Origin of the sequence: Methylobacterium sp. Leaf89 (assembly GCF_001422215.1) — a bacterium.
Taxonomy (GTDB): Bacteria; Pseudomonadota; Alphaproteobacteria; order Rhizobiales; family Beijerinckiaceae; genus Methylobacterium.
In genome coordinates this window covers 1102-57781 of the sequence record NZ_LMML01000010.1, presented here as the reverse complement: position 1 = coordinate 57781, position 56680 = coordinate 1102, and the positions used below count along the sequence as shown (strand labels likewise).

The window sequence follows — 56680 nt, the reverse complement described above, 5'->3', positions numbered from 1 at the left end:
CCTTGACGTCCTTGATGAGGGCGAACAGCTTCTTGGCGCCCTCGTGGTCGCGGTGGTTGCCCTGGTGCATGGGATCGCAGTCTCCAACTCGTCGAAAGGGTTTCCGGCGCGATCATCGGCAACCGGATCGTGGGCTCAACGAGCCAGGACCGCATTGGTTTCGGAGAGGCGGGCCGGCGCCGGCGGCGCGAGGGCGGCCGGGGGCGACGTCCGGGCGGGCTTGCGACGCATCGCGCCGAGCCGGCCGAGGCGGCGGTCATCGAGGATCACGGCCGCGTCGCCGATGACCCGGACCACCTGGCAGTTCCGGCCCAGGCCCTTGGCTTCGTAGAGGGCGGCATCCGCCTCGGCCAGGAGTTCGGCCGGGGAGGTCGTCCGTCCGGCTGGCACCACGGCGACGCCGATGCTCACGGTGACGAACGGATGGCCGTCGCCCCGGGCCACGTGCGGGATCTGCAGGCCGGCGATGCCGGCACGCAGGCGTCGGACCACCCGGGCGACGGACCGGGCGTCGCATCCGCGCATGAGCACGGAGAACTCCTCACCGCCGTAGCGGGCGACGCAGTCGCGTCCGCCGCGCGTCTCCCCCGCGATGGCTTCCGCGATCCGGCGCAGGCAGGCGTCGCCGGCCGGATGGCCGTAGGCGTCGTTGAAGCGCTTGAAGTGATCGACGTCGATCATCAGCAGGGCGGTGCCCCGCGCCTGGCGGGCCGTCCTGGCCAGGGCGGCATCGAGGGCGCGGCGGTTGGCGAGGCCCGTCAGGGCATCCGTCTCCGACAGCACGGTCAGGACCCGGCGATCCTGCTCGAGGCCAGCCGAGCGCAGGATTTCGCGCAGGGAGACGAGGTAGGCCCGGCGGCGCACGCCCTCGATCTGGTGGTTTCCGTAGAGGACGAAGAAGGCGCCCGCCAGGGTCTGGAACGCGAGGCAGAGGGCGAGCTCCGGGGCGAGATCCGTGCGCAGGGCGATGCTCGCGAACGAGGCCGCCGCGCTGAGGCCGGTGAGCAGGAGCGCATGGGGGAAGCGCAGCACCAGCATCATGGTGGCGAACACCATCATGAGCGGGTACTCGATGTAGCAGATGGCGCTCATCGCCTCCCGCTCCAGGCTGAACAGCAGGATCGGCACCGCGGTCACCAGCAGCATCGTGGCGGTGACCATGCGCTCGCGCCGCGGCCCCGGCATCCGGGTGACGGACCAGGCGAGCAGCAGGCCGAGGGGCGTGACCAGGAACAGCCGCAGGCCGATCGCCAGGGGCAGCATGCCCGGCATCAGCAGGGCGGTGGTGAGGTTGTAGGCGTTGTGGAAGACGAGGCCGATGAGGATCGTCCGGCGCAGATGGAGCGCCCGTTCCCGGCCGGTATCGATTTCGTAGCGGGCCGAGACGGGCCGGGAGAACCGCAAGAGATACGGGCTCATGGTCAGGTCGCCTTGAGCGACGTCGCCGCGCGGGTGCCGTCTCGACGGCCGCGCGGGGTCGGAAAACCTGTATCGGATCCAGGCGTACACGAATGAGCGTTCCTGCAACGGGCGAGACCGCCGCCGGGCGGTCTCTTTGTGTTGCATCGAACGTTGCGGCGGGCCGCGCGGACCCAAAACCGCGGCCGTCCCGTCGACTCATGCCTAGCGAAACCTGAACGCCTCCGTGGAAACCCCGGGTGCGGCGCCCCGTCCCGGCATGTTCCGGCCCCCGCCGCGACCAGGGGTCTCGCCCCCGGCAGATCAGGGAAGCGCTTGCACTCCGGCACCGCCTGTGCTGTCGCATGGGTTCGTCGCGGGTGGGCCGGCCGAGGCCGCAGCGTCCGCGATCCCCCGTTTGTCGCCGCGCCTCGGCCCTCCGGCCGGACGCGGCCAGGAGCCCGAACCTTGGCGATCACCCGTGACGACGTGCTGAAGGTGCTCTCGACGGTGACCGTCGATGCCGCGGGCACCACCCTGCCCGCCTCCGGGCGCCTGTCCCAGGTGGTGGTGGATCCGACCAACCGTGTGATGTTCTCCATCCTGATCGACCCCAGCGAGGCCGAGCGCTTCGAGCCGATCCGGCGCCGGGCCGAGGGCGCGATCCTGGCGACGCCGGGGGTCTCGGGCGTGTTCGCCAGCCTGACCTCCGAGCGTGGCCCGAACCAGCCGGCCCAGAACGCCCCGCAAGCCGCCCCTCCGCAGCCGCCCCCCCCCGGCCGTCCCGCCGCGCCGCCGCGGACCGGCCCGGCCCTTCCGGGCGTGCGCCACATCGTGGCCGTCGCCTCCGGCAAGGGCGGCGTCGGCAAGTCCACCACGGCCTGCAACCTCGCGCTCGCCCTCTCGGCCCAGGGCCTCAAGGTCGGCCTGCTCGATGCCGACATCTACGGCCCCTCGGTGCCCAAGCTGTTCGGCCTGTCGGGGAAGCCCCGCGTCATCGAGGAGCGGCTGCTGGCCCCGATGGAAGGGTTCGGCATCAAGGTCATGTCGATCGGCTTTCTGATCGAGCCCGAGACGGCGATGATCTGGCGCGGGCCCATGGTCCAGTCGGCCATCACCCAGATGCTGCGCGAGGTCGCCTGGGGCGAACTCGACGTGCTCGTGGTCGACATGCCCCCCGGCACCGGCGACGCCCAGCTCACCATGGCGCAGGCGACGCCGCTCTCCGGGGCGGTCATCGTCTCGACCCCGCAGGATCTCGCCCTCATCGACGCGCGCCGCGGCGTGACGATGTTCCGCAAGGTCGCTGTGCCGATCCTCGGCGTCATCGAGAACATGGCGACCTTCATCTGCCCCCATTGCGGCACGGCCTCGCACATCTTCGGGCATGGCGGCGCCCGCGCCGAGGCTGCGCGGCTGGAGGTGCCGTTCCTCGGCGAGGTGCCGCTGAACATGACGATCCGCGAGACCTCCGATGCCGGCCGCCCCGTGGTGGCGGTGGACCCGGACGGGCCGCACGCGCAGATTTATCGCGGCATCGCCGCCAAGCTCTGGGGCAACCTGACCGGCGGTCCCGCGCCGCGGGCGGCTCCCCGCATCGTCATCGAGTAGCCGCGATGGCGCCGGTGCTGGGCGTGATCCTCGCCGGCGGGCTGGCGCGCCGCATGGGCGGAGGCGACAAGCCCCTGCGCACCCTCGGCGGCCGCACCCTGCTCGACCGGGTGCTCGCCCGCTTCGCCCCCCAGTGCGCCGCCGGCGTGATCCTCAACGCCAACGGCGATCCGGGCCGCTTCCCGGATTTCCCGGGCGCGATTGTGCCCGACGGCGTGCCGGACAATCCGGGGCCGCTCGCCGGCATCCTCGCGGGGCTGGACCACGCGGCCATCCATCATCCGACCACGCGCCACGTGGCCAGCGTCTCCGGCGACGCGCCGTTCCTGCCCCGCGACCTCGTCGTCCGCCTCGCCGAAGCGGCCGGGCGGGAGGGCGTCATCACCATGGCGGCGTCGGGCGGGCGCGAGCACTTCACCGTGGCGCTCTGGCCGGTGGCCCTGCGGGCGGACCTGCGCGAGGCCCTGGTGGCCCGCGGCGAGCGCCGGGTCGGCGGCTTCCTGAGGCGCCACGGCGCGGTGGCGGTGTCCTGGCCATCGGAGCCCGCGGACCCCTTCGCCAACATCAACGCGCCGGAGGATCTGGCGGCGGCCGAGGCCCGGCTTGGCGGGAACGACGACGCCTGACGCCTCAGGGCGGGGCGCTCTCGACCGCGGCGCGCGCCCGCCAGCGCGGAGAGAGCAGCCCGAGGGCGAGGCCGCCGAGGACCAGGCCGGCGGCGGCGAGTTTCCAGGCCGGCAGCGGCTCCCCGAGCCAGACGGCCGAGGCCCCCATGCCGAAGACCGGCACCAGCAGGGCCATCGGGGTGATCTGGGCGGCGGGGTGGCGCGCGAGCAGCCAGCCCCAGATCGCGTAGCCGAACATCGTATTGCCGACGGACTGCCACACCACCGCGGCCCAGGTCGTCAGGTCGGCCCGCAGGAGGCCGTTGCGGATGGCGTCCCAGCCTTCGAGGAGGACCGAGGCAGCGAGAAGCGGGGGCGCCGAGAACAGGCTCGCCCAGACGACATAGGGCAGCATCGCCCGCGCCCCGCTGCGCTTGGCCGCCATGTTTCCGCCCGCCCAGCTCAGTGCGGCGCAGACCACGAGCCCGAGGCCGAAGGGCGTCGTCGCGGCGTCGGTATGGGCGGCGATGACGGCGAGCCCGGCCGCGGCGAGGCCGAGGGCCGCCCATTGCGGGCCGGACACCCGCTCCCCGGTCAGTTGCATCGACAGGCCGATGGTGACGAAGACCTGGATCTGGATCACCAGGGAGGCGAGGCCGGGGGCGATGTGGCCGCGCAGGGCGATGAAGAGCAGGCCGAACTGTCCGGCCCCGATCAGCAGGCCGTAGGCGGCAAGGTTGCGACAGGGGACTGTCGGGCGAGGCAGCAGGAACACGCCCGGCAGGGCGGCGAGCACGAAGCGCAGGGCGGCGAACAGCAGCGGCGGCAGGTGGTCGAGCCCGATCCGGATCACCACGAAGTTCGTGCCCCAGACCGCCACCACCGCCAGGGCGAGGAGGATGTCGCGAAGCGGAAGCGTGCCGGTCATGGGCCGCCATGTCCCAATTGGCGAGGGCCCTGCCTAGGCGTGGCGGGCCTCGAAACGAAAGAAGTGTCCGCACCTTCGCGCGGACACTTCCCTCGAACGCGGATCGAGCGAGTCGGATCAGGCGGCGCCGACGGTCGCCTTGACGATCTTGTCGGGCGAGCGCGGCGGCTCGCCCTTGTTCAGGGTGTCGACCACGTCCATGCCCTCCACGACCTTGCCCCAGACGGTGTATTGCTTGTCGAGGAAGCGGGCATCGCCGAAGCAGATGAAGAACTGCGAATTGGCCGAGTGCGGGAAGTTGGTGCGCGCCATCGAGCAGGTGCCGCGCACGTGCGGCTCGGCGTTGAACTCGGCATTGAGGTCGGGGAGATCGGAGCCGCCCGATCCCGTACCGGTCGGGTCGCCGGTCTGGGCCATGAAGCCGTCGATCACGCGGTGGAACGGCACGCCGTCGTAGAAGCCTTGGGCGGCGAGCGTCTTCAGGCGCTCGACATGGTTGGGGGCGAGGTCGGCGCGAAGTCCGATCACGACGCGGCCCTTGGTGGTCTCCAGGATGATGGTCTCGGTCTCTGCCATGGGTTTAGACTCCTTTTCCCTTAGGTCCTTGGTAGATGAAGCGGAGCGCGATGGGGCGCCCTGCGATGGCCGCGCCGAGGTCGGGGGTGATCCGGGCTGGCGTGCAGCGCCGGATCGCCGCCAGGGTCGCATCCGCGAGGATGCGATGGGCGCGGGGGTCTGAATTCGGGGCCGAGAAGGTCACGCGCGGCGTCCCGAGGACGCTGCCGTCCCGCCGAAGTGCGAAGCGGGTGGTGATCTCGGCCTGGGCCGAGCGGGACAATCCCCGGGGGGCCTCCCAGCAGGCCGCGAGGGTGGGATAGAGGTCTCGCAGGGTGTCGGCCGGTTTCGCGCTCTCGGCCAGGCCGCCCAGCGGGCCTTGCTCCAGGGGAACCCGGACCGTGCCGCGCAGGGTTTCCGGAAGGGTCAGCGGGCCCGTGGAGGGCGCCGCCCACGCGGGGAGCCCTACGGCGACGAGCGCCGCGAGAGCTCCGAGCTGGACGCCGCCCCGCAAACTACTTGGCTCCCTGCGCCATCTGCATCTTCACGATCTTGTCGGGGTTCTGCACCGCCCCGCCCGGCGCGCCGGGGGCCGCCTTCTTGATCGCGTCGACGGCTTCCATGCCCGAGGAGACGAGGCCGACCACGGTGTACTGCCCGTTGAGGAAGGGGGCGTCGCCGAGGCAGATGAAGAACTGCGAGTTGGCGGAGTTCGGGTCGGACGAGCGGGCCATGCCGACGGTGCCGCGCTTGAACGGCGCCGGCGAGAACTCGGCCGGGATGTTCGGCAGGCTGGAGCCGCCGGTGCCGTTGCCCTTCGGGTCTCCGGTCTGGGCCATGAAGCCGTCCATCACCCGGTGGAACTTGAGGCCGTTGTAGAAGCCCTGCTTGATCAGGGTCTTGAGCTGGGCGACGTGCTTCGGCGCGATCTCCGGGCGCAGCTCGATGGTGACGCGGCCGTCCTTGGTGTCGAGGTACACCGTGTTGTCGTCCGCCGCCCAGGCTGCAGGCGCCGTCGCGAGGAGACCGGCGAGGCTGAGGAGGGCGATACGGCGATTCAGTCCAAAGGCCATGGGGTCAGCATGCTTTCGTTGGTCGTGGATGGAGAGATCAGGCCGCCCGGAAGCGCTGCGCGAGGCGCGTCGCCACCAGCGGCGGCACGAAGGGGGAGACGTCGCCGCCCATGGCGGCGATCTGGCGGACGAGGGTGGCGGTGATCGGCCGGACGCCGGTGGAGGCGGGCAGGAACACGGTCTGCACCTCCGGCGCCATGGCACCGTTCATGCCGGCGAGCTGCATCTCGTAGTCGAGGTCGGTGCCGTCGCGCAGGCCGCGGATGAAGACGCTGGCGCCGACCCGCCGGGCCGCGGTCACTGCGAGGTCGTCGAAGGTCACGATCGTCAGCGCCGTGCCCTCGGCCTCGGCCAGGGGCTCGCAGGTGGCGCGCAGGAGCTCCGCCCGCTCCTCGGGCGAGAACATCGGCGCCTTGCCGGGATGCACGCCGATGGCGATGACGAGAGTCTGCACGAGCCGGCACGCCTGACGGATGACGTCGAGGTGTCCGTTCGTGACCGGGTCGAACGAGCCGGCATAGAGGGCGGTGCGGATCATCGCGGCCCGGGGTAGAGCATTTCGACCCGAAACGGAACCTCCGGCCCCGGCACGAAAACGGGCTAACCCCCGCGCCCTGGGATGCGGACGGCCGCGGGGCCGTCCGCTTGACGGGGTGCGATCGGCCTTACGCGGCCTCGTCGCCGCCCTCGCTCTCGTCCTCGCCCTCGATGTGCTCGACGGACACGACCTTCTCGGTCTTCTCCGTGTTGAACACCGTCACGCCCTGCGAGGCGCGGCCGACGATGCGGATGTCGTCCACCGGCACGCGGATGAGCTGGCCGCCATCGGTGACCAGCATGATCTGGTCGGAGGGTTGGACCGGGAAGGAGGCCACGAGGTGGCCGTTGCGGGCATTGACCCGCATCGCCGTGATGCCTTTGCCGCCGCGGCCCGAGGTCCGGTACTCGTAGGACGAGGTCCGCTTGCCGAAGCCGCGCTCGGAGAGGGTGAGGACGAACTGCTCGTTGGCGCCCATCTCGTTGTAGCGCTCGAGGGAGATGGCGGTGGCCTCGGCCACCCCCTCCTCCGCCTCCGGACTCGCCGTCTCCTCGCCCTCGACCCCGTCGCCGATCACGGCGCGGCGCATCTTGAGGTAGCCCGCCCGCTCCTCGGGCGAGGCGTCGAAGGCGTTGAGGATCGTCATCGAGATGACGCGGTCGTCCTTGCCCAGGCTGATGCCGCGCACGCCGGTGGAATCGCGGCCCTTGAAGACTCGGACGTCCTCGACGGGGAAGCGGATGCACTGGCCGGCCTGCGTGGTGAGCAGCACGTTCTGGTCGGCACGGCAGATCTCCACGTGGACGATGTGGTCGCCCGCATCGAGCTTCATGGCGATCTTGCCGGCGCGGTTCACCTGGACGAAATCCGAGAGCTTGTTCCGGCGCACGCTGCCGCTCGCCGTGGCGAACATGACGTCGAGGGTCTCCCAGGAGGCCTCGTCCTCGGGCAACGGCATGATGGTGGTGATGCGCTCACTGCCGGCATCCATCGACAGGATGTTGACCAGCGCCTTGCCGCGGGCGTTCGGCGCCGCCATCGGCAGGCGCCAGACCTTCTCCTTGTAGACCTGGCCCTGGTTCGAGAAGAACAGCACCGGCGTATGGGTGTTGGCCACGAACAGGCGGGTGACGAAATCCTCGTCGCGGGTCGCCATGCCGGAGCGGCCCTTGCCTCCGCGGCGCTGGGCCCGGTAGGTCGAGAGCGGCACGCGCTTGACGTAGCCCGCATGGGACACGGTGACGACCATGTCCTCGCGCTGGATCAGGTCCTCGTCCTCGACGTTCGAATCCCAGTCGAGGATGACGGTGCGGCGCGGGGTGGCGTAGGCCTCGCGGACCTCCGCGAACTCCTCCTTGACGATGCCCATGATGCGCAGGCGCGAACGCAGGATGTCGAGGTAGTCGGCGATCTCGTCGGCGAGCTTCTTCAGTTCGTCGCCGATCTCGTCGCGGCCGAGAGCGGTGAGGCGCTGCAGGCGGAGATCCAGGATGGCGCGGGCCTGCACCTCGGAGAGGCGGTAGGTGCCGTCGTCCGAGACCCGGTGGCGCGGATCGTCCACGAGGGCGATCAGCGGGGCGATGTCGTGGGCCGGCCAGTCGCGCGCCATCAGCGCGTCGCGGGCGGTGTTGGGATCGGGCGAGGTCCGGATCAGGCGGATCACCTCGTCGATGTTGGCCACCGCGATGGCGAGGCCGCACAGGACGTGGGCGCGCTCGCGGGCCTTGTTGAGGAGGAACTTGGTCCGCCGGGACACCACCTCTTCGCGGAAATCCACGAAGGCCTGGAGCAGGTCCTTGAGGTTCATCAGCTCGGGGCGGCCGCCGTTCAGCGCCACCATGTTGCAGCCGAAGGACGACTGCAGGGGCGTGAAGCGGTAGAGCTGGTTCAGCACCACGTCCGCCATGGCGTCGCGCTTGATCTCGACGACGATGCGCATGCCGTCGCGGTCGGACTCGTCGCGCAGGTCGGAGATGCCCTCGACGCGCTTCTCCTTCACCAGCTCGGCGATCTTCTCCATCAGCGTTGCCTTGTTCACCTGATACGGGATCTCGGTGAAGATCAGCGCCTCGCGCTCCTTGCGCAGCTCCTCGACGTGGGACTTCGCCCGCATGATGATCGAGCCGCGACCCGTGGCGTAGGCCTGGCGGGTGCCGGCCCGGCCGAGGATCGAGCCGCCGGTGGGGAAGTCGGGACCGGGTACGTACTCGGTGAGCTGCTCGATCGACAGGCCGGGATCGTCGATGAGCGCGACGCAGGCGTCGATCAGCTCGCCGAGATTGTGCGGCGGGATGTTGGTGGCCATGCCCACCGCGATGCCGCCGGCGCCGTTGACGAGGAGGTTGGGGAAGCGCGCCGGCAGGACGGTCGGCTCCTCGCGCGACTCGTCGTAGTTCGGCTGGAAGTCGACGGTGTTCTTGTCGATGTCGGCCAGGAGCGCGTTGGCCGGCTTGGCCAGGCGCGATTCGGTGTAGCGCATGGCCGCCGCCGGATCGCCGTCCACGGAGCCGAAATTGCCCTGCCCGTCGATGAGCATCAGGCGCATCGAGAAGTCCTGCGCCATACGGACCAAGGCGTCGTAGATCGATTGGTCGCCGTGCGGGTGGTAGAGACCGATCACGTCGCCGACGATGCGAGCGGACTTGACGTATTTGCGCTCGGGCAGGTGCCCGCTCTCGTAGGCCGCGTAGAGGATGCGCCGGTGCACGGGCTTGAGGCCGTCGCGCGCGTCCGGCAGCGCCCGGCTCACGATCACGCTCATGGCGTAATCGAGGTAGGAGCGCTTCATCTCGTCGGTGATGGAGACGGGCTTGATGTCGGAGGCGGGCGGCGGCGTGCCGGCGCCCGGAATGTCGTTCTCTGCCAAGGTCTTCGGTCTCTACCTGTCCGGGGTCCGGAGCAAGGGCGGCCCGTGTCGGCTCCGCTCGCTCACGGCGTTGTCGCGCGCGTCTCCGGCCGCTCAGCCGGACCGTGCGATGTCCTGCCCAAACCTATAGCGCATCTCGCCGGCCCAGGCCAACAAATCGCGGCTTAACCCCCTGGTAACGAACGGTTTGCCCGCGCGGCCGGAACTCCGTGCGCGCCCGGCTTCCTAGAGGAACTTCGCCGGGTCCGCGCTCGGCGGGGCCGGCTTCAAGTCGGCCCGGTTCCACCAACCGCCGCCGAGCGCCTGGAACAGGGCGGCGGTGTCGGCATACTGGTTGGCGCGCGCGCCCGCCGAGGTGACGAGGGCCGAGAGGTAGGATTGCTGGGCAATCAGCACCTGCGCGCTGTTCAGGGCACCGGCCGCGTATTGCTTGCGGATGAGGCCGAGGCTCTCGTTGGTGGCCCGCTCGGCGGCCGAGGCCGCCGCCACCGCCCTGGCGTCGGACTGGAGCGCCCGCAGGGTGTCGGCGACGTTCTGGAAGGCGCCGATCACCACCGCCCGGTACTGGGCCTGGGCCTCGTTCAGCGTCTCCTCCGCGGCGCGCTGGCGTCGGAACAGGGTCCCGGCATCGAAGATCGGCTGCGCCACGGTGCCGACGATGCCGTAGAACGAGGCGGCCGAGGTCGCGAGCTGCGCGATCCGCACCGCGCTGGCGCCGCCATTGGCGGTGATGGTGAACTGCGGTAGGCGATTGGCCACCGCGACCCCCACCGCCGCGCTGGCCTGCTGGACGTTGGCCTCCGCCGCCTTCACGTCCGGGCGTTGCTGCACGAGGCGCGACGGCAGGCTCACCGGCAGGTTGGTGGGCAGGCGCAGGGAGGTCAGGGTGAAGGTCGGCGCGATCTCCTCGCTCGGCAGGCGCCCGACCAGGGCCGTGAGCAGGTTGCGCTGCTGGGCGAGCTGCTTCTCCAGGGGCGGCAGCAGCTGCATCGAGACCGAGAGGGCGGCCTGCTGCACCACCACGTCGGCCCCGGCGATCTGCCCGAGCGAAAGCTGCTTGTTGTAGAGGTTGAGGACCTCGGTCTGGGCCTGGATCACCTTGCGGGTGGCGTCGATCTGGGCGCGCAGCGACGCCTCCTGGATCGCCGCCAGCACCACGTTGGTGGTCAGCGTCAGGTAGGTCGCCTCGAGCTGGAAACGCTGGTTCTCGGCCTGAGCCTCCAGGGATTCGATCTGGCGCTGGTTTCCGCCGAACACGTCGGGCGTGAACGAGACCGTCACCTGCGGCGTGTAGAGGCTGTAGAACAGCTGCCGGGTGTCGTTGAGCGGCCCCTGCAGGGCGCCGCCGGGGGCCTTCTGGCGCGAGCCGAGGCCGTTGGCGCCGACCACCGGGAACAGGGTGCCGCGCTGCGCCTCGACGTTCTCCTGCGCGATCCGGAGCGAAGCCTGCGCGGCGTCGAGGTTCGGGTTGTTGGCGAGCGCCTCGGCCACGAGGCGGTCGAGGGCGGGGGAGCGGAACAGCGTCCACCACTGGCCCGGCACGTCGGCCCCGGAGACGAAGGTTTGGTCGGCGGAGCCGCCATGGGCGGTGCGGATGGTGTCGGCGGCGGTGGGGTTGCGCAGGGGCTCGCGGGTGTAGCGGGTGACCGGCGGATCGGCCGGCGGCACGTAATCCGGGCCGACGACGCACCCCCCGAGGCCCGTGACCGCCAGGACGAGCAGGCCGTCCCGGAGACGGCGCGACCTCCGGCCCCGGCCGGCGGGCGCCGCGTTCTGGGGGGATGCCACCATCGTGCCAAGGAATCCTGTCGCCGTCCTGGGCCGTAGAGGCGCCGGGCCGGGATCGAAGTCAACGTGGCCGGCGGGGCGCGCGCGAGGCTGTGACCGGCCCATCACGCGTGCTCCGCGCGGGCCGCCGCCCGGGCGGCCCCCTCCGACGGGATCGCGGCCGGCACCCGCCGGGAGAACAGCGCGATCAGGATCGGAACCACCACGAGGATGAGGTTCGGCGCGAGCAGGATGCCGCCGACCACCACCAGGGCGAGCGGCTTCTGCACCTGCGAGCCGATGCCGGTGGAGATCGCCGCCGGCAGCAGCCCGACGCAGGCGGCGACGCAGGTCATCATCACCGGGCGCATGCGCACGTTGGCGGCGTGCCACACCGCCTCGGTCCGGGCCCAGCCCTCGTCGATGAGCTGGTTGTAGTAGGAGAGCAGGATCACGCCCTCCATGGTCGAGATGCCGAACAGGGCGATGAAGCCGATCGCCGCCGAGATCGAGAACGGCGTCATCGTCAGGAACAGCGCGAAGATGCCGCCGATCATCGCCATCGGGATCACGCTCAGCGTCAGCACCATGTCGGTGACGGAGCTGAAGTTGACGTAGAGCAGCAGGGCGATCAGCGCGATCGTCACCGGGACCACGACGGTCAGGCGCTGCACGGCATCCTGCAGGTTGGTGAACTGGCCGACCCATTCGAGGTGGAACCCGGGCGGCAGGGTCACCTCCTCGGCGATGCGGCCCTGCGCCTCCAGTACCGCGCCGCCGAGGTCGCGCCCGCGCACCGAGAACTTCACCGGAATGTAGCGCTCCTGGTTCTCGCGGTAGATGAAGGCCGCGCCGGATACCAGCTCCACGGTGGCGATCTCCGAGAGCGGGACCTGGATCACGCCGCCGGCGGGGTTGGCCGCCCCGACGGTGATGTTGCGGATGGTCTCCAGGCTGCGGCGGTACTGCGGCGCGAGGCGCACCCGCATGGGGAAGTGCCGGTCGGAGCCGTACTCGTAGAGATCGCCCGCGGTCTGGCCGCCGATCGCCGCCTGGACGGTGGTGTTCACGTCGCCCGGCGACAGGCCGTAGCGGGCGGCCTTGCGCCGGTCGATGTCGATCCGCACCGTGGGCTGGCCGAGGGAGGCGAAGACCGCGAGGTCGGCGATGCCCGGCACCTTCGCCAGGGTGGCCTCGATCGCTTCCGCGGTCTTGGTCAGGTCGTTGAGGTCGTTGCCGTAGATCTTGACCGAGTTCTCGCCCTTCACGCCGGAGGCGGCCTCCTGGACGTTGTCCTCGATGTACTGGGAAAAGTTGAACTCGATTCCCGGGAAGGCCTCGTCGAGCTTGGCCGAGAGGTCGCGGACCAGCCCCTCCTTGTCGAGCCCCTTGCGCCAGGTGTCGAAGGGCTTGAGGGGGGCGAGGATCTCCACGTTGAAGAAGCCGGTGGCGTCGGTCCCGTCGTCCGGGCGGCCCTGGTGCGAGAGCACGGTGACCACCTCCGGCACCTCGGCGATAATCTTGCGCAGGCGCTCCACGTAGGCGTTGCCGGCCTCCAGGGAGATCGAGGCCGGCATGGTGCCACGGATGTAGAGGTTGCCCTCCTCCAGCTTGGGCAGGAATTCGAGGCCGAGCGTACGGGCGGCGATGCCCGAGACGCCGAGCACCGCGGCGACCACGAGGAGCGACAGTACCTTGTTGCGCAGGCCGAAGCGCAGGATCAGCACGTGGCCGAAGCGCAGGAGCCGCACCACCAGGGTGTCGCGCTCCTCCACGTGTTTGGGGAGGATCAGGGCCGAGAGGGCGGGCGAGACCGTGAAGGTGGCGATGAGGCCGCCGAGCAGCGCATAGGCGTAGGTCTTGGCCATCGGGCCGAAGATGTGTCCCTCGACGCCCGTCAGGGTGAAGAGCGGCAGGAAGCCCACGATGATGATCGTGGCCGAGAAGAAGATCGCCCGGTTCACCTCGGCACCCGCGAGGGCGATCGTGCCGAGGCGCCCGGTCAGGCCCCCCGGCGGCGTCTGGCCCTCGCCGTGTTCCGGTTCGGCGAGGTGCCGGAACACGTTCTCGACCATGATCACGGTGGCGTCGACGATGAGGCCGAAATCGATGGCGCCGAGGGAGAGGAGGTTCGCCGAATCGCCGCGCAGGACCAGGATCAGGATGGCGAATCCGAGCGCGAAGGGAATCGTCGCCGCCACGATGATCGCGCTGCGCAGGCTCCCCAGGAACAGCCACTGCACCACGAAGACCAGCGTCACCCCGAAGACGAGGTTGTGCATCACCGTGTGGGTGGTGGTGTGGATGAGCCCGCTGCGGTCGTAGATGCGCTCCACCCGCACGTTCGGGGGCAGGATGCCGCTGGCGTTGATCTTGTCGATCTCGGCATTGACCAGGCCCAGGGTCGGCAGGCTCTCGCCGTCCCGGCTCATCAGCACGATGCCCTCGACGATGTCGTCGTCGCCGTCATGGCCGACGATGCCGAGGCGCGGCGCGTGCGAGACCCGCACCTCGGCGACGTCGCGCACCAGAACCGGTACGCCGTTGACCTGGGTCAGCATCGTGTCGCGGATGTCGTCCATGTCGCGGATCAGGCCGATGCCGCGCACCACCGCCGACTGCTCGCCCACGTTCAGGGTCTGGCCGCCGACGTTGATGCTCGAATTGTTGAGCGCGGTGACGAGCTGCACCAGGGTCATGCCCTGGGCCTGGAGCCGGGTCAGGTCGACGGCGATCTCGTATTCCTTGGTCCGGCCGCCGAAGGCCGTGACGTCGACGACGCCGGGGATCGCCTTGAAGCGGCGCTGCAGCACCCAATCCTGCAGGGTCTTCAGGTCGGTGGAGGAATAGCCCGGCGGTCCCGTCACCTTGTAGCGCATGATCTCGCCCACGGGGCTGGTCGGCGAGATCTGCGGCTGGGCGCCGTTGGGCAGGGGGGGCAGCTGCGATAGGCGGTTGAGCACCCGCTGAAGGGCCTCCTGATAGGTGAAGGCGTAGCTGAACTGCACCTTCACGTCGGAGAGGCCGAACAGCGAGATGGTGCGCACCACCGTGGCGTTGGGGATGCCGGCGAGCTGCACCTCCAGGGGAATCGTGATGTAGCGCTCGATCTCGTCGGCCGACTGCCCGGGATTCTGCGTGATGACGTCGACGAGCGGCGGCACCGGATCGGGATAGGCTTCGATGTTGAGCTGCGTGTAGCTGGCATAGCCGAGCGCCAGCATCACCAGGAACAGCAGGCAGACCAGCACGCGCTGGCGCAGGGCGAAGACGATCAGGCTGTTCATGGCAGAGTTCTTCCGGCCGAGGCCCGAGGACGAGGAAGGGGCCCCAGGCCCAACGGGTCAGGAGGCCTTGTCACCGCTCGTCGCCCGATCCATGAACACGGCGCCGCGCGTGACGATCGCCTCCCCCGCCGCGACCCCGGCGGTGACTTGCACCATCCCGCGGGCGGTCAGGCCCAGGGTGACGTCGCGGGCCTCGATGGCCCCGTCGGGCCGCGCGATCCAGACATGCGCCCGCGCGCCCTCGTACACGATGGCGGCGGCGGGCACGGCGGGCGCCGTCTGCCCCGGCCCGGTGAAGATCGTGAAGGTGGCGAACATCTCGGGCTTCAGGACCTGGTCCGGATTCTCCACCTCGCTGCGCACCGCCAGGCGCCGCGTCGCCGGGTCGAGGCTGGCGGACATGTAGTCGACCCGCGCCTTGAAGACGCGGTCGCCGAAGCCCGCCACCGTCGCCTCCACCTCCTGGCCGATCCGGATGCGCGGGATCTCGCTCTCGCGCACATTGGCCACCAGCCAGACGGTGGAGAGGTCGCCGATGACGAAGACCGGGTCGCTGGCGGTGGAGAGGTACTGGCCGAGGCCGACCTTGCGCTGGACGATGGTCCCGGCGATGGGCGCCCGGATCTGGGTCTCAGGGCTGAGGGTGCCCTTCTTCTCGAAGGCCGCGATTTCCGCGTCGGTCTTTCCGAGGAGGCGCAGGCGGTTCTTCACCGCTTCGAGCCCGGCCTCGGCGGTCTTCAGGTCGCTCTGCGCCCCGATGACGTCGTTCTGGGCCGACTGATAATCCTTCAGCGCCACCGCCTTGGCCTGGAACAGCTCCTGCTGGCGCGCCGCGATGGTCTGGTCGAGCTTCAGCAGCGCGGTCGCCTTGGCGAGGGTGTTGAGAGCGGCCTGGTAGTCGTTCTGGGCCTGGACCATGTCCGTGGCCTCGAGGGTGAGGAGCACGTCGCCGGCCTTCACCGCATCGCCGGCGCGGACCAGCACCTTGGTCACCCGGCCGGCATAGGGCGAGGTTACCGGCACGTTGTCGTCTTCGTTCAGGGCGATGCGGCCCTCGGCCGTCCCTTCCGGCCGGAAGCCGACCGTCGCGATGGGGACGATGTTCAGGGCGGCGCGCTGGGCCGGGCTCGGCCGGAAGAGCCGGGCCGGCCCGCCCTCGCGGGGCTCGCCGCCCGCGGCGGTCTCGGCCTCACTCGTTACGAAGCGCTCGCGAATCGCCGTGCTCAGCCCCGTAAAGACGCTCATGACCGGGGCCGGCCAGAGGGTAATGGCCAGCACCACGCAGATCAGCAATCCGAGGGGCGCGAGAAGGGTCGCGATCGTGCGCTTTGTCCCAGTCATGTGCCGCAGACGTGCTTTCAGGTTGGTGGCCGGTGGTCAGGTCGGAGGCGTGTGCGTGGCTCGGACGACCTGATCGGGCGATCCGGATGCTGGAGATCGAGGTCAAATGTGGCGGGGAATACGTGTCTCACCAAAGCAACGACCTCCCCATCCGAAGGTCGGACAGGTCGAGGGCGACCGCTGCGACTGTCTTAGCCAAGTCGCGTCGTGTTTGTGTGACGCCATTCATGGCAAATTTCCGATTGGAGTCCCGCCTGCGCACCGACGACCGGCCCGTCGTTCTCCCCGGGGCCGGGGACGGCCACGGACGGGCGGTGACGCCCGCGGGCGGTGCGCCGGGAGGAGTGAGAGGGCCAAGCTTGCGCACGAGTCAATCCGCCGGTCGCGCCTCGCGACGAGCGGCGGCGGCCGTCCTCTCGCGAGGCGCGGGGCGGCTGACGATTTCGTGTTTGCGGGGGGGCTGCCGAGACCGGGAGTGCGCAGGGCACGTCGCGCGATCACCGCGCGGGCCGCGCGCCGAGGCCGGCATCCGGGCGCTCCCGCGGCCGGTCATCGATGGTCAGGATGCTGGACATCTCATTGTGGGGGCAATGAGCTCGAATGGTCGGAGCGAGAGGATTCGAACCTCCGACCCCTAGTCCCCCAGACTAGTGCGCTAACCGGGCTGCGCTACGCTCCGACGCCCCTCGCGGGGTGAGGGGTCTTTAGCTTTCCGGTTTGCGGGGCGCAACCCCAAAACACGAAGCCCGGATGCGAGGTTCGCATCCGGGCTCGGGTCGGTCTCAGGCGTGGGAGGGCGCCGGGTGCGGATCGTGCTTGTCCGGCGTGGTGTTGTGCGGGTCCTTGCCGCGCTTCTTGGCGAGCCAGATCAGGAAGTTCCGGATCACCACGTAGAAGACCGGGGTCAGGAAGAGGCCGAACACCGTGGCGCCGATCATGCCGAAGCAGACGGCGGTGCCGAGCGCCTGGCGCATCTCGGCACCGGGGCCGGTGGCGATCACCAGCGGCACCGTGCCGAGGATGAAGGCGAAGGCCGTCATCAGGATCGGGCGCAGGCGCAAGCGGCAGGCCTCGACGGCGGCGGCCACGGGGCCCTTCCGCTCGGTCTCCTCCAACTGGTGCGCGAACTCCACGATCAGGATGGCGTTCTTGGCCGCCAGACCGATCAGCACGATCAGGCCGATCTGAGTCAGGATGTTGTTGTCCTGGCCCCGCAGCTGCACCCCGAACAGGGCCGCGAGCACGCCGGTGGGCACCACGAGCAGGATCGCCAGCGGCAAGGCCCAGGATTCGTACTGCGCAGCGAGCACGAGGAAGACGAGAAGCACGCCCAGCGCGAACACGTAGATCGCCGTGTTGCCTGCGGCCTTCTGCTGGTAGGCGATCTCGGTCCAGTCGTAGGCGTAGCCGTCCGGTAGGTTGTCCTTGGCGATAGCCTCCATGGCGTCGAGGGCCTGACCGGTGGAGATGCCGGGCTTGGCCGTGCCCTGGACCGGCACCGAGTAGTAGAGGTTGAAGCGCTGGACGATCTGCGGGCCGGTGATCTCGCGGATCGTGGCCAGCGTCCCCATCGGCACCAGGGCGCCGGTGGAGGAGCGGACCTTCAACTGCTCGATGTCCTGCTTCGAGACGCGGAACGGGGCGTCGCCCTGCACGCGGACCTGATAGATGCGGCCCAGGGTGTTGAAGTCGTTGACGTAGGCGCCACCGAGCGCCGTCTGCACCGTCGAGAACACGTTGCCGAGCGGCACGTTGAGCATGCGCGCCACCGTGCGGTCGATGTCGAGATAGAGCTGCGGCGTGTCGTTGCCGAAGGTGGTGAAAACCCGCTGCACGTCGTTGCTCTGGTTCGCCTTGCCCAGCACCTCGCCTACCGCGCCGAGGAGTGGGCCGATGGCCGAACTCTGCCGGCTCTCGATCTGCATCTTGAAGCCGCCACCCTGGCCGAGGCCGCGCACCGGCGGCGGTGGGATGACGATGACGCGGGCTTCCTGGATGTCGGCGGTCGCTTTGATCACCTCGTTGGTGATCACCGCCGCGCTCCGCCCCTGGCCCGCCCGCTCCTTGGCGCCCGCCAGGGTGATGAACATCACGCCCGAATTGGTGGTGTTGGTGAAGGTCGCGCCGTCGAAGCCCGCGATGATGACGGTGTTGGTCACGCCCTCGATCTTGCGGGCCGCCGCCGCTGCCCGGTTCACCACCTCGGTGGTGCGGTCAAGGGAGGCGCCCGAGGGCAGCTGCACCACGCCGATGAGGTAGCCCTGGTCCTGGTCCGGGATGAAGCCGGTGGGGGTCGTCTGGACCAGGTGGAGGGTCGCGGCGATGACGGCCGCGTAGACGAGCAGCATCGCGATCAGCCCGACCGCGTAGTTCGTCAGGCCGTAGATGATCCGCCCATAGGTGTTCGAGAGCCAGTCGAAGCCCTTGTTGAACATGTCCGCCAGCCAGGCGACGAAGCGGAAGAGAAAGAACTTCGGCTTGGCGTGCGCGTGGTGGGGCTTCAGGAGAAGCTTGCAGAGCGCCGGCGACAGCGTCAGCGAGTTGAACATCGAGATGATGGTCGAGGCCGCGATGGTCAGCGCGAACTGCTTGTAGAACTGGCCGGTGATGCCGGGAATGAAGGCGGTCGGAATGAACACCGCCGAGAGCACCAGGGCGATGGCGATGACGGCGCCGCCGACCTCGTCCATGGTCTTGTGCGCAGCGTCGCCCGGCGACAGGCCCTCGGCCATGTTGCGCTCGACGTTCTCCACCACCACGATGGCGTCGTCGACCACGATGCCGATGGCGAGCACGAGCCCGAACAGGGTGAGGTTGTTCAGGGAGAACCCGAAGGCCGACATGGCCGCGAAGGTGCCGACCAGCGAGACCGGGATGGCGATCACCGGGATGAGCGCGGTGCGCCAGCTCTGGAGGAAGACCAGCACCACGATGACGACGAGGCCGACGGCTTCGAAGAGCGTCTTGTAGACCTCGTGGATCGACTCCTCGATGAACTCCGTCGGGTTGTAGGCGATGCGGTACTCGATGTCCGGCGGGAAGTTCTTCTTGAGGTTGTCCATCACCTTGCGCACCGACGCGGCGGCGTCGAGGGCGTTGGTGCCCGGGCGCTGGAAGGCGCCGATGCCGATGGCGGGCGTGTCGTTCAGGAACGAGTTGGTGGTGTAGTCCTTCTGGCCCATCTCGACGCGGGCGATGTCCTTCACCCGGACGAGGCGGCCGTCGGAGGCCTTGACGATGACGTCGGCGAATTCCTCGGGGCTCTGGAAGCGCCCCTGCGACTGCACGATGAGCTGGAAGGCCTGGCCCGTCGCGGCTGGCGGCGAGTTCAGGGCGCCGGCGGCCACCTGAACGTTCTGCTCGGACAGGGCCGTGATGACGTCGGAGGTGGTGAGGCCGTAGGCCGCGAGCTTGTTCGGATCGAGCCAGACGCGCTCGGCGTACTCGTTGCCGCCGAAGATGGTGATGTCGCCGACGCCGTCGAGGCGCAGGAGCTCGTCGCGGATGTTCAGGTAGATGTAGTTGGCGAGGTAGTTCTGGTCGTAGGTCTTCTTCGGCGACAGCAGGTGCACCACCAGCATCAGGTCCGGCGAGGCCTTGCGGACGGTGACGCCGAGGTTGCGCACGTCCGGCGGCAGGCGCGGCTGGGCGACCGAGAGGCGGTTCTGGACGAGAACGTTCGCGATATCGAGGTTGGTGCCGACCTTGAAGGTGACCGTCAGCAGCATGTTGCCGTCGTTGGTCGACAACGACGTCATGTAGAGCATGTTGTCGACGCCGTTGACCTCCTGCTCGATCGGGGTCGCGATCGTCGCCGCCACCGTCTCGGCGTTGGCGCCGGGGAAGCTCGCACGCACGGTCACGGTCGGCGGCACGATCTCGGGGTACTGCGCCACCGGCAGCGACAGGTAGGCGACGTAGCCGAGGATCAGGAAGACGATCGACGTGACCGACGCGAAGATCGGCCGATCGACGAAGAAGTGGGCAAAACGCATCGCTTGAACCTCTCGCCGCATGCGGCCCGCACGCGCGGGTTCGAGTCGGCACCGTTTCTTCGTCCGCGGTCTGGTGGCCGCTCCCCGGCCGTGACCGGTCGGGGATGATCCTCGTAGGGGCTGCGCCTGCCTCGGGGCTCACCCGTCAGGTCATAGTGGGCGTCAGGTCTTGCTGGGCGGCAGGGTAGAGGATTCGGCCGCAACCTTGGCCCCCGGACGGACGCGTGTGACGCCGTTGACGACGACGTTCTCGTCGCCCTTCAGCCCCTCGCGGATCACCCGGTAGCCGTCGACCTTGGGACCGAGCTTGACCTCGCGCAGGGACACCGTGCCGTCGTCGGCGACGATGTAGACGATGCGCTTGTCCTGGTTGGCCGAGACCGCCTCGTCGGGCAGCAGGATGCCCTGATAAGGCTTGGTGGCGGGCAGCGAGACGACGCCGAACAGGCCGGGCTTGATGAACCCGTCGGGGTTCTCCACGGTGGCGCGCAGCAGCACCGTGCCGGTGGCGTTGTCGACCCGGTTGTCCACGAAGTCGAGGGTGCCCTTGCGGGTTGGCTTCGCCTCGCCGGTAAGCGCGATCAGGATCGGGACGCCCTTGCCCTTCTGGGTCTCGCCCATGCCGATTCCGAGGCTGCCCTGGTACTTCAGGAACGAGCGCTCATCGACGGTGAAGCCGAAATAGATCGGGTCGAGGGAGACGATCGTCGTCAACAGGGTCTGGTCGGTGATGACGATGTTGCCCTCGGTGACCAGGCGCCGGCTGATGCGGCCCGAGATCGGGGCCTTCACCTCGGTGAAGTCGTAGTTCAGCTGCGCCTGGCGCAGCTGCGCGTCAGCGCTGTCGACATCGGCCTGCGCGGTCTGGGAGGCCTGCCGGCGCTGGTCGGTGACCTGCTCGGAGATGTTGCCGGACTTGCTCAGCGTCTGGGCGCGGTCGAGGTCGGTCTGCGAGAAGTTCAGCCGGGCCTTGGCCGAGACCAGGGCCGCCTGGGCCTGGTCGAGGGCCGCCTTGTAGGGTCGCCGGTCGATGACGAAGAGCAGGTCGCCCTTCTTCACCGTGGCGCCGTCGGTGAAGTTCAGCTTCTCGAGGTAGCCGGTGACGCGGGCCCGGACGTCGACGATGTCGACGGGGTCGAAGCGGCCCGTATAGGTGTCGGTCTCGACGATCTCGCGGACCACCGGCTTGGCCGTGGTGACCTTCGGCGGCGGTCCGCCCGGGGCCTGGGCCTGGGCGGGGGATACGAGCGCCGAAGCGACCAGTCCGACGATCGGAAGAAAACTGAAGATCGAGCGCATGCGCATATGGTTATTCCCTACGATGCGCCAGCTAGAGGTCTGCCGCGACCTATGTCGTGCGCTGCCACACATGCTCCGCGCATGCCTCAGACCTCGACCGGTTCGCCGGAGCCTGCCCAATCCTTGAATCCACCCCGGTAATGCGCCTCGATCGGCAAGCCGGCGTTCTGGGCGGCTGCCAGCGCGTGAACCGAGCGTACGCCCGACATGCACGAGAAGACCGGTGTCCGGGCGTCCTCGGCAATCAGCGCCGCGAGGGTCCCCAGGTCGAAGGTCGAGAGCGGATGGGTAACTGCGCCGGGGATGTGTCCTTGTTCGAATTCATGCGGCTCGCGCACATCGATCACCAGCATGGACTGGTCGGCGAGGCCAGCCTTGATCGCATCCCGGTCCAGGTCGACAACCTTCATCCGTCTGTCCTCTCTCGCACCGTCCCGTGCACGGTCGGTCACTGACGGATGTTCTTAGGCGTCAGTCGTCAGGACGGCAAATGGTGCGTGCCAGAACCGCCTCGACGGTCTCGAAATGCGCGGTCCAGCTCGGCGGATCGGTGTCGGCCATCCGGCGTACGAGCGCTTCACGAAGCGTGGAGCCCGGCACCGAGAGGTCTTCCACCGCCTGGCGCCAGCCGGGTCCGTCGAGGGGATCGAGGAACCGCGCGAATCCGGCACCGATCTCCCTGTGGACGGCGAGGTCCGACGCGACGACCGGCAGGCCCGAGGCCGCGGCCTCGACCACGGGCAGGCCGTACCCTTCCGCGAACGAGGGCATCAGCAGGGCGGTGGCCGAGCGCAGCAGCGCCGCGAGGCCGTGGCTCGACAGGCCGCTGACTTCGGTCACGTGCGTGCGGATGGCGGGGCACCGCTCCAGCATGTCGATGATGTTCTCCGCCTCCCAGCCCCGTCGGCCGACCAGGACGAGGCGGGGCGTTTCGGGCCCGTGCCGCTCGGCGAGGTCGCGCCAGAGATGCAGCAGCGCCAGGTGGTTCTTGCGCGGCTCGATGGTGCCGCAGGCGACGAAGGTCGGCCGCGCGGGCGTAAAGGACGGTCCCTCCCCCGCCGGCCGGAACACCGGCTCGACCCCGAGGAGTGCCGCCGTCACGGGCGGCGTCGGCCGCCCCAGCGCCGCGCAGTATCCGGCGAAGCGCTCGCCGACGTCGCGGGAATTGACCAGCACGTGCGCGGCGTGGCGGGCGACGGTCTCCATCCGGACCCGGTGCCGCTCCGCCTCCCCGGGCCGCCCGTATTCCGGATAGTCGATGGGGATGAGGTCGTGGACGAAGAAGACGGGCCGGACGTCGCGCCGGTCGTAGAGCCAGTCGAATCGGCCGGGCTTGTCGAGGCGCAGGTGCGAGCTGTGCAGGTAGACGGTCCCGGCCGGCAGGATCTCGGGGCCGCGCGCGCGCAGGGTCGTGGCCGCCGTCCGGGCCTGGATCCGCCGTCGGTCCCCGGTGCCGCCGCGCTCCGGAGCCCCGGCCGCCGTACCCCTGTCGTCGCTCGTCGACCCGAGGGTCGACGCCAGCCGGCGGTAGACCGGATCCTGCGTCGCGTCGCGGTCCTCGACCCAGGCCGCCGCCACGGCCTCGACGACGCCGAGCGCCTCCGCCCGGGCCAGCACGCGCGGGCCGAACGCCGTCGACACCAGGCCGAAGCGGTCTCCGGCCTGGGCCAGGACGTGCCGGGCATAGGCGAGGTCGACCCGGTCGATCCCGCTCGGGCTCGGATGCCGCAGGCGGGTGATGAGACGGGTCAGGTCGAAGGCGAGGCTCGGGACGGGCATGATCCTCCGGTGGCGTTCAGGTGCGGTGCCGTATGGCCGGTCTCCGCCTCGCGCCTATATGCGCACGCCTCAGCCCGAGGCTACCCGCGGCCGACGCCGCCAACGAGAGCAACGCTTCGTGTCTCCCGGATACCTGCCCTTCGCCGGCGCCCTCGACCTTCCCGCCTACACCTGTGACAATTGCGGGTTCTGGCAGCGCCATTTCGATCGCCCGCCGGCCTGCCCGATGTGCCTCGACGCCCGCCACGTGGTACCGCAGAAGGGTTGGCAGTTCTGGACCGAGCGGGAAGCGCAGGACCGGTTTCCTTGCCATTGGGAGGAATTGGAGACCGGCGTGTGGCGGTTCTGGAACGATCCCGTCTCGGGCATCGGGCCCAGCGCCTATCTCGTCCAGACTCCGGCCGGAAACATGGGATTCGAGGCCTGCCCGGTCTTCAGCGAGGCCGCTCTCCAGCACATCGCGCGCCTCGGAGGGATGCAGGTGCTGTCCTCCTCGCACCCGCATGCCTACGGCGCGCTGGTGCAGCTTCAGGACCGCTTCGATCCGGAGCTGTGCTTAGCCGCGGCGGACTTCGTCTGGAGCGCGGCGCTGCAGGTGTCCTGGCCCTACGACGATTTCCTCGAGCCCCTCCCCGGCCTCGAACTCCATCGCACGGCCGGCCACTTCGACGGCCACGCGGTGCTGTTCGATCGCGGGCGAAAGATCCTGTTCTGCGGCGACGCCCTGAAGTTCGAGCTCGACCCGCAGGATTTCCGGCGGGCGCTGACCATCTCGGCCCACAAGGCCTTCGTGCGCGGGGTGCCCCTGACCACGAACGAATTACGGCGCTACCGCGACGTCTTCGCCCAGCTCGACTTCACCCAGACCTGGACGCCCTTCGAGCCGGCCGCCAATTGCGGCCGGGCCGAAGTGCTGGCGCTGATCGACGGCATGCTGGCGACCCGCCCGCACGCCGCCCCGGTGCCGCTCGACACCCTGAGGCGCTGAGGACCCGGGCAGGCCCGATCCGATCGATCCCGCCGGGAGAGCGGATCGGAGCGCGCCAGGGCGTCCCCCGGTCCGGGTCAGCCGCGCGTCGCGGCGGTCTGGCCGAACATCACCATCTTGGCCTCCTCGCTCAGGGTCTTCCCGAAATCCGGGTTGATCTCCGGAGCGCGGGCATAGGCGGCCTTCGTCCCCGGGCGCCCGGCGATCGCCCGGAACCAGCGCTGGAGGTTCGGGAAATCTTCCAGGCGCTGGCCCTGCTTCTCGTAGGGCACGATCCAGGGATAGCAGGCCATGTCGGCGATCGAGTAGTCCGCGCCGGCGACGAAGGGGCGGTCGGCGAGGCGACGGTCGAGGACGCCGTAAAGGCGGTTGGTCTCCTTGACGTAGCGGTCGATGGCGTAGGGCACCTTTTCCGGCGCGTACTGGGTGAAGTGATGATTCTGGCCGAGCATGGGCCCGAGGCCGCCCATCTGCCAGAACAGCCATTGCAGCACCTCGGCGCGGCCGGGCACGTCCCCGGCGATGAAGCGCCCGGTCTTCTCGGCGAGGTAGAGTAGGATCGCGCCGGATTCGAACAGCGAGACGGGGGCGTCGGCGCCGGCCGGCGCGTGGTCGACGAGCGCCGGCATGCGGTTGTTCGGGGCGATGGCCAGGAAATCCGGCTTGAACTGGTCGCCCTTGCCGATGTTCACCGCCTTCAGGGTGTAGTCGAGCCCCGCCTCTTCGAGGAACATCGTGACCTTGTGGCCGTTCGGGGTCGGCCAATAGTACAGATCGATCATCGCGGTCTCCGTGCTGCGCGCCGGGGCTCGGTCCGGTCGCGTCGGGCCCGAGGTGGGCCTCGGAGGAACGGGGGTCAAGCCGGGACGGAGGAGGGCCGCGGTCGGTCGTTCAAATGCGCCGTAGTTTCACAACGGGGAATTCAGGGAACCGTGGTTGCCTCGCGGGAAATGAGGGAGCGACGGCATGGTCAGCGCAATTTCGGCGAGCAGCGGCGGGCTTCTGGCGGCGACTCAGCGCTACGCCACGGCCGCCGAGGGGATCGCGACGCTCGGCACCAGCCTGCCGAGCGCGACCCAGGTCGATCTCTCGACCACCGCCGTCCAGCTCATGCAGGAGAAGGCCAATATCGGGATGAACACCGCCATCCTGAAATCCACGCTCGATTCCGAGCGCCGGGTCCTCGACATCCTCGCCTGAGCCGCGGCCCCCCTCGCACGTTTTCGGAGGATCGACGCCCATGACGATCACCGTTCCCCTCATGCAGGTCGGGATCATCCGCGCCACCGAGATCGTGCATGGCGCCCGGAACGATGCGGCGCGACGCCACGAGGCCGAGCCGCGCACCGTTTCCGTCGAGGTGGGTCGGGCACGGGATGCCGAGGGGGACGTGGTGGGCCGCCAACGCCGCATCGTCGACGTGCGGGTGTAGAGCGTCCCGCCGCGCGAGGTGCGGCCAAGGCCCGCGACGGCCAAGGCTCGCGGGCGCGCCCGGGTCCGCGGGGATGGACCGTTTCGATGCCCGCGATCTCCGATCCGTTCGATCCCCGCAGGACGCGCGTCAGCTGGGGTCCTCGTCGTGGCGGTGGGCGCCTCGCTCCGGTGGGCGCGTCTTGCCCGGCCGTCCCTGCGGTCTCAGGGCCTTCCCGATGTCATCAGGGGGATGTCCGAGGCCTCACGGGTCGCCAAAGGCCTCGGATCCTCTCGCTGGATTTAAAAGTCTCAGGAAACAGGCGCGGGACTGCCTCAGGCCGCCTTGGAATTGCTGGCGGGGCGCTTGGCATCCGTACCGCTTTCGCGCCCCTTGGCGGCGATGTCGCGCAGCATCTTGACCATGGCGTCCGTCTGGTCGTCCGTGTCTTCGTCGAAGGCCACGTCCGTGTTCCAGGCGTCGCCCCGGCGCAGCATGATGACGGCCCCGGCCGCGGCGGCGCACAGACTGGCGCTCAGGGGGGCACCCATCACGGCGGTCAGGATGCCGTATGGCAGCAGCAGAACCGTCGAGATCATGCCACCGCCCATGGCGGCCAGTAAAATCAAGAACATCGATCGACCCTCGTCCGACTTTCAATAGCACGGTTCGATCGCGGCGATGGCTTTGGTTGCTGTCATCGTGACCGCCGCGTTAACGTTCGGGGTCGAATGCGCACTGTGTTCGCGAGGTCTTGTTCGGCCGTCCCGCCGGCAATGCCCGTCAGGACCAGACGCGCAGGATGATGAGCAAGCCGACCGGTACGACGAACATCAGGGCGATCGCCCACTGGATTTCGTTGCGCGCGCGCTTCACCTCGCCCTCCAAGGCGTCGATGCGCGCCTCCAGGGCGCGGTATCTCGCGTCGCTCATGCCCGGCTCCGTCGATTCGGCCCACATCCGCGTTGTGGCGGGGCTGCAACGCTGCTGTCCAGCGATGGGCGCCCAGGCGGCCTGTCGGGCGACACGATGTTCCCGCCGGGCCAAGCCGGGTCTGGTGCACGGCCTCGGCTCATGGGCCGGCCAAGGCCATCAGCATCAGCCCGACATGCCCGGCATTGGCGATTTGCCCAGACAGAGCGAGGTGTTTGGCTTCCTGGCGCGAGACGAGGACCACCTCGATGTCCTCGGTCGGCTCCGGATGGGACGCGCCAGGACGGACGCCCGTCGCCCGGATGAGATGCAGGCGGTTGGCATAGCGCGCCGGGTCGACACTGAGCGTGGCGAGATGGGCGAGCGTCCCGCCGGAATATCCCGTCTCTTCGCGGAGTTCCCGCGCACCGACTGCCACGGCATCCGTGTCGTGAGCGTCCATCACGCCTCCAGGAAGCTCGAGGCTGATCCCCTGGAGCCCGTGCCGGTATTGTCGGACGAGGATGACGCGATCGGCTTCATCCGTCGCGAAAACATGAACGAAGGCGGCAAACTCGAGAACGTAATAGGGCGCAATCTCCACGCCGTCCGGCGTCGAGCAATCATCCGCTCTGAGGCTGATCCAGCGATCTTGGAAGACGTGTCCCGATCGGTGAACCGTCCAGCGCTTGTCGCTCGCCATGCCTGATCCCCTTCCGCGGCCGGGCGGCCATGATTCTGCCTGTCCGGGGGCTTCGCGATGGAACCCGTCCGGCACCGACAGCGATGTCTGCGTAAGGTCCATCGTCAGGCTTGCCCAGCAGCTGCCATGTCGTCCCAGTCCGCTAAGCCGTACCGCATCGGCGTCCGCCCTGCGCCCGGCAACCGGTCCCGATACCTCTGGACGATCTACGGCACGCAGACGATGTTCTACGAGGCCTCCCAGACGGAGCATGCCTCCGTGGAAGACGCCCTCGTGGAGGCGAATGCGCGGCTCTCCGAACTGGCTTGACCGGTCGGCGGCCCTGACATTCAGGAGCCTGTCGTAGCTCGATCCCATCGTAAGAGGCCGCGAAGCTTCCTTCGCGGCGTCCGTTCGGGCCGTGAGAACACTCTGCCGGGTCGGACGCCGTGCATTGCACGCGGCGGAGCCGTCGATTGCCGACGCCTGCGCATGATTCAGTTGCCATTTGCCCCCCGAAACCGTACGTCCCCTCTACGCGCAAGCGTGTCGGGGTGTAGCGCAGTCTGGTAGCGCATCTGGTTTGGGACCAGAGGGTCGTAGGTTCGAATCCTATCGCCCCGACCATCATTTCCGCCGAGGCTCCCTGGAGTTGGACGACCCGATGTCGAGCGCCCGCATCTACCAGCCCGCGAAGGATCCGACGCAGTCCGGGACGGCGCGGGCGAAGGCCTGGGTGCTGGAATTCGATCAGACCGCGCCGCGCGAGACCGACCCGCTGATGGGGTGGACCGGCTCGTCCGACATGCTGCAGCAGGTTCATCTCGAGTTCGAGACGCGCGAGGACGCCGTGGCCTACGCGACGCGGGCGGGCCTGTCCTACCGGGTCGAGGAGCCGCAGAAGCCGATCCTGCGCAAGGGCCTGTCTTATTCGGACAATTTCAAGTTCAATCGCACCGCTCCCTGGACCCACTGAGGCGCTGCCTCCGGCGCGTCAGAGCTGGATCAGGATGGTGACGGCACCGAAGATCAGGACGGAGCCGACCGCGGCGGCGAGTAGGATCAGGGCGGCGCGCGATTCGCGCAGGTCGTCGTTCATCATCGCCGCAGGCTAGCGCGGCTGGGGGCTGCCGCCAATCCTCTCATGAGCCGCGCTGTTGCGTGAGCCGTTAGGCCGCGCCCGCTCTGTCATACCAAATCCTGTCCCCGGGGGCTGGCGGATTTCGGCTTCGCTCGAGCGCCGCGCCGGCTTGCCGATACGGGCACCGCTTCGCGGAAACGCAGCCCGGATCAGAAGAAGATCGGCCGCGCGCTGGCATGGTGCTCGGCCAGCACCGCGTCGTTGGCCGGATCGATCTCCTTGAGAACCGCGTCGTAGCCCCAGAGATCCGCCAGGTGCTGAAGCACCCGCTTGGCATCATCCTTCTGCAGGGTGATGCGATTCAGGGCGCGGTGATGCACGATGAGGCGCCGGTCGCCTTCGAGATCGACGTCCACCACCTCGATATCCGGGTCGAGCCACGCCACGTCGTATTGCCGGGCGAAGGAGCGACGCATCTTGCGATAGCCGCGCTCGTCGTGGATCGCCTCGACGTAGAGCTCCGACTCGTCGGGGTCATCGACCACGTGGAACAGGCGCATGTCGCGCATGAGCTTGGGCGACAGGAACTGCGCGATGAAGCTCTCGTCGCGATAGTTCGCCCAGATGTCGCACAGGGTCGCCATGGCGTCGCCGGTGCCGGCAATCTCGGGGAACCACGCGCGATCCTCCTCCGTCGGCTGTTCCACGATGCGGGCGATGTCCTGCATCATGGCGAAGCCGATGGCGTAGGGGTTGTGGCCATTGTAGCCGCGCTCGTTGTAGTTCGGCTGGCGCACGACGTTGGTGTGCGACTGCAGGAACTCCAGGTAGGCCGCCTCGCCGATCAGGCCCTTCTCGGACAGGGCGTTCATGATCCGGTAGTGGCAATAGGTGGCGCAGCCCTCGTTCATCACCTTGGTCTGGCGCTGCGGATAGAAGTACTGCGCCACGAGGCGGACGATGCGCAGGATCTCGCGCTGCCAGGGTCGGAGCCGGGGGGCCGCCTTCTCGAGGAAGTAGAGGATGTTCTCCTGCGGCAGCTCGAGGAGCGCCTTGCGCCGCTCCGCGGCGAGGTCGGGGCGGGCGCCAGCGACCTTCTGCGGCAGGGTGCGCCAGAGGTCGTTGTAGATCTGCTCGCCGTGCTCGGCGCGCTCGCGCTCGCGGCGCTGCTCCGAGGCGAGGTCGGGCCGCTTCTTGCGCGGATAGCGGTGGACGCCCTGGCTCATCAGCGCATGGGCGGCGTCGAGCACGGCCTCCACCGCGGCATGGCCGTGGCGCTCCTCGCAGCGCGAGATGAAGCCCTTGGCGAAGTCGAGATAGTCGAGGATGCCTTCCGCATCGGTCCACTGCTTGAACAGATAGTTGTTCTTGAAGAAGTGGTTGTGGCCGAAGGCGGCGTGGGCGATGACCAGCGTTTGCATCGTCGCCGTGTTCTCCTCCATGATGTAGGAGATGCACGGGTCCGAGTTGATGACGATCTCGTAGGCGAGCCCCATCATGCCGCGCCGGTAGCCGGCTTCGTGCTGGGCGAAGTGCTTGCCGAAGGACCAGTGCTTGTAGAACAGCGGCATGCCGATCGACGCGTAGGCGTCCAGCATCTGCTCGGCGGTGATGATCTCGATTTGGTTCGGGTACCACGACAGGCCGAGCGCCCGCGCCTCGACCTCGCAGGCGTCATGGATGCGCCGGATCGTGTCGAAATCCCAGTCGTTGCCCGTGAAGAGCGGCTCCTGGCTACCGGAGATCCGCTGGGGCGTGGGGCGGATGATGCTGCCGACCATACGATTTACGCCTTCCTCGAAGGGTCCGTGCTCGAAGGGTCCGTGCTCGAAGGGTCCGTGCTCGACGGGGCCGTGCTCGAAGCGTCCGGGTCCCGCTTGGCCATGCCCCGTCTCGCCGGGTTCAGGCCTCGGCTTCCGCCCGGGCGTCCTTGCGCCCGAACAGCTCGCGGAAGACCGGGTAGATGTCGCGGCGGTGGTTGACCTTGCGCATGGCGATGGGCGCGCCCGTCTTCGCCAGGCTCTCGTAGGTCCGCCACAGGGTGGTGCGGTGCTCGACGAAGCCGGCCCGCGGGCCGTTCTCGTCGCCGACCTCCAGATAGGCGAAGTGCTGGCAGGCCGGCAGGATGTGGGCGCGCAGCAGCTCCGTCGAAGTCGGGCCGTCGCTCGACACGTTGTCGCCGTCGGAGGCCTGCGCGGCGTAGATGTTCCAGTCGTTGGGGTCGTAGCGCTCGGCGATGACGCGCTTCATCTCCACCAGCGCCGAGGAGACCAGGGTGCCGCCGGTCTCGCGCGACCCGAAGAACGTCTCCTCGTCCACCTCCGTCGCCTTGTCGGTGTGGCGGATGAAGACGATCTCCACGTGCCGGTAGCGCCGGGTCAGGAAGATGTGCAGCAGGATGTAGAAGCGCTTGGCCAGATCCTTCATGTGCTCGGTCATCGAGCCCGAGACGTCCATCAGGCAGAACATCACCGCCTGCGCCACGGGGCGCGGATAGGTCTCGAACCGGCGGTAGCGCAGGTCGAGGGGGTCCACGTAAGGGATGCGCTTGGTGCGCTCGCGCAAGCCCGAGAGCGCCAGGAGCAGGTCCGGCAGGTCGGGATCGCTCGACGGCATCGCGGCGATGCGGGCCTCCAGGGCGGCGATCTCGTCGGGTTTCGGCCGCTTGAGGGCGATGCGCCGCGACATGGAATTGCGTAGGGTGCGCGTCAGGGCGAGGTTGGCGGGCGAGCCCGAGATCGTATAGCCGGCCCGGCGAAGCCCTTCGGTCTCCACCACCGAGAGCCGGCGCTTGGCGAGATCGGGCAATTCGAGGTCTTCGAGGAAGAGCTCGAGAAACTCGTCGCGGGTCAGGACGAAGCGGAAGGCGTCCTCGCTGTTCTCCGAGCCCTCGCCGCCCTCCCCCGAGCCCTTCCCGCCGCCGCCCGACGGCGGGCGCTCGATCCGGTCGCCCTCCACGTAGGTCTTGTTGCCGGGCAGGATGTGGTCGTGCAAGCCGGTGCCGGACTGGCGGGCGAAGCGCGGCTCGCGAACCCCATCGACCGGCACCGAGACGCGGCCGTCCTTGCCGAGATCCTTGATGTCCTTTTCCCGCGCGGATTCCCGCACGGCCCGCTGGGCCACGTCCTTCACGCGGCGCAGGAAGCGTTGGCGATTGGCGAGGCTCTTGCCCCCGGGATTCAGACGGCGGTCGACGATGTGCATCCGATGTGTGTGCCTTCGCCCTCGAGACCAATGTGGGATCGGCGGAGCGGGGCGACCACCCGTGGCGGCCGCCCCGTCACCGTGCGGACAAGGCTCGGTCGATGCCCTAGCCCGCCTGCTTCACCCGCATGTACCACTCGACCAGACGGCGGACCTGCCGCTCGGTGTAGCCGCGGGCCACCATCCGGTCGACGAACTCGCCGTGCTTCTTCTCCGTCTCGCCGTCCTTCTTCGAACCGAAGGAGATGACCGGCAGGAGCTCCTCGACCTGGCTGAACATGCGCCGCTCGATGACCTCGCGCAGCTTCTCGTAGCTGGTCCAGGAGGGGTTGCGCCCGCCGTGCTGGGCCCGCGAGCGCAGGGCGAACTTGACCACCTCGTTCCGAAAATCCTTCGGATTGGCGATGCCGGCCGGCTTCTCGATCTTGGTGAGCTCCTGGTTCAGGAGTTCGCGGTTGAGGAGCTGTCCGGTCTCGGAATCCTTGAAGTCCTGGTCCTCGATCCACGCATCGGCGTAGTCGATGTAGCGATCGAACAGGTTCTGACCGTAGTCGTGGTAGGATTCGAGGTAGGCCTTCTGGATCTCGTGACCGATGAACTCCGCGTAGCGCGGCGCCAGCTCCGTCTTGATGAATTCCAGGTAGCGCTTCTCGGTTTCGGGAGGCAGCTGCTCGCGCCGCAGGGCCTGCTCCAGCACGTACATGAGGTGGACCGGATCGGCCGAGACCTCGGTCGTGTCGTGGTTGAAGGTCGCCGCCATCACCTTGAAGGCGAAGCGGGTCGAGATCCCGTCCATGCCCTCGTCGACGCCGGCGGCGTCCTTGTACTCCTGCATCGAGCGAGCGCGGGGATCGACCTCGCGCAGGGACTCGCCGTCGTAGACCCGCATCTTCGAGAAGGCGTTGGAATTGGCGTGCTCGCGCAGGCGCGAGAGCACCGAGAAGCGGGCCAGCATCTCCAGGGTTCCCGGCGCACAGGCGGCGTCGGACAGTTCGGAGCCCGAGACCAGCTTCTCGTAGATGCGCTGCTCCTCGGTCACCCGGAGGCAGTAGGGCACCTTGATGACGTAGATGCGGTCGATGAAGGCTTCGTTGTTCTTGTTGGTCTTGAAGGTCTGCCACTCGGACTCGTTCGAGTGGGCCAGGATCACGCCGGTGAACGGGATCGCACCGATGTTTTCCGTGCCGACATAGTTGCCCTCCTGCGTCGCGGTGAGCAGGGGGTGCAGCATCTTGATCGGCGCCTTGAACATCTCGACGAATTCGAGGACGCCCTGGTTCGCCCGGTTGAGGCCGCCGGAGTAGGAGTAGGCGTCGGGATCGGCCTGCGAGAGCGTTTCCAGGCGCCGGATGTCGACCTTGCCGACGAGGCTGGAAATGTCCTGGTTGTTCTCGTCGCCGGGCTCGGTCTTAGCGATGCCGATCTGGCGCAGGCGCGAGGGGCGGACCTTGATGACCTTGAACTTCGAGACGTCGCCGTTGAACTCGTCCAGTCGCTTGAGGGCCCAGGGGCTCATCAGGCCCGTAAGTCGTCGCTTGGGGATGCCGTAACGCTCCTCGATCTCGGAACCCATCGTTTCGGGGTCGAACAATCCGAGCGGACTCTCGAAGACCGGCGAGACCTCGTTGCCGGCCTTCAGCACGTAGATGGGGTGCGTCTCCATCAGGGCCTTGAGGCGCTCGGCCAGGGAGGACTTGCCGCCGCCAACGGGGCCGAGCAGGTAGAGGATCTGCTTGCGCTCCTCCAGCCCCTGTGCCGCGTGGCGGAAGAACGAGACGATCCGCTCGATCGTCTCCTCCATGCCGTAGAACTCGGCGAAGGCGGGATAGACCCGGATCGTGCGGTTCATGAACACGCGCCCGAGGCGCGGGTCCTTCGCGGTGTCTACGAATTCGGGCTTGCCGATCGCCTCGAGGATGCGCTCCGCGGCGGAGGCGTACATCAACGGTTCGTCGCGGCAGGCTTCGAGATACTCGGAGAGGCTCATCTCCGTATCGCGACGCGCCTCGTAGCCACGGGCGAAGCTCTGGAACAGGTCGTTCGTCGACGGCATAGGCTTTCCGATCCCCTCACGACAGCGACAGCTTCATCCTGTCTCGCCTTGGATGCAACTGACAGGCCCAGTTTTGTCGCAGCGCATTCACGACGGAACTTGGGCGTGGGATGCGTGCCACAGTGCACTAGGCGGCTCTGCCATTCGGGTTCGGTGTCGGAGCCGCGGATGGCAGACCACCGCGGTCCCGGGGGAGGCTCACAGGTCCGTGGAATCCTTCTTCGCCGCGTCCGGCTTGGTCGCGTCGGGTTTGGCGGCGCCGACCGTGATCTTGATGTTCTGGGTCTGGACGTTCCCGTCGGAATCCTTGACGTCCACCGTCACTTCGTCGCTGCCGGTGAATCCGTCCTTGCTCTGGTAGAACACCGCCTGCACGGCGGCTTCCTTGCTGGGACAGCGGTACTTCGCCGGGGTCTTGATCTTGCCGACCTTGGTGATCAGCGAGCCGTTCTTCGGCGCGCCGCTGACGCGGATCTCGGGCATCGGGCCGGTGGAGCAATCCTTCTTCAGGTTCGGCACGATGGCGAGGCGCACGCTCTTGCCGCTGGCGGCAGTCTCGCTGCGGGTGACCGTGGTCTGCGCCAGGGCCGGCCCCGCCAGGAGGGTGCCGGCGGCCAGGAAGGTGAGGGAACGGGCGAGCAGCATGCGGGACGAACTCCGATCACGCCGGGCGATCCGCGCGGGACGCGGTGGATTCGGCCCGGCTGCAGCGGATGTGGGGATCGCAGGCGCGGCCGTCGAGTGGGCGTTCGCCCTCCCCGCGATCACCGCTCCGCCCTCAGGCGTCGCCGATGGGTTCGGGAGGCAGGCGCAGGCCCGCCAGGGCGGCACGGCATGCCCGGAGGTCCGCGAGGGCGTCCGCCAGAACAGCCCGCTGCGCGGCGGTGAGGCCGTCCCCGGGGGCGAGGTCGGCCGCGGGCGCCTCGTGCTCGGCATCCTGAAGCGAGGGGGCGGCCGCCACGGCCTCGCCCCGGCCCACCGACTGGACGAAGCGCAGGCCACGTTCCCGCAGGACCCGCTGGGCGCCCTTGATGGTGTAGCCCTGCCCGTGCAGCAGGTGCTTAATGCCTTTCAGGAGGTCGAGGTCGTCGGGCCGGTAGTAGCGCCGGCCGCCGGCCCGCTTGACCGGGCGGATCTGCGTGAAGCGCGTTTCCCAGAAGCGCAGGACGTGCTGGGGCACGTCGAGTTCGTCCGCGGCTTCCTTGATGGTGCGGAAGGCGCCCGCGCTCTTCTCGGGACCCTCACGCACGGCCGCCTCCCCGTCGCGAGAATCGGATTTTGCGTCTTCGATCCGCGCGGCGAGGGACATTGCGGGCCTACGCGTCGTCGTGCTCGGCCGCGCCGTTCAGTCCGTTGATCCGGGCCTTCAGCACGTTCGAGGGCTTGAACACCATGACCTGGCGGGGCTCGATCGCCACCTCGACGCCGGTCTTCGGGTTGCGCCCGACCCGACGGCCCTTGCTGCGCACCACGAAGGACCCGAACGATGACAGCTTCACCGTCTCGCCGCTGGCGAGGCAGGCGCAGATCTCGGACAGCACCGTTTCGACCAGGGCGGAGGACTCAGTCCGCGAGAGGCCGACCTGCTGGTAGACGGCCTCGCTCAAATCGGCGCGTGTGACCGTCTTTCCCGTCATGCGATATTCCCCAAGGCGATTCGAGTTTTCTTAGTATCTCTATGATTGCGCACGCTAATCGGCGTTCAGGCCGGGGTCAACAGTGCGTGAGGCCCCGTTTCGGAAACCGGTCGCGCCTACCAGCGGATGAGGGCCGCGCCCCAGGTGAATCCGCCGCCGATCGCCTCGATCATCACGAGGTCGCCGGGCTGGATCCGGCCGTCCTTGCGGGCGACGTCGAGGGCCAGGGGGATCGAGGCCGCCGAGGTGTTGCCGTGCCGGTCGACGGTGAGGACCACCTTCTCGCGGGCGATGCCGAGCTTGTCGGCCGACGCCTCGATGATCCGCCGGTTGGCCTGGTGCGGCACGAACCAGGCCAGATCCTCGGCCGTGGTCCCGGACGCCCGGAAGGCGTCGTCGACGACGTCGGTCACGGAGCCGACGGCGAAGCGGAAGACGTCCTTGCCCGTCATCCGCAGATGGCCGGTGGTTCCGGTGGAGCCCGGGCCGCCATCGACGTAGAGTTTCTCGCGGTGCCGTCCGTCCGAGCGCAGGCTCGCGGTGAGCACGCCGCGATCGGCGCTGGTGCCCTCCCCTTCCCGGGCCTCCAGCACGACCGCCCCGGCGCCGTCGCCGAAGAGCACGCAGGTCGTGCGGTCCTCCCAGTCGAGGATCCGCGAGAAGGTCTCGGCCCCGATGACCAGGGCACGCTTGGCGCTCCCCGTGCTCAGGAACTTGTCCGCGGTGGTCACGGCGTAGACGAATCCGGCGCAGACGGCCTGGACGTCGAAGGCGAAACCGCCGCGCAGGCCCAGCGCTGCCTGGATCTCGGTGGCGGTCGACGGGAAGGTGTGGTCGGGCGTCGAGGTGGCGCAGATAATGAGGTCGATGTCGTCGGCGCCGAGGCCCGCCTCGTCGAGGGCCGCCCGGGCGGCGCGCGCGCCGAGGACCGAGGTCGTCTCGGTGGCATCCGCGAGGTAGCGCTGGCGGATGCCGGTGCGCTGCACGATCCAGTCGTCGGAGGTGTCGACGGTGCGGCTGAGCTCGTCGTTGGTGACGCATCGGGCCGGCAGGGCGGAGCCGCAGCCGACCACGACGGAGCGCAGGACCTTTCCGGAATGGGCCGTCCCGGTCGTGACCGTCATGGGGCCGTCCTTCTGTGCGCGGATCGGCTCATGACGCGACCGCGGCCGGCGTCAGGTCGAGCATGTCGCGGATGGTACGCATGAGGTCGTGCCGGGCCATGTCGTGGGCGAGGTCGACCGCCGCCGCGAAGCCGTGCGCGTCCTCGGAGCCGTGACTCTTGATGATGATGCCCTCGAGACCGAGGAACACGCCGCCATTGGCCCGGCTCGGGTTCATCTTGTCCCGCAGGGCCTTGAAGGCCTGGCGGGCGAAGAAGTAGCCGATCTTGGCCGAGAGGGTCCGGCTCATGGCGGCGCGCAGGTAGCTGCCGATCTGCTTGGCCGTCCCCTCTGCGGTCTTCAGGGCGATGTTGCCGGTGAAGCCCTCGGTGACGACGACGTCCACCGTGCCCTTGCCGAGGTCGTTGCCCTCCACGAAGCCGTGATAGGCGAGGTTCGGCAGGTCGGTCTCGCGCAGGTAGCGCGCCGCTTCCTTGACGGCCTCGTTGCCCTTCATCTCCTCGGTGCCGACGTTGAGGAGGCCGACGGTCGGCCGGTCGAGGTCGAACACGATCCGGGCCATGGCCGAACCCATCACCGCCATCTCGACGAGGTGCTCGGCATCGGTGCCGATGGTGGCGCCGACGTCGAGGACCACGCTCTCGCCGCGCACCGTCGGCCAGAGGCAGGCGATGGCCGGGCGCTCGATGCCCGCCAGGGTCTTCAGGCAGATCTTCGACATCGCCATCAGGGCGCCGGTATTGCCGGCCGAGACGGCGGCATCGGCCTCGCCGTCCTTCACCGCCTGGATCGCGCGCCACATCGAGGACTTGCCGCGCCCCGAGCGAACGGCCTGGCTCGGCTTCTCGTCCATGGAGATCGCCATCGTCGTGTGGCGGATCTCGACGGCGCCCTTCAGGCGCGGCTCGGCGGCCACCAGTGGCGTGAGGATTGCCTCATCCCCGAACATCAGGAACGTCATCTCGGGATGGCGCTCGCGGGCGATGGCGGCGCCGGGCACCACGGTCGTGGGGCCGTGGTCGCCGCCCATGGCGTCGAGCGAGATGCACACTCTCTGGGACATGGTGGGTGGCCGGTGGCCTCTGATCGCGGAAGGAACGGCCTCCCGGCGGGAGGCATCACGGTGGGCGGGGTGGCGGCGGACGACCGGCCCCCTGCCCGGCGGGGCGGAAAATAGCGATTGAGGCCCGGTGGGCAAACGAAATCTGAGCGTTTCGCCCAAAGCCGGTCCGATGTGCCGGTCGCGGATCTCAATCGTTGGCGGGCTTGAGCCCGCGCAGGGCCGCCAGCGGCGGCTCGTCCAGATCCTCGATATGGGGCTCGAACGCGACGCCGGGCTTGCGCGGATAGGGGTCGAGCCCGAGCGCCAGGAACTCGCCCGTGATCGCGCCGAAATCGATCTTGCCTCCCACGATCGGGTCGGGGACGTCGGCATCCTCCGCGTCGGTCCCCGCGAGCCGGTCGGTGTCGGTGAACAGCAGGTCCACCGGCTCCGAGACCGGCCCCTCGAAGGGCTCCAGGGACACCGTGCAGACCTGCGTCACCTGCGCCGTCACCGTTCCGCGCACCCGGAAGGCCGAGGGTGGGCCGCTCGTCTCGAAGGTGCCCACGAGGTCCCGGATGGCCGGGATCTCGAAGTCGGCGGCCAGGGCGGCACACTCCTCCGGGCTCGCGGTGACGACGAGCCGCCCATCGCTGCGGCGCAGGCGGTCGACGCTGACGATCCGCGCGAGCGGTCCGGTCTCTCCGTGACGGGGCGTATCGTGGCGGGTCATGGGACGATCCGTGTCGTGGTGCCGTCCGGTCCGGCCGGGGGAGCGGCGAAGGATTGCGGCGGCGGGAATGCCGGGCCGGTGGCGATCAGCCCGTCGAGGTCGGTCTGGGCCAGGGCGACATCGCTGGCGAGGACGTAGCGGGCGAGGCCGGCCGCCGCCGCCGGTGCGCCGACACCGAGGACGTTGCGCGCGAGCGCTGCCGTCAGCGCCGCCGTATCCCCGGCATCGAGGGCGGCATCGTAGCCCTCGGCCCGGCCGTAGAAGGCGGATCCGAGCTTCTTCATGCGCTTCGGGACCCCGAAATCGCCGATGCCGGATTCCCGAAGGGACGAGTCGAGCTGCAGGAACACCGCGTTCACGAGGTCCTGGGCCACGTCGGCCGCCGGTTCCGGCAGGCGGTTCAGGCGGCGCAGAACCAGGATGACGTGCAGGATCAGGCACTCGAACCGTCCCTCCAGCGTGTCGGGTACGCCGAGGTGGAGGTAGAGGTCCGGTTGGCGGGCCGCCTCGTTGATGCGCCCGTGCAGCGTCTCGATCACCCGCTCGCGCGGGCTCGACCGGCCCCAGGCGCGGAGCCGGTCGAGGAGCCCCGTCATCATGCGCATCTCCCGGGCTCGCCTGGCGCAAAGCCGGCGCGGACGGCCGGCGGGTGTGGCCGGGCTTGCCTTGTCAAAACCATAACCCCGCGTTACGGCAGCGAACGGTCAAGGTGCAACCTCCATCGGGATACTTCTTGCCTCGGTGTCGGGTCGGGATCGGGGCCGCAAGACACCGTCACGGAAGACGCCTTCCCGGAAGTCGCGTCCAGTTTCTCACTGTCAGCAAGGGTGGCCGATGTCGCGCCGTCTCGTCTCGTCGCTCGCTCGCCTCGCCGTCCTCGGCGTGATCGGTGCCGGTGTGTCCGGCTGCATCGGCGAGGACATCCGCCACGGCTACCAGATCGACCAGGCCGCCCTCGCCACCGTGAAGCCCGGGATGAGCGCCGAGCAGGTGCTGCAGATCCTCGGCACGCCGTCCACCGTCTCTACCGTCGGCAACAAGTCGTGGTACTACATCAGCCAGAACACGCGCCGTACCGTCCTGTTCCTCGGCGAACGGGTCGAGGACCAGAAGGTCACCGCCGTCTATTTCAACGGCGCCTTCAAGGTCGAGCGCGTGGCGCTCTACGGCCTGCAGGACGGTAAGGTGTTCGACTTCATCGAGCGGACCACGCCGACCAGCGGCGCCGATCGCGCCTTCCTTAGCCAGCTCTTCCGCGGCCTGACCAAGTACGAGCCGTTCGGCAGCGGGTCCGGCACCAGCGTCGTGCCCGGCGCAAATCGCGGTCTGTAGGCATCGCGGTCCACCCCTCGGGAACCGAGGGGCTGGGCGACCGGCCGACTGAGGGGGCGCGCGTGTGGCGCGGACCGTGAATGGCTCGCCCGGGCTCGACGCCAGGCGGGCAGAGGACCCGAGGATGCCGTTTCGCGAAGCCTTTCTCGTCGAGGGTGGCGAGACCGGCGCGCTCCTGCGCAGCCATGACTGGTCGGCGACCTCGCTCGGCATGCCGGGCGGCTGGCCCCAGGCCCTGAAGACGCTCGTCGGCGTGATGCTCGGCTCGCAGCAGCCGATGCTGATCGTCTGGGGGCCGGACTACATGACCCTCTACAACGACGGCTACGCCGCCATGTGCGGCGCCCGCCATCCGGCCGCCCTCGGCGGCTCGTTCCGCGACCTCTGGCACGACATCTGGGATCAGGTGGAGCCGATCCTGGCCCGCGCCTATGCGGGCGAGGCGACGCACATGGACGGCATCGCCTTCATCATGCACCGCAACGGTTATCCGGAGGAGACCTACTTCTCCTTCGGCTACACGCCGGTGCGCGACGAGGCCGGGCAGGTCGTCGGCATGTTCTGCGCGTGCGCCGAGACGACGGGCCGGGTGCAGGCCGAACGGCGGGCGAGCGCCGAGCGCGAGCGCCTCGAGCAGCTGTTCGCCCAGGCTCCGAGCTTCATGGCCGTCCTGCGCGGGCGCGAACACCGCTTCGAACTCGCCAACCCGGCCTACCGGCGCCTCGTCGGTGACCGGCCGCTTCTGGGTCGGACCGTCGCCGAGGCTCTTCCGGACGCCGTAAACCAGGGCTATCTCGACCTTCTCGACACGGTCTATCGCTCCGGCGATGCCTTCACGGCGACGGCCTCGAAGCTCACCCTGCAGGGCGTGGCGGACGGGGCGGAGGTCGAGCTCTATCTCGACTTCGTCTACCAGCCGATCTTCGACGATGACGGCGCCGTTACCGGCGTCTTCGTCGAGGGCGTCGACGTCACCGACCGGGCGCTTGCCGAGATCGCCCTGCGCCGGAACGAGGCGGAATTGCGCTTCCTCAACGCCGATCTGGAGCGCCAGGTCATCCTGCGCTCCAACGAGCGCGGACTGACTTGGCTGGTCAGCCCGGACCTGCTCGGCGTGCTGCACCCGGACGGCTACTTCGAGCGCCTGAACCCGGCCTGGGAGGTCGTGCTCGGCTGGTCCGAATCCGAGATCGCCGGCCGGTCCGTGCTCGACCTGATCCATCCGGACGACGTGGAGCGCACCGCCGAGGTCGTCGGAGCCCTGGCGGGCGGCACGCCCGTCTTCCGTTTCGAGAATCGCTATCGCACCCGCGACGGCGGCTATCGCTGGCTGTCCTGGACGGCGGTGCCGGAGGGCGGGCGCTCCTACTGCAGCGGCCGCGACATCACCGAGGAGAAGGCGCGGGAGGCCGCCCTCGCCCAGGCCCAGGAGGCCCTGCGTCAGGCGCAGAAGATGGAGGCCGTCGGTCAGCTCACCGGCGGCGTCGCCCACGATTTCAACAACCTTCTGACCGTCATCAAGTCCTCCACCGACCTCCTGAAGCGGCCGGGCCTCGCCGAGGATCGCCGCCGCCGCTACGTCGATGCGATCTCCGACACCGTTGCGCGGGCCGCCAAGCTCACGGGCCAGCTCCTCGCCTTCGCACGGCGCCAGGCCTTGAAGCCCGAAACCTTCAACGTGGGCGCGGGCGTCGCCGCGATCAGCGAGATGGTCGGCACCCTGACGGGGGCCCGCATCGCCATCGTGGTCGAGGTGCCGGAGACGCCCTGCTACGTGCATGCCGATCCGAGCCAGTTCGACACCGCGCTGGTGAACATGGCGGTCAATGCGCGCGACGCCATGGAGGGCGAGGGCCGCCTGACGATCCGCGTCGGCGCCGTCTCGGGGATCCCGCCCCTCGACATCCGCGGGGACGCCTTCGTGGCCGTATCGCTGACCGATACCGGCTCCGGCATCGCCGCGGGGGACCTGCACCGGATCTTCGAGCCGTTCTACACCACCAAGGGCGTCGGTCAGGGGACCGGCCTCGGCCTCAGCCAGGTGTTCGGTTTCGCCAAGCAGTCGGGGGGCGAGGTTCTCGTCGAGAGTGAGCCGGGTCGCGGCTCGACCTTCACCCTCTATCTGCCGCGCGTGTCCGGCCTATCCGAAACCGCCAGGCCGCTCGAGGAGGCCGAGCCGCTGACGGAGGGGCACGGCACCTGCGTCCTCGTCGTCGAGGACAACCCGGAGGTCGGCCGCTTCGCGACCCAGACCCTGGCCGAACTCGGCTATCACACGGTCTGGGCGACCTCCGCCGCCGATGCCCTGCGGCAGCTCGAGAAGATTCCCTTCCGCTTCGAGGTGGTGTTCTCCGACATCGTCATGCCGGGCATGAATGGGATCGAGCTCGCCAAGGAGATCGTCCGGCGGCGGCCCGACCTGCCGGTGGTACTGGCCAGCGGGTACAGCCATGTCCTGGCCGAGGAGGGGGCCCACGGGTTCGAACTGCTGCACAAGCCCTATTCGGTGGAGCAGCTCTCACGGGTCCTGCGGAAGGCGGTGGCCCGCAGTCGTCGCGGACGGCGCGATCGACCCTGACCGCTTCAGCGGCTTCCCGGCTCGCTGGAATCGAGCTGCGCGATCAGGCTCGCGAACAGGTCGGAGACCTCGGATTCGGGCTGAGGGGCATAGGTCGCCTGCAGGCCGCCGGCGAGGCAGGCGACCAGGAAATGCGATCGCGCCCCGCGGGCCCGGGACCGGCGGACCCCCGGCTCCCGATCCGAAGAGACGGCCGGTCCGATCGGTTGCGATCGCTGCGTCTTGTCCATGCACAAGCTTTCCAAGTGTAGCGTCGCTCCGGACGCCTCACCTAACGGACGTTAACGTGGCGTGCGGAGGGAGCAATAGGCAATCCGGCCGGCCGGAGCGCTGTGCACTTTCCGATCCCCTGTGGCGGGGTCGACACGACGGTCCGGCCGATCGCCGCGGGGTCGGCGAAGAGGTGCTCCGGCGTTCGCGCCGCAAGTGCGTCGGCGCGGGTATAGCCCCAGGTCACGGCCCCGAAGGCACAGCCCGCTTCGGTCGCGGCCTGATGGTCGCGGATCTCGTCGCCGACGTAGAGCGCCGCGGACGGGGCGAGGCTGGCGTCACGGATCAGGGCACGCAGGCGCCGGGCCTTGCCGAACAGCGACGCACCGCAGGTGTAGTGAGTGAAGTGGCGGGCCGCCGGTCCCAGCGCCCGCCGGATCGTCGCCTCCCGATTCGAGCTCGCGATGCCGAGGCGCAGGCCCGCTCCGTCGAGGTCGGCGAGCAGGTCAGGCACGCCGGGAAACAGCCGGATCCCCCCAATATCCCGGGCCGCGAGCCGGTGCATGTGCCGGGTGATCAGCGGTAGCTTCCAGGCCGGAATCCCGAGATGCCGGACGATGCCCCGCGCATCCATGCCCCGGAGCGTCTCCGTCTCGTGCTCTGCGATGCGGGCGAAGCCGTAGCGGTCGGCTACGCCGTTGATGACACCAGCGAACCAGGGAAAGCTGTCGGCCAGGGTCCCGTCGAAATCGAAGACGACGAGGCGATACGGAGGGAGACTCACGATTTGAGGTGATCCACCGGGATGACGAGGCGCATCACGAGACCGCTCGGGGCCCAGTCCTGCTCCAGCGTACCGTCCAGCTGCCCGACGACGCTGCGCTGCGCCAGGACCGTGCCGAAGCCCTGCCGGGTCGGCGGACCGGTCACCGTGGGGCCGCCGCTCTCCGCCCAGGTCAGAATGTAGGATGGGCCGTCACGCCGGCCGGTGAGGCGGACGCCGCCGGTCTCGGTCGAAAGGCCGCCATACTTCATCGCGTTGGTGGCCTGCTCGTGCATGATCAGCGCCAGCGCCGTGGCGGCGCGCTCGCCTACGGCCACGTCGTCCCCGTCGACGAAGATCCGCGCGCGCCCGTCCTGCACGTAGGCCGCCATAATCAGGCGCATCAGGCCGAACAGGGTCTGGCCCTTCACCGCGGGGGCGCTCGCCGGGGAGTGCGGGCGCACGTATTCGTGGGCCTGCGCCAGGGCGCCGAGGCGCTCCCGGAAGGCCGAGACGAAGGGACGGGCGGCCGGATCGGTCCGGGCCGACAGGCCGGCGATGCCGCCGACCACGGCGAAGATGTTCTTGATTCGGTGCGACAGTTCCTTGATCAGGAGGTCCTGAGCCTCCTCCGCCCGCTTGCGCTCGCGCAGGTCGCGGGTGACGGTGGCGTAACCAACGAACCGACCCTCGTCGTCCCGCACCGGGAAGATGTTGTAGAGGACCGCGATCCCCTCCCCCGTCCCGAAGTGCTGGAAGGCGAGCTCGCCCTCCCACCAGCCCTGCCGCTCGACGGCGGGCAGGACCGTTCCGGTGACGAGCGCCTGACTCTCGGGCATGAAATAGTCGAGGAGCTGCGTGCCGGCCACCGCGGTGACGTCGGGGAGTCCGACGAGGCGGCGTCCGGCCTCGTTGATGTGCTGGACGAACCCCTCCCGGTCGGCCATGCCGATGAAGTCCTGTGACTGCTCGACGATGGCGGCGAGTTTCAGCGCCTCGGCCTCCGCCCGCTTCAGGTCCTCGATATCGGTGCAGGTGCCGAACCAGCGCTCGATCCGCCCCTCGGCATCGAAGAGCGGCATCGCCCGCCCCAGGGTCCAGCGATAGGCCCCGGAATGGTGGCGCAGGCGGTACTCGACCTCGTAGGGGTCGCCGGTGGCCAGGCTGTGGCGCCAGCGCGACCAGGCCCGGTCCTGGTCGTCGGGATGGAACATGCCGTTCCAGGCCTCGCCGTCCGTCGAGCCCGGCGGGACGCCGGTGAACGCGTACCAGCGGTCGTTGTAGAAGTCGTGATAGCCGTCGGGCCGGGTGGTCCAGACCATCTGCGGCATCGCGCCGGTCATCACCCGGAACCGACGCTCGCTCGCCTCCAACTCCGCCTCGCGCGCATCGACTTCGCGGCGGGTCCGGGTCAGCTCGATCAGCGTCGCGGCCTGCCGGGCCAGCGCCTCCAGCATCTCGGCCTGCACCGGGGTGATGCCCTCGGGACGCGCGATGCCGTCGAGGACGCAGAGAGTACCGAGGGGATAGCCCGAGCGCGAGCGAATGACCGCACCGGCGTAGAAACGGAGCTGCCGCTCCCCCGTGACGAGGGGGTTGTCGCGGGTGCGCGGATCGAGGGTGAGGTCCGGGATGACGAGGAGCGCCTCGGCCTCGAGGGCGTGCGCACAGATCGACATCCGCCGTGGTGTCTCGGGTAGCTCGAACCCGACGCGTCCCTTGAACCATTGCCGGTCCGCTTCCACGAGGCTGACCAGCGCGATCGGCGCATTGCAGAGCAGGGCCGCGATGCGGGTCAAGTCGTCGTAGACGGGTTCCCGGCCGGTCGCGGCGAGATCCAGGCTGGCAAGCTCCGCCAGCCGATCGGACTCGGTCCATCCGGTCGGCGCGACTGAGCAGGCATCGGTCGATGGCAAAAGCGGCTATCCTCGTCGGTCGCAACACATAGGATGTCTCCCGTCCGAGCGATAGCGCTAACGGTCTTCGATGTGGATCGAGGTGAATCCGCGATGGTCCGGGTCTCACGACAGTCGAGGAGCCGCCTCGTGTATAGAACTATACAGTAGACGGCTCCGATCGGCTCGCGTCGGCGGCTCAGGCCGCCTTGGCGGCACCCTGGGTCGGATAGTCGACGTAGCCTTCCGGACCCTGGCTGTACCAGGTCTTCATTTCGTCGTTGTTCAGTGGGGCGCTCGTGAACAACCGTTCCGGCAAGTCGGGGTTGGCGATGAAGGGCCGTCCGAAGGCGATGGCGTCGGCCTGGCCCTCGTTGAGTGCCGCCTGCGCCCGCGGGCCGTCGTAATCCGAGTTCAGGATCAGGGGGCCGTCGAAGGCCGCCCGCATCGACGGGGCGATCGGGGGATGATTGGACGTCCCAAACGTGCCGTTCGGGCCCGGCTCCCGCAACTCGAGGAAGGCGATCCCGATCTTCGAGAGGGCCGCCGCCGCAGCGCCGAACAGGGCCTCGGGGTTCGAATCATCCACGCCCTGGATCGCGCCGTTGGGCGAGAGGCGCACGCCGGTGCGGTCCCGGCCGACGGCCTCGGCCACGGTGCGCGTCACCTCCGTGAGCAGACGCAGACGGTTCTCGATGGAACCGCCGTAGGCGTCGGTGCGGAGGTTCGTGCCGTCGCGCAGGAACTGGTCGATCAGGTAGCCGTTCGCCGCATGGATTTGCACGCCGTCGAACCCGGCCGTCATGGCGTTGCGCGCGGCGCGGTCATAGTCGGCCAGCAGGCGCGGAATTTCGTCGACGGACAGCGCCCGCGCCTCGGCGTAGGGCTTCTTGCCCGCGTAGGTGTGCGCGGCGTCCGGGGCCGTTGTCGCCGAGGCCGAGATCGGCTTCTGGCCGCCGAGGAAGTCCGGATGCACGATGCGGCCCATGTGCCAGAGCTGGCAGACGATCTTGCCGCCGGCGTCGTGCACGGCCTTCACCACCGGCTTCCAGGCCTCGACCTGTTCATCGGACCAGATGCCCGGCGCGAAGGGCCAGCCCAGCCCTTCCTGCGAGATGCCGGTCGCCTCCGTGAGGATCAGGCCGGCGCTGGCCCGCTGGCGATAATATTCCACCATGATCGGCGTCGGCACGTGCTCGCGCGAGGCGCGGCCGCGGGTCAGCGGCGCCATGAAAACGCGATTCTTGGCGTCGATCGCGCCGATGCGGATCGGGTCGGACAGGGAAGGCATGGAGGAAGCTCACGTTGTTTCAAGGACGAACGGACGGCGCGCGGATTTCGCCGCGCCCGTCGATGTCCTCATGTGGTCGTGGCGCCGGGCACCGCCAGACGTCGGCGTCCACTGCCGCACCCCGCCCGTGCGGGCGCGCACGCGCCGTTCGATTTCGATCGACTCGCGCGGCTCCCAAGGAGCGAAGGGGCGGCTCACCCGCCTACGACGGTGCGCCGACAGAACGATCGGTGAGATCCGGTCGGGACGCGAGGCTCCGCATGGCCACTCCGAAGCCGGCTCCGGTTCACGGTCGCGCCTCGAAATCCGGGGTGACGCGCGTCTCCCACTCGGGTATCGCTTCTTCCATCGCTGCGGAAGCGAGAGGGCCTGTAGCTCAATGGTTAGAGCCGACCGCTCATAACGGTCTGGTTGCAGGTTCGAGTCCTGCCGGGCCCACCACCTCTCCCGTTAAAAACCTCCCCCACTGGGGCCGACGCGGCACCGGCGATCCGGGTCATTCGGATCACGGGCTGCACAGCTGTCGGGGTCGAGGCTGGGATTGGCCAGCCTGCCCGCCAAGGCTGCCTGTCGTAACGGTTCATCGAGCGCCGACCCGGCATCACGGGCGCAACAAGCACCGGGGGAGCTTCATTTCCGCCGGCGGAGACGAGAGCGTCACCCACGCGGTCGCGTGCCGTGACCCTCTCGTCCGCGCTCATATTCAGATCGATCGGAACCCGCAGGGGGCTCGCTTACATCCGGTGGCCGCGGTGGTGTCCCATCATGTGGCCGCGATGGTGACGGTGGCCCATCCGGTGATGGCGGTGGTGGTGACGCATCATGTGGCCGCGCATGTGGTGGTGACCCATCATGCGACCATGGCCGCGATGGCCATGCATGCCGTCCATCCGGACCTCGGTGACGGCGGTCGGCGCGTCGACCGCTCCGATCACACCGGGGGTGGCAGAGGCCGGGGCGGCCGAGATGGCGCCCAGGGTTGCCAGGATGGCGGCGGCGAACAGAGACTTCCTCATGGGCGTCCTCACAGGGGGTTTTTGCCGGCGCGGCATCGGGGCTGACGCCGGCCGGGATCAGGGAACGGCTCAGTTTCGCATACCGTTCCGCGCAGTCCGTCGTTCTCCGCCTCCGCCTCGAGAGATAAAATTCCTCTCGGTGAACGCCGGCTGGGCGTCCCCCCGGCTTGCGGGGTGGGCAGGCTGGCGACCCCTGGAGGAAATCGGTCCGTTCGCGATGCCGGCGGCGCGGCAGGCCGCCTCGATGGTCCGCCTGACGTCGGAGTCCGGCTGGAGCTGGAAGCGGGCGAATCGCATCAGCGCCTCCGACACCGAAACCGGTCCTGGCAGCGACGCCCTGCGGTCGATCTTTCGTCGCCGGATCAGGGGCCGGTTCAAGCCGATGGCCGATCAGACGGCCTTGCCGACGAGGTGACCGATGCCGGCCGTGACGGCCATCGCCAGGGCGCCCCAGAACGCCACGCGGGCCGTCGCCCGCAGGACCTTCGCGCCGCCGACCTTCGCGCCGAGCGCCCCGAGAACGGCGAGGAACATCAGAGAGGCGGCGGACACGAGGGTGACCACGAGGTTCGCCGGCGAGATCGCAGCCACGAGCAGCGGCAGTGCCGCCCCGGCCGAGAAGGTCGCCGCCGAGGTCAGCGCGGCCTGGATCGGGCGCGCCGTCGTGAACTCCGAGATGCCGAGCTCGTCCCGGGCATGGGCGCCCAGCGAGTCCTTGGCCATGAGCTGGTCGGCCACCTTCAGCGCGAGTTCGTGGTCGACGCCGCGGCCGACGTAGATCGCCGCCAGTTCCGCGCGCTCGGCCGCAGGGTCCTGCTCCAGCTCGCGGCGCTCACGGCTGAGATCGGCCTGCTCGGTGTCGGACTGGGAGCTGACCGAGACGTACTCGCCGGCCGCCATCGACATCGCGCCAGCGACCAGCCCGGCCGTGCCGGCGACCAGGATCTCGCCGGTGGCGGCCGTGGAGGCCGCCACGCCGACGATCAGGCTCGCGGTGGAGACGAGCCCGTCATTGGCGCCGAGGACCGCGGCGCGGAGCCAGCCGATCCGGTCGATCAGGTGGCTCTCGGCATGGGACCGGCGCATGGCAGTCAGTGCCTCCGGGTCGGGTTGGCGCGGTGCGCGCGCGGCAGGATACGACGCAGAATGCCGTCGTGCCAGCGCCCGTGCGATGGGTTCGCGAGCCGAGAGGATCCGGGGAGTCCACCCTGCGGTCGTGACGGCGGCCGGGGCCGGGACATCCGTACGGGGATGTCCCGGCCCCTCCTCCCCTCACGAGACGCCGGGGGGCGGGTTACCGCGTCCGGACGTCGTAGCGGTCGAGCATCATCACCTTGTCCCAGACCTTCACGAAATCCTTCGTGAACCGGGCCTCGCCGTCGCTCCCCGCATAGACCTCGGCGACGGAGCGGAGCTGCGCGTTCGACCCGAACACCAGGTCGCAGCGCGTCGCGGTGAACTTCGCCGCTCCGCTCGCCCGGTCGACCAGCTCGAAGGTCATGCCCTTCGGGTCGGTCTTGCGCCATTCGAGATCGACGCTCGTCAGGTTCGCGAAGAAGTCGTTCGACAGCACGCCGACCCGATCGGTGAAGATGCCGTGCCGCGAGCCGTCGTGATTGGCTCCGAGGGCCCGGAGGCCGCCCACCAGGGCCACCCATTCGGGGGCCGTGAGGGACAGCAGGTACGCCTTGTCCAGGAAGAGCTCCTCGGGCGAGACGCGCGGTGCGACCGCCGCGAAGTCCTCCGCCACGTAGTTGCGGAAGCCGTCGACGACGGGCTTGAGCCACGTGAACATCTCGATGTCGGTCAGCTCCTGCCGGGTGTCGACGCGACCCGGCGTGAACGGCACCGTCGCGGGGTGGCCACCGTCGGCGAGCGCCTTCTCGACGGCGGCACATCCGCCGAGCACGATGAGATCGGCCAGCGACACCCGCTTGCCGGCCTGGCGGCCGTTGAAAGCGTCGGCGACCTGCCGCAGGGCGGCCACCACCGGCACGGTCCGACGGTTGATCGACCAATCCTTCTGCGGGGCGAGCGCCAGCCGACCGCCATTGGCGCCGCCGCGCTTGTCGCTGTCGCGATAGGTCGATGCCGCCGAGAAGGCCGTGAACGCGAGATCGGAGACCGACAGGCCCGTCGCCAGGATCTCACGCTTCAGCGCGGCGATGTCGCCGTCGTCGATGAGGTCGTGATCGCGGGGCGGGATCGGATCCTGCCAAAGCAGATCGTCCTCGATCTTGATCTCGGGGCCGAGGTAGCGCTCCTTCGGACCCATGTCGCGGTGGGTCAGCTTGTACCAAGCCTTCGAGAAGGCCAGGGTGAACGCATCGAAGTCATTGAGAAACTTCTCGCACACCTTGCGGTAGTCCGGGTCGACCTTCAGGGCGATGTCGCTGGTCATCATCATCAGACCATGCATCTGGCCCGGTACATGCGCGTCCGGGGTCTTGGGCGCGTCCGGATCGGCCGGCGTCCATTGCGATGCACCGGCCGGACTCTTGGTCTGCACCCATTCGAACTTGAAGAGGTTCTCCAAGTAGGCGTTGTCCCACTGGGTCGGGTTCGGCGTCCAGCTGCCCTCGATGCCGTTGGTCATCGTATACTGGGCGAAACCCGTGCCCTTGGGGTTGTGCCAGCCCAGGCCCATCGCCTCCATCGGAGCAATTTCCGGCGGTGGGCCGACCTGATCGGCCGACACCATACCGTGGCTCTTCCCGAAGGCATGGCCGCCGGCGATCAGCGCCACGGTCTCCTCGTCGTTCATCGCCATGCGGGTGAAGGTCGTGCGGATGTCGCGCGCGGACCCCATCGGGTCTCCGTTCGCGTAGGGGCCTTCGGGATTGACGTAGATCAGCGCCTGGTGCGACGCGGCCAACGGATTTTCGAGATCGTAATCCGTATCGCCGTTCTGGCCACGCCAGCGCTTGTCGCGGCTTACCATGCTGTCGAACGACGCGACGTCGTTCGGGTCCCAGATCTCGGGTCCCCAGTAGGTCGCGTTGTCGGCTTCCCACGCGTCCTGACGTCCGCCGGCAAAGCCGTAGGTCGGGAAGCCCATGATCTCCAGGGCGCAATTGCCGGTCAGGACCATCAGGTCGCCCCACGACAGGGCGCTTCCGTACTTCTGCTTGATCGGCCAGATCAGGCGCCGGGACTTGTCGGTGTTGCCGTTGTCCCACCAGCTGTTGATCGGCGCGAAGCGCTGGAGCGCCTCGCCGGCTCCGCCCCGACCATCCGCGATCCGGTAGGTGCCCGCCGCATGCCAGGCCATGCGGATCATCTGCGGGCCGTAATTGCCGTAGTCGGACGGCCACCACGCGACGGATGTCGTGAGGAAGGCCTTGATGTCCTGCTTCACCGCATCGAGATCCAGTGCCTCGAACGCCGCCTTGTAATCGAAGTCCTCGCCCAGGGGATTGGCCTGCGGGCCGTTCTGATGAAGGAGCTCGACCTTCAGACGGTTGGGATACCAATCCGAGAGCGCCGGCGGACTGCCCACGGCGCCGCCGATCCGGTCGCCGCCGAAGGGGCATTTCCCCTGCATCTCGAAGGTCTTGGTGTTCACATTTTTGGAATCGGCGATGGTCAACGCGGCGTCCTCTTCCTCGTCGTCGGGAGCGTCTGCTCGAAAAGCGCTTGCCCGGGAACGCCCCCGGAGCGCTCCGCGCTATTGGAGGCAATAACCCGAGGAATTATAGCGGGCCTGCAAAGAACGGACACGCTATCACGGCGATTTGATGGTCTGTGTATTCAGGCTCATCTTTTGGCGTGGCCCCTCATGCTGACAGAAGTCGCTCAATAATTCGTTGGACCGATCAGGGTCATCCGTAGAGTCGGACCGGTGATCCGCGATCGATGCCGGATGCGGCACAGTGTTCACGTGTGTTCACGCCGTGGACGGTATCGGCCCGGAGCGTTTGTGCTGACGTGGGCAGGTTCGATGATCGCGCGAATCACGCGGACCCCAGGGGCGGAGGGCCTCCTGGTTCCCTCGTTGGAGGAACGGGCGTATTGCGGCCTCACCGAGGGTGGCCAATGCTTACGCTGCGGCCCGGCCGGCGGTTGGACATTCTCGCCTCCACGGTCGTGACCGTGCCGCCGGACCAGGACGGCGCGGCTTCGTCGGCGCCGCCAAACATCGGGAAGGGCTGTTCGGCTCGAGCGTGGGTCACTTTCCGCCCAGCGGAGCGTACGGGGTTTTGGCGAGCGGCCGATCCGATTCGGTTCCAGGACAAAATCCCATCCGCGATTCGGAACGCTTCGTCGCGTCCAGCTATTTCCGGTCCCCGTTCCGGGAAACAGGAGTTCCCCATGCGTCGCCTCGTTCTCGCCCTCGCCGCCGTTACGGCGCTGACTGGTCCCGTTCTCGCCAAGGACGAGGCTCCCACGCCGCCGGCCACCGTGAAGTTTGCCCCCGTCCCGCAGGACGCCGTGCTGAGCTACAACCTCATCGGCCTCAACGTCGTCGACGGCACCAACAGCAATGTCGGCGAGATCAAGGATCTCGTCATCGAGAAGGGCAGGCTCACCGGCTACGTCATGTCCGTCGGCGGCTTCCTCGGTGTGGGCGAACGCTACGTGGTGGTCGATCCGTCCTCGGTGGCGCTGACCTACGACGCCGGGGCGAAGAAGTGGAAGGCCTCGGTGAATGCCAGCAAGGACGCCCTGAAGGCCGCCCCCGAGTTCAAGTACGACGGCAAGTTCAAGCGCTGAGCGCACTTGGCGGGAGCGTTCGCGCGCGAGGTGGGTCGCGGTCCGGCCGAGGGCGGTGCAACGGCCCGGATCCGCTCCCGACCGCGCGTCGGTTTCCGCCCGGGATCGACCCCGGCTCCATGCGGCGGACAGGGTGCCCCCCTGTCCGCCGAACCGATGAAGGGGATCGGCGGCGGTGCGCTCAAAGAGACGGCGCCGGCGCCGGGGCGCCCCAGGTCTTCACCGGGAAGGTCACGTCGTAGGCCAGGTTGAAGACGAAGGCGTAGGCCACATAGAAGGCTGCGATCGCGAGATCCATGAAGAAGGCTTCGGTGAAGCCGATGCCGAGATACCAAGCGATCGGCGGCAACAGGATCACGAGAAGCCCCGCCTCGAACAGCACCGCATGCGCCACCCGCAGCAGGAGGCTCTTGCGGGTATGCCCGACGACGCGCTGCATCGTCCGGTCGAAGCCGAGGTTGTAGAGGTAGTTCCACACCATCGCACCCAGGGCGCTGCCTACGCCGATCACGCCCATGGCCGAGGCCTGCAGCCCGAACAGCAACGTCCCGAGCGGGATGATCAGGGCGAGCCCCAGCACCTCGAACAGGATGGCGTGGCGGATGCGATCGCGAGTCGTGCGCATGATGTTTCCCGAAAACGGTCCCTTTGGTCCGGCGTCTTCTATCTGCCATACACCGAGCCGCAAGTTAGAACATATCGGAAAACCGGATGGATCATGGTCTCGCTCGATCAACTCCAGGCATTCGTGGCGGCGGCCGAGGCCGGATCTTTCTCGGGCGCGGCCCGCGTGCTGCGGAAAGCCCAGTCGGCCGTCAGCACCCAGGTGGCGAACCTGGAGGCCGATCTCGGTGTCGTCCTGTTCAGCCGAGCGGGCCGCAATCCCGTATTGACCTCGGCAGGCGAGCGGCTGTTGCTGGAGGCCCGCGTGGTGCTCGAGCGGCGCGAGCACCTCGTCGGCGTGGCGCGCAGTCTGGAGCAGGGGGTGGAGAACCGGCTCGTGGTCGCCATCGACGAACTCTATCCCGAGCACGCCCTCGGCGCGCTGTTCGCGGACTTCGCGCGGCACTTCCCCTTCGTCGAGCTGGAACTGCTCTTCCCGTTGATGGAGGATGTCAGCCGCATGGTGCAATCGGGGGCGGCCGACCTTGGCGTGATGTGGCGCCAGGAGGTGCTGCCCACGGAACTGGGCTTCCAGACCATCGGCTGGGTGCCCCTCAAGCTCGTCTGCGGGCGCGACCATCCCCTGGCGAAGGCGCGGGTGGCGTGGGAGGAGTTGAAACGGCATCGCCAGATCCTCGTCGCCGCGCGCAGCGACGGGCCTGAAAAGCGCCGCCTGCGGGTGGCCGCCGAGGTGTGGTGGGTGGAGAGCCACTGGGTGATCCTCGAGATGGTTAAGCACGGGATCGGTTGGGCCTTCGTCACGGACCACGTCATCGCCGCGTCGCAGACGGCGCCCGATCTCGTCACGCCGGATCTGCAATTCGATCAGGGCGACTGGCCCATCGCCCTGGAACTGGTCTGGCACAAGCAGCGCCCCTGCGGACCGGCCGCGGCCTGGCTGCGCGAGCGCTTCGCGGCGGAGCGGGTCGGCAACGCGTCGGGCGTCGGCCGGACGGCCTGAGGACGGGAGCTCCGGCGCGCCCTCGTGTCCTGCGGACCCGCCACCGGGGCATGCCGATCCAGGGGAGCGGCATAGCCGTCCGACCGGTCTCGCGCGTGGTCCCTGGCGGACGCCGCGTCGCGAACCCGCTTGTGCGTGCGGGGCGGTGCGACGACGACGTGCCGGATACGCAGGACGAAACCTGGCATGAAGAGTCCCCGAAGCGGTGGCGCGCCGTTTCCATCGCCGCGTAGGCAGGCAAGCGTCCGTCGCGCGGACCGGTGCCGTCCAGCGGTGCCTGCGGCACGGCGCGCGGAGGACTCTTCGGAAGCGGGTGGGCAAAGGCGTCGCGGAGAGGTGTGGGTCGTGCAGGGCGGATCGGAGGAGGACGGGCCCGCCGCAGGGCCCGAGGCGGCACCGGCCTGTCTCGCGGGGGGCGGCGAGATGGCGGCGAGGCTGCGCACGCACGACTGGTCCGGTTCCTCCCTCGGACGACCGGAGACCTGGCCGGCCGGTCTGCGCGCGACCGTGAGCCTGATGCTGGGCTCGCGTTTTCCGATGTTCGCGGCCGTGGGGACCGAACTTGCCGTCCTCTACAACGACGCCTTTGCCAAGATTCTCGGGCTCCGGCATCCGGCCGCCCTCGGCCGGTCTTTTCGCGAGGTCTTTTCGGGTGAGTGGAGCGAGGTTGAGCCCATGGTCGCGCGCGCCCTCGCCGGCGAGGCGACCTTGTCCGAGAACATGCCGTTCGTGATCGAGCGGGGCGGCGACGCGGAGTCGGCGTCCTTCACGGTCTCCTACTCGCCCCTGCGGGACGACGCGGACAGGGTCGTCGGTGTGTTCTGCGCCTGCGCCGAGACGACGGCGCAGATCGCGGCGCAGGCGGACCTCGGCGAGACGGAAGCGCGTCTGCGCCTTGCGAGCGAGGCCTCCCACATCGGCTTCTGGGACGTGGACGTCGTGAACGACACGGCCTTCTGGCCGCAGCGGGTGAAGGCGATGTTCGGCATGTCGTCCGACGCCCCGGTCTCGGGCGCGGAGTTTCTCGCCGGCCTGCATCCCGACGACCGCGAGGCGACGATGGCGGCCTTCGCCGCTGCGCTCGATCCTGCGCGCCGCGCCGTCTACGATGTCGAGTACCGGACCGTGGGCCAGGCGGACGGACTGGTCCGCTGGGTCGCCGCCAAGGGGCGAGGCCTCTTCGAGGGCGACCGCTGCGTGCGCGTGCTCGGGACCGCCCTCGAGATCACCGCCCGCAAGCGGTCCGAGGAGGCCCTGCGCGCCAGCGAAGAGCAGTTTCGCGTCCTGTCGCAGGTGCTGCCCAACCTCGTCTGGACCACCGATGCGGCCGGCGCCGCCGACTGGTTCAACGAGCGGGTTTACGCCTACAGCGCGTTGCGGCCCGGAACCCTCGACGCGGCGGGATGGCTCGCCATCATCCATCCGGACGACCAGGCCCGCGTGGCCAAGCGGTGGGGCGAGACCGTCGCCTCTCTGTCGGAATACCAGTGCGAATATCGTCTCCGGCGCGGGGATGGCGCCTATCGCTGGTTCCTGGCGCGGGCGCAGCCGGTGCTGGCCGGCGACGGCACCGTCCTGCGCTGGGTCGGCACCAGCACCGATATCGACGACCAGAAGCGGGTGATGGCCGAACTCGTCGGCTTCAACGAGGCCCTGGAGCAGCGAGTCGCCGAACGCACTGCCGAGCGCGACCGGGTCTGGCGCAACTCGCGCGACCTCCTCGTCGTCATCGGGTCCGACGGTGTCTTCCGGGCGGTGAACCCGGCCTGGGAGGCGATCCTGGGACAGCATCCGTCGGACGTGGTCGGGCGCAGCTTCCTGGCGTTCGTCTGGCCGGAGGATGCGGTCTTCACCGAGGCGGCTTTGTCTCAGGCCGCGGCTGCCGACCACCTCAACAACTTCGAGAATCGCTACCGCCACGCGGACGGCACCGCGCGCTGGATCTCTTGGCGGACCTCCGTGGAGGGGGGGCTCGTCTACGCCTATGGGCGGGACGTCACCGCGGAGAAGACCCAGGGCCAGGCGCTGCAGCAGGCCGAGGAAGCCTTGCGCCAGTCCCAGAAGCTGGAGGCAATCGGGCAATTGACCGGAGGGGTCGCGCACGATTTCAACAACCTGCTGACCATCATCCGGTCCTCGGTCGACTTCCTGCGCCGGCCGGATCTCGCGGAGGCGCGCAGGGCCCGCTACCTCAACGCAGTATCCGACACGGTGGACCGGGCGGCCAAGCTGACGGGACAGCTCCTCGCCTTCGCGCGGCGCCAGACCCTGAAGCCGGAGACGGTGGACGTCGGCAGCCGGCTGCGCAGCGTCGCGGACCTGCTCGATACCGTGACGGGGGCGCGCATCACGGTCCGGACGGAGCTGCCCGACCATCCGTGCTGCGTGCGGGTGGACGTCAGTCAGTTCGAGACCGCCCTCGTGAACATGGCGGTCAACGCCCGGGACGCGATGGAGGGCGAAGGAACCCTGACCCTGCGGCTGGATTGCGGCGTGCCGCTCCCGTCCATTCGCGGCCATGCCGGGGCCCCCGGGCCCTTCGCAGCGGTCTCGCTCACCGACACGGGCACGGGCATCGCTGCCGACGTCCTCACCCGGATCTTCGAGCCGTTCTTCACCACGAAGGCGGTCGGCAAGGGCACGGGCCTCGGCTTGTCCCAGGTGTTCGGCTTCGCCAAGCAGTCGGGTGGCGACGTGGCCGTCGCGAGCGAGCCGGGCCGGGGCACGACGTTCACACTCTACCTGCCCGAGGCGGAGATGGACTTCGTCGCGGCCGAGGACGGTTCCGAAACGGCGGCTCTGGAGCCGGGCGGCGCCGGCCAGCGCGTCCTGGTGGTCGAGGACAATATCGAGGTCGGGCGGTTCGCGACCCAGATCCTGCAGGACCTCGGCTACGCGACGACCTGGGCGGCCAACGCGGAGGAGGCGTTGGACCGCATCGGGTCGGATGGCGGCGGTTTCGACGTCGTGTTCTCCGACGTGGTCATGCCGGGAATGGGCGGGATCGAGCTCGCCAAGCTGTTGCGGCGGCGTCTGCCAGACCTGCCCGTGGTCCTGGCCTCCGGCTACAGCCACGTGCTGGCCGAGGAAGGCGCGCATGGATTCGAATTGCTGCAGAAGCCCTACTCGGCTGATCAGGTCTCCGCCATCCTGCGCCAGGTGGTGAGGCGCCGGACCGGTGGCGGGCGGTCCGCGACGCCGAGCCGGGGCAAGGGTGCGAAAGGGCGCGCCGATAGCTGACCCGGCGGAGGAACCGGCACACCGATCCTCGCCCCGCCGCGCACCGATGAGGCGACCGGCGCCCTCGGGCGACGCCGGCCGTATCCCTGCTGGACCTCAGGCTGGGCGG

49 protein-coding genes and 3 tRNA genes (1 of these 52 cut by a window edge) are annotated in these 56680 nt (G+C 69.0%); 14 read left to right on the top strand and 38 right to left on the bottom strand.

Annotated elements, in window-relative coordinates; translation table 11 throughout:
* On the bottom strand, positions 1–70 hold the beginning of the coding sequence (locus ASF18_RS05390; protein WP_056221034.1) for a pyridoxamine 5'-phosphate oxidase family protein. Its footprint begins 434 nt before the window's first position; the window shows 70 of its 504 coding nt (coding positions 1–70); the start codon lies at positions 68–70; its stop codon lies beyond the left edge, outside the window.
* Positions 71–135: 65 nt separating this feature from the next.
* Entirely contained in the window at positions 136–1419 is a 1284-nt protein-coding gene (locus tag ASF18_RS05385; protein ID WP_162239159.1) for a GGDEF domain-containing protein, read from the bottom strand.
* A gap of 447 nt (positions 1420–1866) precedes the next feature.
* Here ASF18_RS05385 and ASF18_RS05380 point away from each other — a divergent pair, with 447 nt between their 5' ends.
* Together ASF18_RS05380 and mobA are read left to right on the top strand one after the other, a co-directional pair.
* The gene (locus ASF18_RS05380) at positions 1867–3009 is read left to right on the top strand and encodes an Mrp/NBP35 family ATP-binding protein (protein ID WP_056350006.1); all 1143 of its coding nucleotides are present in this window, start codon (positions 1867–1869) and stop codon (positions 3007–3009) included.
* A 5-nt stretch (positions 3010–3014) separates the two neighbouring features.
* Complete coding sequence (gene mobA, locus ASF18_RS05375; RefSeq protein WP_056350003.1) at positions 3015–3635, top strand: molybdenum cofactor guanylyltransferase MobA; 621 nt, start codon at positions 3015–3017, stop codon at positions 3633–3635.
* A 4-nt stretch (positions 3636–3639) separates the two neighbouring features.
* On the opposite strand, the gene ASF18_RS05370 is transcribed toward mobA, so the two are convergent.
* The 14 genes from ASF18_RS05370 to ASF18_RS05305 all read right to left on the bottom strand — a co-directional run bounded on the left by ASF18_RS05370 (position 3640) and on the right by ASF18_RS05305 (position 23042).
* Positions 3640–4542, bottom strand: a complete 903-nt coding sequence (locus ASF18_RS05370; protein WP_056350001.1) for an EamA family transporter — start codon at positions 4540–4542, stop codon at positions 3640–3642.
* 117 nt (positions 4543–4659) lie between these two features.
* Positions 4660–5118, bottom strand: coding sequence for a peptidylprolyl isomerase (locus ASF18_RS05365; protein WP_056221020.1), 459 nt, complete (start codon positions 5116–5118; stop codon positions 4660–4662).
* 4 nt (positions 5119–5122) lie between these two features.
* Complete coding sequence (locus tag ASF18_RS05360; RefSeq protein WP_056350105.1) at positions 5123–5527, bottom strand: hypothetical protein; 405 nt, start codon at positions 5525–5527, stop codon at positions 5123–5125.
* Positions 5528–5612: 85 nt separating this feature from the next.
* Positions 5613–6158, bottom strand: a complete 546-nt coding sequence (locus ASF18_RS05355; protein ID WP_056221289.1) for a peptidylprolyl isomerase — start codon at positions 6156–6158, stop codon at positions 5613–5615.
* Positions 6159–6207: 49 nt separating this feature from the next.
* A complete protein-coding gene (gene coaD, locus ASF18_RS05350) occupies positions 6208–6708 on the bottom strand; it encodes a pantetheine-phosphate adenylyltransferase (protein WP_056221017.1) in 501 nt (166 codons plus the stop codon).
* A 127-nt stretch (positions 6709–6835) separates the two neighbouring features.
* Positions 6836–9574: a DNA gyrase subunit A gene (gene gyrA, locus ASF18_RS05345; protein ID WP_056349997.1), complete on the bottom strand. Its 2739-nt coding sequence runs from the start codon at positions 9572–9574 to the stop codon at positions 6836–6838.
* A 225-nt stretch (positions 9575–9799) separates the two neighbouring features.
* Positions 9800–11365, bottom strand: a complete 1566-nt coding sequence (locus tag ASF18_RS05340) for an efflux transporter outer membrane subunit (protein ID WP_082487105.1) — start codon at positions 11363–11365, stop codon at positions 9800–9802.
* 101 nt (positions 11366–11466) lie between these two features.
* Positions 11467–14628, bottom strand: coding sequence for a CusA/CzcA family heavy metal efflux RND transporter (locus ASF18_RS05335; RefSeq protein ID WP_056349995.1), 3162 nt, complete (start codon positions 14626–14628; stop codon positions 11467–11469).
* A 57-nt stretch (positions 14629–14685) separates the two neighbouring features.
* A complete protein-coding gene (locus ASF18_RS05330) occupies positions 14686–15969 on the bottom strand; it encodes an efflux RND transporter periplasmic adaptor subunit (protein ID WP_056349993.1) in 1284 nt (427 codons plus the stop codon).
* Between the two features lie 601 nt (positions 15970–16570).
* Positions 16571–16648, bottom strand: a tRNA-Pro gene (locus ASF18_RS05325).
* 103 nt (positions 16649–16751) lie between these two features.
* Positions 16752–19964, bottom strand: a complete 3213-nt coding sequence (locus ASF18_RS05320; protein ID WP_056221009.1) for a multidrug efflux RND transporter permease subunit — start codon at positions 19962–19964, stop codon at positions 16752–16754.
* Positions 19965–20126: 162 nt separating this feature from the next.
* Positions 20127–21263, bottom strand: coding sequence for an efflux RND transporter periplasmic adaptor subunit (locus tag ASF18_RS05315; protein ID WP_156649663.1), 1137 nt, complete (start codon positions 21261–21263; stop codon positions 20127–20129).
* Positions 21264–21349: 86 nt separating this feature from the next.
* Positions 21350–21673, bottom strand: a complete 324-nt coding sequence (locus ASF18_RS05310; RefSeq protein WP_056349989.1) for a rhodanese-like domain-containing protein — start codon at positions 21671–21673, stop codon at positions 21350–21352.
* A gap of 61 nt (positions 21674–21734) precedes the next feature.
* On the bottom strand, positions 21735–23042 hold the full coding sequence (locus tag ASF18_RS05305) for a glycosyltransferase family 1 protein (protein WP_056349987.1): 1308 nt from the start codon (positions 23040–23042) through the stop codon (positions 21735–21737).
* Positions 23043–23160: 118 nt separating this feature from the next.
* Between ASF18_RS05305 and ASF18_RS05300 the strand changes: the two genes are divergently transcribed.
* Positions 23161–24030, top strand: coding sequence for an MBL fold metallo-hydrolase (locus tag ASF18_RS05300; protein ID WP_056349986.1), 870 nt, complete (start codon positions 23161–23163; stop codon positions 24028–24030).
* 77 nt (positions 24031–24107) lie between these two features.
* On the opposite strand, the gene ASF18_RS05295 is transcribed toward ASF18_RS05300, so the two are convergent.
* A complete protein-coding gene (locus ASF18_RS05295) occupies positions 24108–24812 on the bottom strand; it encodes a glutathione binding-like protein (protein ID WP_056349984.1) in 705 nt (234 codons plus the stop codon).
* Between the two features lie 184 nt (positions 24813–24996).
* On the opposite strand from ASF18_RS05295, the gene ASF18_RS05290 reads away from it, so the two are divergent.
* Positions 24997–25230: a hypothetical protein gene (locus ASF18_RS05290; RefSeq protein ID WP_056271609.1), complete on the top strand. Its 234-nt coding sequence runs from the start codon at positions 24997–24999 to the stop codon at positions 25228–25230.
* 40 nt (positions 25231–25270) lie between these two features.
* Positions 25271–25462 carry a hypothetical protein gene (locus ASF18_RS05285; protein WP_056349982.1) on the top strand — a complete coding sequence of 64 codons (192 nt, stop codon included), beginning with the start codon at positions 25271–25273 and terminating at the stop codon, positions 25460–25462.
* A gap of 314 nt (positions 25463–25776) precedes the next feature.
* On the opposite strand, the gene ASF18_RS05280 is transcribed toward ASF18_RS05285, so the two are convergent.
* The 3 genes from ASF18_RS05280 to ASF18_RS05275 all read right to left on the bottom strand — a co-directional run bounded on the left by ASF18_RS05280 (position 25777) and on the right by ASF18_RS05275 (position 27056).
* Positions 25777–26076, bottom strand: a complete 300-nt coding sequence (locus ASF18_RS05280) for a hypothetical protein (protein ID WP_156649661.1) — start codon at positions 26074–26076, stop codon at positions 25777–25779.
* Positions 26077–26224: 148 nt separating this feature from the next.
* Positions 26225–26374, bottom strand: coding sequence for a hypothetical protein (locus ASF18_RS23535; protein ID WP_156389567.1), 150 nt, complete (start codon positions 26372–26374; stop codon positions 26225–26227).
* A 139-nt stretch (positions 26375–26513) separates the two neighbouring features.
* The gene (locus tag ASF18_RS05275) at positions 26514–27056 is read right to left on the bottom strand and encodes an NUDIX hydrolase (protein ID WP_056349978.1); all 543 of its coding nucleotides are present in this window, start codon (positions 27054–27056) and stop codon (positions 26514–26516) included.
* A 126-nt stretch (positions 27057–27182) separates the two neighbouring features.
* Between ASF18_RS05275 and ASF18_RS23530 the strand changes: the two genes are divergently transcribed.
* From ASF18_RS23530 to ASF18_RS05265, 3 genes are all read left to right on the top strand, one after another.
* Positions 27183–27365 (top strand): hypothetical protein, encoded by a 183-nt coding sequence (locus ASF18_RS23530; RefSeq protein WP_156649659.1) that lies wholly within the window; start codon positions 27183–27185, stop codon positions 27363–27365.
* A 220-nt stretch (positions 27366–27585) separates the two neighbouring features.
* A tRNA-Pro gene (locus ASF18_RS05270) sits at positions 27586–27662 on the top strand.
* Between the two features lie 37 nt (positions 27663–27699).
* Positions 27700–28011, top strand: coding sequence for an ETC complex I subunit (locus ASF18_RS05265; protein ID WP_056350100.1), 312 nt, complete (start codon positions 27700–27702; stop codon positions 28009–28011).
* A 314-nt stretch (positions 28012–28325) separates the two neighbouring features.
* Here the strand turns inward: ASF18_RS05265 and ASF18_RS05260 are convergent, their stop codons facing one another.
* The 10 genes from ASF18_RS05260 to ASF18_RS05215 all read right to left on the bottom strand — a co-directional run bounded on the left by ASF18_RS05260 (position 28326) and on the right by ASF18_RS05215 (position 38505).
* On the bottom strand, positions 28326–29897 hold the full coding sequence (locus tag ASF18_RS05260) for a SpoVR family protein (protein ID WP_056349977.1): 1572 nt from the start codon (positions 29895–29897) through the stop codon (positions 28326–28328).
* A 121-nt stretch (positions 29898–30018) separates the two neighbouring features.
* On the bottom strand, positions 30019–31320 hold the full coding sequence (locus ASF18_RS05255) for a YeaH/YhbH family protein (protein ID WP_056349975.1): 1302 nt from the start codon (positions 31318–31320) through the stop codon (positions 30019–30021).
* A gap of 106 nt (positions 31321–31426) precedes the next feature.
* The gene (locus tag ASF18_RS05250) at positions 31427–33373 is read right to left on the bottom strand and encodes a PrkA family serine protein kinase (protein ID WP_056220971.1); all 1947 of its coding nucleotides are present in this window, start codon (positions 33371–33373) and stop codon (positions 31427–31429) included.
* Positions 33374–33571: 198 nt separating this feature from the next.
* A complete protein-coding gene (locus tag ASF18_RS05245; protein ID WP_056220968.1) occupies positions 33572–34018 on the bottom strand; it encodes a hypothetical protein in 447 nt (148 codons plus the stop codon).
* A 133-nt stretch (positions 34019–34151) separates the two neighbouring features.
* On the bottom strand, positions 34152–34622 hold the full coding sequence (locus ASF18_RS05240) for a MerR family transcriptional regulator (protein ID WP_244472586.1): 471 nt from the start codon (positions 34620–34622) through the stop codon (positions 34152–34154).
* Between the two features lie 67 nt (positions 34623–34689).
* Positions 34690–35010 (bottom strand): integration host factor subunit alpha, encoded by a 321-nt coding sequence (locus ASF18_RS05235; RefSeq protein WP_056220962.1) that lies wholly within the window; start codon positions 35008–35010, stop codon positions 34690–34692.
* 116 nt (positions 35011–35126) lie between these two features.
* Positions 35127–36134 (bottom strand): beta-ketoacyl-ACP synthase III, encoded by a 1008-nt coding sequence (locus ASF18_RS05230; protein ID WP_056220957.1) that lies wholly within the window; start codon positions 36132–36134, stop codon positions 35127–35129.
* A gap of 28 nt (positions 36135–36162) precedes the next feature.
* Positions 36163–37197 carry a phosphate acyltransferase PlsX gene (plsX, locus tag ASF18_RS05225; RefSeq protein ID WP_056349973.1) on the bottom strand — a complete coding sequence of 345 codons (1035 nt, stop codon included), beginning with the start codon at positions 37195–37197 and terminating at the stop codon, positions 36163–36165.
* 187 nt (positions 37198–37384) lie between these two features.
* Entirely contained in the window at positions 37385–37909 is a 525-nt protein-coding gene (locus ASF18_RS05220; protein ID WP_056220951.1) for a DUF177 domain-containing protein, read from the bottom strand.
* The gene (locus tag ASF18_RS05215) at positions 37906–38505 is read right to left on the bottom strand and encodes a ubiquinol-cytochrome C chaperone family protein (protein WP_156649674.1); all 600 of its coding nucleotides are present in this window, start codon (positions 38503–38505) and stop codon (positions 37906–37908) included. Before ASF18_RS05215 ends, ASF18_RS05220 begins: the two co-directional genes overlap by 4 nt.
* Before the next feature lie 238 nt (positions 38506–38743).
* On the opposite strand from ASF18_RS05215, the gene ASF18_RS05210 reads away from it, so the two are divergent.
* The gene (locus ASF18_RS05210; protein ID WP_056220949.1) at positions 38744–39241 is read left to right on the top strand and encodes an outer membrane protein assembly factor BamE; all 498 of its coding nucleotides are present in this window, start codon (positions 38744–38746) and stop codon (positions 39239–39241) included.
* Positions 39242–39365: 124 nt separating this feature from the next.
* Complete coding sequence (locus ASF18_RS05205; RefSeq protein ID WP_056349971.1) at positions 39366–41819, top strand: PAS domain-containing protein; 2454 nt, start codon at positions 39366–39368, stop codon at positions 41817–41819.
* A gap of 5 nt (positions 41820–41824) precedes the next feature.
* Here ASF18_RS05205 and ASF18_RS05200 read toward each other — a convergent pair whose 3' ends face one another.
* The 4 genes from ASF18_RS05200 to ASF18_RS05185 form a co-directional block, all read right to left on the bottom strand.
* Positions 41825–42049 (bottom strand): hypothetical protein, encoded by a 225-nt coding sequence (locus ASF18_RS05200; protein ID WP_056220943.1) that lies wholly within the window; start codon positions 42047–42049, stop codon positions 41825–41827.
* Between the two features lie 41 nt (positions 42050–42090).
* On the bottom strand, positions 42091–42813 hold the full coding sequence (locus ASF18_RS05195; protein WP_244472585.1) for an HAD-IA family hydrolase: 723 nt from the start codon (positions 42811–42813) through the stop codon (positions 42091–42093).
* Positions 42810–44708 carry a PAS domain-containing protein gene (locus ASF18_RS05190; protein WP_056349970.1) on the bottom strand — a complete coding sequence of 633 codons (1899 nt, stop codon included), beginning with the start codon at positions 44706–44708 and terminating at the stop codon, positions 42810–42812. The genes ASF18_RS05195 and ASF18_RS05190 overlap by 4 nt, the downstream gene beginning before the upstream one ends.
* Before the next feature lie 178 nt (positions 44709–44886).
* A complete protein-coding gene (locus tag ASF18_RS05185; RefSeq protein WP_056349967.1) occupies positions 44887–45978 on the bottom strand; it encodes an alkene reductase in 1092 nt (363 codons plus the stop codon).
* 365 nt (positions 45979–46343) lie between these two features.
* Between ASF18_RS05185 and ASF18_RS05180 the strand changes: the two genes are divergently transcribed.
* Positions 46344–46419: transfer RNA gene (locus ASF18_RS05180), tRNA-Ile, on the top strand.
* Between the two features lie 293 nt (positions 46420–46712).
* Here ASF18_RS05180 and ASF18_RS05175 read toward each other — a convergent pair.
* The 3 genes from ASF18_RS05175 to katG all read right to left on the bottom strand — a co-directional run bounded on the left by ASF18_RS05175 (position 46713) and on the right by katG (position 50577).
* A complete protein-coding gene (locus ASF18_RS05175; RefSeq protein ID WP_056217815.1) occupies positions 46713–46994 on the bottom strand; it encodes a hypothetical protein in 282 nt (93 codons plus the stop codon).
* Positions 46995–47384: 390 nt separating this feature from the next.
* Positions 47385–48080 (bottom strand): VIT family protein, encoded by a 696-nt coding sequence (locus ASF18_RS05165; protein WP_056217808.1) that lies wholly within the window; start codon positions 48078–48080, stop codon positions 47385–47387.
* A 208-nt stretch (positions 48081–48288) separates the two neighbouring features.
* Positions 48289–50577 (bottom strand): catalase/peroxidase HPI, encoded by a 2289-nt coding sequence (gene katG, locus ASF18_RS05160; RefSeq protein WP_200917515.1) that lies wholly within the window; start codon positions 50575–50577, stop codon positions 48289–48291.
* 728 nt (positions 50578–51305) lie between these two features.
* Between katG and ASF18_RS05155 the strand changes: the two genes are divergently transcribed.
* Positions 51306–51707 (top strand): PRC-barrel domain-containing protein, encoded by a 402-nt coding sequence (locus ASF18_RS05155; protein ID WP_056217803.1) that lies wholly within the window; start codon positions 51306–51308, stop codon positions 51705–51707.
* A gap of 181 nt (positions 51708–51888) precedes the next feature.
* On the opposite strand, the gene ASF18_RS05150 is transcribed toward ASF18_RS05155, so the two are convergent.
* Positions 51889–52332 carry a PACE efflux transporter gene (locus tag ASF18_RS05150; RefSeq protein WP_056350094.1) on the bottom strand — a complete coding sequence of 148 codons (444 nt, stop codon included), beginning with the start codon at positions 52330–52332 and terminating at the stop codon, positions 51889–51891.
* 90 nt (positions 52333–52422) lie between these two features.
* On the opposite strand from ASF18_RS05150, the gene ASF18_RS05145 reads away from it, so the two are divergent.
* On the top strand, positions 52423–53331 hold the full coding sequence (locus ASF18_RS05145) for a LysR family transcriptional regulator (RefSeq protein WP_056350092.1): 909 nt from the start codon (positions 52423–52425) through the stop codon (positions 53329–53331).
* Positions 53332–53676: 345 nt separating this feature from the next.
* Positions 53677–56571, top strand: a complete 2895-nt coding sequence (locus ASF18_RS05140) for a PAS domain-containing protein (RefSeq protein WP_348271391.1) — start codon at positions 53677–53679, stop codon at positions 56569–56571.
* The last annotated feature ends 109 nt before the right edge of the window (positions 56572–56680 follow it).

Excerpts from the sequence above, each read along its gene's own strand:
- ASF18_RS05385 (WP_162239159.1), bottom strand. The coding sequence starts at position 1,419 with ATGAGCCCGTATCTCTTGCGGTTCTCCCGGCCCGTCTCGGCCCGCTAC.
- mobA (WP_056350003.1), top strand. The coding sequence starts at position 3,015 with ATGGCGCCGGTGCTGGGCGTGATCCTCGCCGGCGGGCTGGCGCGCCGC.
- ASF18_RS05370 (WP_056350001.1), bottom strand. The coding sequence starts at position 4,542 with ATGACCGGCACGCTTCCGCTTCGCGACATCCTCCTCGCCCTGGCGGTG.
- ASF18_RS05365 (WP_056221020.1), bottom strand. The coding sequence starts at position 5,118 with ATGGCAGAGACCGAGACCATCATCCTGGAGACCACCAAGGGCCGCGTC.
- coaD (WP_056221017.1), bottom strand. The coding sequence starts at position 6,708 with ATGATCCGCACCGCCCTCTATGCCGGCTCGTTCGACCCGGTCACGAAC.
- ASF18_RS05340 (WP_082487105.1), bottom strand. The coding sequence starts at position 11,365 with ATGGTGGCATCCCCCCAGAACGCGGCGCCCGCCGGCCGGGGCCGGAGG.
- ASF18_RS05335 (WP_056349995.1), bottom strand. The coding sequence starts at position 14,628 with ATGAACAGCCTGATCGTCTTCGCCCTGCGCCAGCGCGTGCTGGTCTGC.
- ASF18_RS05330 (WP_056349993.1), bottom strand. The coding sequence starts at position 15,969 with ATGACTGGGACAAAGCGCACGATCGCGACCCTTCTCGCGCCCCTCGGA.
- ASF18_RS05320 (WP_056221009.1), bottom strand. The coding sequence starts at position 19,964 with ATGCGTTTTGCCCACTTCTTCGTCGATCGGCCGATCTTCGCGTCGGTC.
- ASF18_RS05315 (WP_156649663.1), bottom strand. The coding sequence starts at position 21,263 with ATGCGCTCGATCTTCAGTTTTCTTCCGATCGTCGGACTGGTCGCTTCG.
- ASF18_RS05310 (WP_056349989.1), bottom strand. The coding sequence starts at position 21,673 with ATGAAGGTTGTCGACCTGGACCGGGATGCGATCAAGGCTGGCCTCGCC.
- ASF18_RS05305 (WP_056349987.1), bottom strand. The coding sequence starts at position 23,042 with ATGCCCGTCCCGAGCCTCGCCTTCGACCTGACCCGTCTCATCACCCGC.
- ASF18_RS05295 (WP_056349984.1), bottom strand. The coding sequence starts at position 24,812 with ATGATCGATCTGTACTATTGGCCGACCCCGAACGGCCACAAGGTCACG.
- ASF18_RS05290 (WP_056271609.1), top strand. The coding sequence starts at position 24,997 with ATGGTCAGCGCAATTTCGGCGAGCAGCGGCGGGCTTCTGGCGGCGACT.
- ASF18_RS05285 (WP_056349982.1), top strand. The coding sequence starts at position 25,271 with ATGACGATCACCGTTCCCCTCATGCAGGTCGGGATCATCCGCGCCACC.
- ASF18_RS05280 (WP_156649661.1), bottom strand. The coding sequence starts at position 26,076 with ATGTTCTTGATTTTACTGGCCGCCATGGGCGGTGGCATGATCTCGACG.
- ASF18_RS23535 (WP_156389567.1), bottom strand. The coding sequence starts at position 26,374 with ATGAGCGACGCGAGATACCGCGCCCTGGAGGCGCGCATCGACGCCTTG.
- ASF18_RS05275 (WP_056349978.1), bottom strand. The coding sequence starts at position 27,056 with ATGGCGAGCGACAAGCGCTGGACGGTTCACCGATCGGGACACGTCTTC.
- ASF18_RS23530 (WP_156649659.1), top strand. The coding sequence starts at position 27,183 with ATGTCGTCCCAGTCCGCTAAGCCGTACCGCATCGGCGTCCGCCCTGCG.
- ASF18_RS05265 (WP_056350100.1), top strand. The coding sequence starts at position 27,700 with ATGTCGAGCGCCCGCATCTACCAGCCCGCGAAGGATCCGACGCAGTCC.
- ASF18_RS05260 (WP_056349977.1), bottom strand. The coding sequence starts at position 29,897 with ATGGTCGGCAGCATCATCCGCCCCACGCCCCAGCGGATCTCCGGTAGC.
- ASF18_RS05255 (WP_056349975.1), bottom strand. The coding sequence starts at position 31,320 with ATGCACATCGTCGACCGCCGTCTGAATCCCGGGGGCAAGAGCCTCGCC.
- ASF18_RS05250 (WP_056220971.1), bottom strand. The coding sequence starts at position 33,373 with ATGCCGTCGACGAACGACCTGTTCCAGAGCTTCGCCCGTGGCTACGAG.
- ASF18_RS05245 (WP_056220968.1), bottom strand. The coding sequence starts at position 34,018 with ATGCTGCTCGCCCGTTCCCTCACCTTCCTGGCCGCCGGCACCCTCCTG.
- ASF18_RS05235 (WP_056220962.1), bottom strand. The coding sequence starts at position 35,010 with ATGACGGGAAAGACGGTCACACGCGCCGATTTGAGCGAGGCCGTCTAC.
- ASF18_RS05230 (WP_056220957.1), bottom strand. The coding sequence starts at position 36,134 with ATGACGGTCACGACCGGGACGGCCCATTCCGGAAAGGTCCTGCGCTCC.
- plsX (WP_056349973.1), bottom strand. The coding sequence starts at position 37,197 with ATGTCCCAGAGAGTGTGCATCTCGCTCGACGCCATGGGCGGCGACCAC.
- ASF18_RS05220 (WP_056220951.1), bottom strand. The coding sequence starts at position 37,909 with ATGACCCGCCACGATACGCCCCGTCACGGAGAGACCGGACCGCTCGCG.
- ASF18_RS05215 (WP_156649674.1), bottom strand. The coding sequence starts at position 38,505 with ATGACGGGGCTCCTCGACCGGCTCCGCGCCTGGGGCCGGTCGAGCCCG.
- ASF18_RS05210 (WP_056220949.1), top strand. The coding sequence starts at position 38,744 with ATGTCGCGCCGTCTCGTCTCGTCGCTCGCTCGCCTCGCCGTCCTCGGC.
- ASF18_RS05205 (WP_056349971.1), top strand. The coding sequence starts at position 39,366 with ATGCCGTTTCGCGAAGCCTTTCTCGTCGAGGGTGGCGAGACCGGCGCG.
- ASF18_RS05200 (WP_056220943.1), bottom strand. The coding sequence starts at position 42,049 with ATGGACAAGACGCAGCGATCGCAACCGATCGGACCGGCCGTCTCTTCG.
- ASF18_RS05185 (WP_056349967.1), bottom strand. The coding sequence starts at position 45,978 with ATGCCTTCCCTGTCCGACCCGATCCGCATCGGCGCGATCGACGCCAAG.
- ASF18_RS05175 (WP_056217815.1), bottom strand. The coding sequence starts at position 46,994 with ATGAGGAAGTCTCTGTTCGCCGCCGCCATCCTGGCAACCCTGGGCGCC.
- ASF18_RS05165 (WP_056217808.1), bottom strand. The coding sequence starts at position 48,080 with ATGCGCCGGTCCCATGCCGAGAGCCACCTGATCGACCGGATCGGCTGG.
- ASF18_RS05155 (WP_056217803.1), top strand. The coding sequence starts at position 51,306 with ATGCGTCGCCTCGTTCTCGCCCTCGCCGCCGTTACGGCGCTGACTGGT.
- ASF18_RS05150 (WP_056350094.1), bottom strand. The coding sequence starts at position 52,332 with ATGCGCACGACTCGCGATCGCATCCGCCACGCCATCCTGTTCGAGGTG.